The sequence below is a fragment of the Herbaspirillum sp. CAH-3 genome, from assembly GCF_009668275.1.
Lineage (GTDB): Bacteria > Pseudomonadota > Gammaproteobacteria > Burkholderiales > Burkholderiaceae_D > Herbaspirillum > Herbaspirillum aquaticum.
Window position 1 is genome coordinate 56808 of the sequence record NZ_VSWE01000016.1, and the last position, 55059, is coordinate 111866.

Annotated in this window: 62 protein-coding genes (2 of these 62 running past the window's edge); 40 read left to right on the forward strand and 22 right to left on the reverse strand. The window is 57.2% G+C overall.

Going from position 1 to position 55059, the window contains the following annotated elements:
* Nucleotides 1-127: the end of a LysE family translocator gene (locus tag FYB76_RS20415; protein ID WP_154134848.1), read on the forward strand. The gene continues 497 nt to the left of window position 1, outside the view; 127 of the gene's 624 nt are visible here — the last part of the coding sequence; its start codon lies off the left edge, out of view; its stop codon occupies nucleotides 125-127.
* 18 nt (nucleotides 128-145) lie between these two features.
* Here the strand turns inward: FYB76_RS20415 and FYB76_RS20420 are convergent, their stop codons facing one another.
* Nucleotides 146-382 carry a hypothetical protein gene (locus tag FYB76_RS20420; RefSeq protein WP_088757232.1) on the reverse strand — a complete coding sequence of 79 codons (237 nt, stop codon included), beginning with the start codon at nucleotides 380-382 and terminating at the stop codon, nucleotides 146-148.
* Between the two features lie 205 nt (nucleotides 383-587).
* Nucleotides 588-1865 (reverse strand): PAS domain-containing methyl-accepting chemotaxis protein, encoded by a 1278-nt coding sequence (locus FYB76_RS27045; RefSeq protein ID WP_154134849.1) that lies wholly within the window; start codon nucleotides 1863-1865, stop codon nucleotides 588-590.
* 288 nt (nucleotides 1866-2153) lie between these two features.
* Between FYB76_RS27045 and FYB76_RS20430 the strand changes: the two genes are divergently transcribed.
* From FYB76_RS20430 to FYB76_RS20485, 11 genes are all read left to right on the forward strand, one after another.
* Nucleotides 2154-3083, forward strand: coding sequence for a DNA/RNA non-specific endonuclease (locus tag FYB76_RS20430; protein WP_154134850.1), 930 nt, complete (start codon nucleotides 2154-2156; stop codon nucleotides 3081-3083).
* Nucleotides 3084-3242: 159 nt separating this feature from the next.
* Nucleotides 3243-3926 carry a hypothetical protein gene (locus FYB76_RS20435; RefSeq protein WP_154134851.1) on the forward strand — a complete coding sequence of 228 codons (684 nt, stop codon included), beginning with the start codon at nucleotides 3243-3245 and terminating at the stop codon, nucleotides 3924-3926.
* Between the two features lie 194 nt (nucleotides 3927-4120).
* A complete protein-coding gene (locus FYB76_RS20440) occupies nucleotides 4121-4570 on the forward strand; it encodes a carboxymuconolactone decarboxylase family protein (RefSeq protein ID WP_088757228.1) in 450 nt (149 codons plus the stop codon).
* Nucleotides 4571-4757: 187 nt separating this feature from the next.
* On the forward strand, nucleotides 4758-5042 hold the full coding sequence (locus FYB76_RS20445; RefSeq protein WP_154134852.1) for a hypothetical protein: 285 nt from the start codon (nucleotides 4758-4760) through the stop codon (nucleotides 5040-5042).
* 275 nt (nucleotides 5043-5317) lie between these two features.
* Nucleotides 5318-6928, forward strand: a complete 1611-nt coding sequence (locus tag FYB76_RS20450) for a methyl-accepting chemotaxis protein (protein WP_154134853.1) — start codon at nucleotides 5318-5320, stop codon at nucleotides 6926-6928.
* A 129-nt stretch (nucleotides 6929-7057) separates the two neighbouring features.
* Nucleotides 7058-8020: a chemotaxis protein gene (locus tag FYB76_RS20455; RefSeq protein ID WP_154134854.1), complete on the forward strand. Its 963-nt coding sequence runs from the start codon at nucleotides 7058-7060 to the stop codon at nucleotides 8018-8020.
* Nucleotides 8021-8256: 236 nt separating this feature from the next.
* The gene (locus FYB76_RS20465; RefSeq protein WP_229297047.1) at nucleotides 8257-8910 is read left to right on the forward strand and encodes an SMI1/KNR4 family protein; all 654 of its coding nucleotides are present in this window, start codon (nucleotides 8257-8259) and stop codon (nucleotides 8908-8910) included.
* 286 nt (nucleotides 8911-9196) lie between these two features.
* The gene (gene imm45 / locus FYB76_RS20470) at nucleotides 9197-9535 is read left to right on the forward strand and encodes an Imm45 family immunity protein (RefSeq protein WP_154134855.1); all 339 of its coding nucleotides are present in this window, start codon (nucleotides 9197-9199) and stop codon (nucleotides 9533-9535) included.
* A gap of 239 nt (nucleotides 9536-9774) precedes the next feature.
* Complete coding sequence (locus FYB76_RS20475; RefSeq protein ID WP_154134856.1) at nucleotides 9775-10368, forward strand: hypothetical protein; 594 nt, start codon at nucleotides 9775-9777, stop codon at nucleotides 10366-10368.
* Between the two features lie 81 nt (nucleotides 10369-10449).
* Nucleotides 10450-10827, forward strand: a complete 378-nt coding sequence (locus FYB76_RS20480; RefSeq protein WP_154134857.1) for a glyoxalase superfamily protein — start codon at nucleotides 10450-10452, stop codon at nucleotides 10825-10827.
* An 88-nt stretch (nucleotides 10828-10915) separates the two neighbouring features.
* A complete protein-coding gene (locus FYB76_RS20485) occupies nucleotides 10916-11368 on the forward strand; it encodes a hypothetical protein (RefSeq protein WP_154134858.1) in 453 nt (150 codons plus the stop codon).
* Between the two features lie 533 nt (nucleotides 11369-11901).
* Here FYB76_RS20485 and FYB76_RS20490 read toward each other — a convergent pair.
* Nucleotides 11902-12303 (reverse strand): hypothetical protein, encoded by a 402-nt coding sequence (locus FYB76_RS20490; protein ID WP_154134859.1) that lies wholly within the window; start codon nucleotides 12301-12303, stop codon nucleotides 11902-11904.
* A 272-nt stretch (nucleotides 12304-12575) separates the two neighbouring features.
* Nucleotides 12576-13442, reverse strand: a complete 867-nt coding sequence (locus tag FYB76_RS20495) for a hypothetical protein (RefSeq protein WP_154134860.1) — start codon at nucleotides 13440-13442, stop codon at nucleotides 12576-12578.
* A 270-nt stretch (nucleotides 13443-13712) separates the two neighbouring features.
* Between FYB76_RS20495 and FYB76_RS26895 the strand changes: the two genes are divergently transcribed.
* The 3 genes from FYB76_RS26895 (at nucleotide 13713) to istB (ending at nucleotide 16524) form a co-directional block, all read left to right on the forward strand.
* Complete coding sequence (locus FYB76_RS26895; protein WP_229297048.1) at nucleotides 13713-13859, forward strand: hypothetical protein; 147 nt, start codon at nucleotides 13713-13715, stop codon at nucleotides 13857-13859.
* A gap of 345 nt (nucleotides 13860-14204) precedes the next feature.
* Nucleotides 14205-15767, forward strand: a complete 1563-nt coding sequence (gene istA, locus FYB76_RS20505) for an IS21 family transposase (protein WP_195724684.1) — start codon at nucleotides 14205-14207, stop codon at nucleotides 15765-15767.
* Nucleotides 15757-16524, forward strand: coding sequence for an IS21-like element helper ATPase IstB (istB, locus tag FYB76_RS20510; RefSeq protein WP_195724685.1), 768 nt, complete (start codon nucleotides 15757-15759; stop codon nucleotides 16522-16524). Before istA ends, istB begins: the two co-directional genes overlap by 11 nt.
* Before the next feature lie 81 nt (nucleotides 16525-16605).
* Here istB and FYB76_RS20515 read toward each other — a convergent pair whose 3' ends face one another.
* From FYB76_RS20515 to FYB76_RS20545, 7 genes are all read right to left on the reverse strand, one after another.
* Nucleotides 16606-18954, reverse strand: coding sequence for a heavy metal translocating P-type ATPase (locus FYB76_RS20515; protein WP_154134863.1), 2349 nt, complete (start codon nucleotides 18952-18954; stop codon nucleotides 16606-16608).
* A gap of 80 nt (nucleotides 18955-19034) precedes the next feature.
* Nucleotides 19035-19451 (reverse strand): hypothetical protein, encoded by a 417-nt coding sequence (locus FYB76_RS20520; RefSeq protein ID WP_154134864.1) that lies wholly within the window; start codon nucleotides 19449-19451, stop codon nucleotides 19035-19037.
* Nucleotides 19452-19605: 154 nt separating this feature from the next.
* Nucleotides 19606-20022 (reverse strand): DUF411 domain-containing protein, encoded by a 417-nt coding sequence (locus FYB76_RS20525; protein WP_154134865.1) that lies wholly within the window; start codon nucleotides 20020-20022, stop codon nucleotides 19606-19608.
* 70 nt (nucleotides 20023-20092) lie between these two features.
* Nucleotides 20093-21016 (reverse strand): copper homeostasis membrane protein CopD, encoded by a 924-nt coding sequence (gene copD / locus FYB76_RS20530; protein WP_154134866.1) that lies wholly within the window; start codon nucleotides 21014-21016, stop codon nucleotides 20093-20095.
* A gap of 7 nt (nucleotides 21017-21023) precedes the next feature.
* Entirely contained in the window at nucleotides 21024-21410 is a 387-nt protein-coding gene (gene copC, locus FYB76_RS20535; RefSeq protein WP_008328778.1) for a copper homeostasis periplasmic binding protein CopC, read from the reverse strand.
* A 46-nt stretch (nucleotides 21411-21456) separates the two neighbouring features.
* Nucleotides 21457-22464: a copper resistance protein B gene (locus FYB76_RS20540; RefSeq protein ID WP_154134867.1), complete on the reverse strand. Its 1008-nt coding sequence runs from the start codon at nucleotides 22462-22464 to the stop codon at nucleotides 21457-21459.
* Between the two features lie 30 nt (nucleotides 22465-22494).
* Nucleotides 22495-24378 (reverse strand): copper resistance system multicopper oxidase, encoded by a 1884-nt coding sequence (locus FYB76_RS20545; protein WP_154134868.1) that lies wholly within the window; start codon nucleotides 24376-24378, stop codon nucleotides 22495-22497.
* Nucleotides 24379-24528: 150 nt separating this feature from the next.
* Between FYB76_RS20545 and FYB76_RS20550 the strand changes: the two genes are divergently transcribed.
* Together FYB76_RS20550 and FYB76_RS20555 are read left to right on the forward strand one after the other, a co-directional pair.
* Nucleotides 24529-25224: a heavy metal response regulator transcription factor gene (locus FYB76_RS20550; protein ID WP_154134869.1), complete on the forward strand. Its 696-nt coding sequence runs from the start codon at nucleotides 24529-24531 to the stop codon at nucleotides 25222-25224.
* Nucleotides 25221-26600, forward strand: coding sequence for a heavy metal sensor histidine kinase (locus FYB76_RS20555; RefSeq protein ID WP_222200423.1), 1380 nt, complete (start codon nucleotides 25221-25223; stop codon nucleotides 26598-26600). The genes FYB76_RS20550 and FYB76_RS20555 overlap by 4 nt, the downstream gene beginning before the upstream one ends.
* 27 nt (nucleotides 26601-26627) lie before the next feature.
* Here the strand turns inward: FYB76_RS20555 and FYB76_RS20560 are convergent, their stop codons facing one another.
* The 3 genes from FYB76_RS20560 to FYB76_RS20570 all read right to left on the reverse strand — a co-directional run bounded on the left by FYB76_RS20560 (nucleotide 26628) and on the right by FYB76_RS20570 (nucleotide 29472).
* Entirely contained in the window at nucleotides 26628-27119 is a 492-nt protein-coding gene (locus FYB76_RS20560) for a 3'-5' exoribonuclease (protein ID WP_154134870.1), read from the reverse strand.
* 11 nt (nucleotides 27120-27130) lie between these two features.
* Nucleotides 27131-27718 (reverse strand): 3'-5' exonuclease, encoded by a 588-nt coding sequence (locus tag FYB76_RS20565; RefSeq protein ID WP_195724686.1) that lies wholly within the window; start codon nucleotides 27716-27718, stop codon nucleotides 27131-27133.
* A 311-nt stretch (nucleotides 27719-28029) separates the two neighbouring features.
* Nucleotides 28030-29472: an AAA family ATPase gene (locus FYB76_RS20570; protein WP_154134871.1), complete on the reverse strand. Its 1443-nt coding sequence runs from the start codon at nucleotides 29470-29472 to the stop codon at nucleotides 28030-28032.
* A gap of 306 nt (nucleotides 29473-29778) precedes the next feature.
* Here FYB76_RS20570 and FYB76_RS20575 point away from each other — a divergent pair, with 306 nt between their 5' ends.
* Nucleotides 29779-30246 carry a LexA family transcriptional regulator gene (locus tag FYB76_RS20575; RefSeq protein ID WP_154134872.1) on the forward strand — a complete coding sequence of 156 codons (468 nt, stop codon included), beginning with the start codon at nucleotides 29779-29781 and terminating at the stop codon, nucleotides 30244-30246.
* Nucleotides 30243-30689, forward strand: a complete 447-nt coding sequence (locus FYB76_RS27135) for a hypothetical protein (RefSeq protein ID WP_370516387.1) — start codon at nucleotides 30243-30245, stop codon at nucleotides 30687-30689. Before FYB76_RS20575 ends, FYB76_RS27135 begins: the two co-directional genes overlap by 4 nt.
* On the opposite strand, the gene FYB76_RS20585 is transcribed toward FYB76_RS27135, so the two are convergent.
* Nucleotides 30624-31013 carry a hypothetical protein gene (locus FYB76_RS20585; protein WP_154134873.1) on the reverse strand — a complete coding sequence of 130 codons (390 nt, stop codon included), beginning with the start codon at nucleotides 31011-31013 and terminating at the stop codon, nucleotides 30624-30626. The two genes, FYB76_RS27135 and FYB76_RS20585, sit on opposite strands and share 66 nt — an antisense overlap.
* Complete coding sequence (locus tag FYB76_RS26900; RefSeq protein ID WP_229297049.1) at nucleotides 31013-31717, reverse strand: DUF1833 family protein; 705 nt, start codon at nucleotides 31715-31717, stop codon at nucleotides 31013-31015. The genes FYB76_RS20585 and FYB76_RS26900 overlap by 1 nt, the downstream gene beginning before the upstream one ends.
* 117 nt (nucleotides 31718-31834) lie before the next feature.
* Here FYB76_RS26900 and FYB76_RS20595 point away from each other — a divergent pair, with 117 nt between their 5' ends.
* The 6 genes from FYB76_RS20595 to FYB76_RS20620 all read left to right on the forward strand — a co-directional run bounded on the left by FYB76_RS20595 (nucleotide 31835) and on the right by FYB76_RS20620 (nucleotide 37405).
* Nucleotides 31835-32869 (forward strand): AraC family transcriptional regulator, encoded by a 1035-nt coding sequence (locus FYB76_RS20595; RefSeq protein ID WP_154134874.1) that lies wholly within the window; start codon nucleotides 31835-31837, stop codon nucleotides 32867-32869.
* A 180-nt stretch (nucleotides 32870-33049) separates the two neighbouring features.
* Nucleotides 33050-33187: a hypothetical protein gene (locus FYB76_RS20600; protein WP_154134875.1), complete on the forward strand. Its 138-nt coding sequence runs from the start codon at nucleotides 33050-33052 to the stop codon at nucleotides 33185-33187.
* Nucleotides 33188-33274: 87 nt separating this feature from the next.
* Nucleotides 33275-34321: an aromatic ring-hydroxylating dioxygenase subunit alpha gene (locus tag FYB76_RS20605; protein WP_154134876.1), complete on the forward strand. Its 1047-nt coding sequence runs from the start codon at nucleotides 33275-33277 to the stop codon at nucleotides 34319-34321.
* A 52-nt stretch (nucleotides 34322-34373) separates the two neighbouring features.
* On the forward strand, nucleotides 34374-35549 hold the full coding sequence (locus FYB76_RS20610) for an ABC transporter substrate-binding protein (protein ID WP_154134877.1): 1176 nt from the start codon (nucleotides 34374-34376) through the stop codon (nucleotides 35547-35549).
* Between the two features lie 55 nt (nucleotides 35550-35604).
* Nucleotides 35605-36558 carry a PDR/VanB family oxidoreductase gene (locus FYB76_RS20615; protein WP_154134878.1) on the forward strand — a complete coding sequence of 318 codons (954 nt, stop codon included), beginning with the start codon at nucleotides 35605-35607 and terminating at the stop codon, nucleotides 36556-36558.
* 205 nt (nucleotides 36559-36763) lie between these two features.
* On the forward strand, nucleotides 36764-37405 hold the full coding sequence (locus tag FYB76_RS20620; protein WP_154134879.1) for a TetR/AcrR family transcriptional regulator: 642 nt from the start codon (nucleotides 36764-36766) through the stop codon (nucleotides 37403-37405).
* On the opposite strand, the gene FYB76_RS20625 is transcribed toward FYB76_RS20620, so the two are convergent.
* On the reverse strand, nucleotides 37402-38352 hold the full coding sequence (locus tag FYB76_RS20625) for a LysR family transcriptional regulator (RefSeq protein WP_154134880.1): 951 nt from the start codon (nucleotides 38350-38352) through the stop codon (nucleotides 37402-37404). The two genes, FYB76_RS20620 and FYB76_RS20625, sit on opposite strands and share 4 nt — an antisense overlap.
* A 137-nt stretch (nucleotides 38353-38489) precedes the next feature.
* Here FYB76_RS20625 and FYB76_RS20630 point away from each other — a divergent pair, with 137 nt between their 5' ends.
* From FYB76_RS20630 to FYB76_RS20690, 13 genes are all read left to right on the forward strand, one after another.
* Nucleotides 38490-39476 carry a 2Fe-2S iron-sulfur cluster-binding protein gene (locus FYB76_RS20630; protein ID WP_154134881.1) on the forward strand — a complete coding sequence of 329 codons (987 nt, stop codon included), beginning with the start codon at nucleotides 38490-38492 and terminating at the stop codon, nucleotides 39474-39476.
* A gap of 28 nt (nucleotides 39477-39504) precedes the next feature.
* Complete coding sequence (gene gtdA, locus FYB76_RS20635) at nucleotides 39505-40566, forward strand: gentisate 1,2-dioxygenase (protein WP_154134882.1); 1062 nt, start codon at nucleotides 39505-39507, stop codon at nucleotides 40564-40566.
* A gap of 81 nt (nucleotides 40567-40647) precedes the next feature.
* Entirely contained in the window at nucleotides 40648-41346 is a 699-nt protein-coding gene (locus tag FYB76_RS20640; RefSeq protein ID WP_154134883.1) for a fumarylacetoacetate hydrolase family protein, read from the forward strand.
* Nucleotides 41347-41374: 28 nt separating this feature from the next.
* The gene (locus tag FYB76_RS20645) at nucleotides 41375-42637 is read left to right on the forward strand and encodes an aromatic ring-hydroxylating dioxygenase subunit alpha (protein ID WP_154134884.1); all 1263 of its coding nucleotides are present in this window, start codon (nucleotides 41375-41377) and stop codon (nucleotides 42635-42637) included.
* Nucleotides 42638-42639: 2 nt separating this feature from the next.
* The gene (locus FYB76_RS20650) at nucleotides 42640-43110 is read left to right on the forward strand and encodes an aromatic-ring-hydroxylating dioxygenase subunit beta (protein WP_154134914.1); all 471 of its coding nucleotides are present in this window, start codon (nucleotides 42640-42642) and stop codon (nucleotides 43108-43110) included.
* 7 nt (nucleotides 43111-43117) lie between these two features.
* Nucleotides 43118-43441, forward strand: coding sequence for a non-heme iron oxygenase ferredoxin subunit (locus FYB76_RS20655; protein WP_034331394.1), 324 nt, complete (start codon nucleotides 43118-43120; stop codon nucleotides 43439-43441).
* 56 nt (nucleotides 43442-43497) lie between these two features.
* Nucleotides 43498-44685, forward strand: coding sequence for an ABC transporter substrate-binding protein (locus FYB76_RS20660; protein ID WP_154134915.1), 1188 nt, complete (start codon nucleotides 43498-43500; stop codon nucleotides 44683-44685).
* 3 nt (nucleotides 44686-44688) lie between these two features.
* The gene (locus FYB76_RS20665; RefSeq protein WP_154134885.1) at nucleotides 44689-45615 is read left to right on the forward strand and encodes a branched-chain amino acid ABC transporter permease; all 927 of its coding nucleotides are present in this window, start codon (nucleotides 44689-44691) and stop codon (nucleotides 45613-45615) included.
* A complete protein-coding gene (locus FYB76_RS20670; RefSeq protein ID WP_370516388.1) occupies nucleotides 45612-46637 on the forward strand; it encodes a branched-chain amino acid ABC transporter permease in 1026 nt (341 codons plus the stop codon). The genes FYB76_RS20665 and FYB76_RS20670 overlap by 4 nt, the downstream gene beginning before the upstream one ends.
* Complete coding sequence (locus FYB76_RS20675; protein WP_154134887.1) at nucleotides 46634-47383, forward strand: ABC transporter ATP-binding protein; 750 nt, start codon at nucleotides 46634-46636, stop codon at nucleotides 47381-47383. Before FYB76_RS20670 ends, FYB76_RS20675 begins: the two co-directional genes overlap by 4 nt.
* A gap of 2 nt (nucleotides 47384-47385) precedes the next feature.
* Nucleotides 47386-48102 carry an ABC transporter ATP-binding protein gene (locus FYB76_RS20680; RefSeq protein ID WP_034331389.1) on the forward strand — a complete coding sequence of 239 codons (717 nt, stop codon included), beginning with the start codon at nucleotides 47386-47388 and terminating at the stop codon, nucleotides 48100-48102.
* Between the two features lie 4 nt (nucleotides 48103-48106).
* On the forward strand, nucleotides 48107-48763 hold the full coding sequence (gene maiA / locus FYB76_RS20685) for a maleylacetoacetate isomerase (protein WP_154134888.1): 657 nt from the start codon (nucleotides 48107-48109) through the stop codon (nucleotides 48761-48763).
* Between the two features lie 147 nt (nucleotides 48764-48910).
* Nucleotides 48911-50011: a porin gene (locus FYB76_RS20690; protein WP_229297050.1), complete on the forward strand. Its 1101-nt coding sequence runs from the start codon at nucleotides 48911-48913 to the stop codon at nucleotides 50009-50011.
* Between the two features lie 562 nt (nucleotides 50012-50573).
* Here FYB76_RS20690 and FYB76_RS20695 read toward each other — a convergent pair.
* The 5 genes from FYB76_RS20695 to FYB76_RS20715 form a co-directional block, all read right to left on the reverse strand.
* Nucleotides 50574-51254, reverse strand: coding sequence for an OmpW family protein (locus tag FYB76_RS20695; RefSeq protein ID WP_229297051.1), 681 nt, complete (start codon nucleotides 51252-51254; stop codon nucleotides 50574-50576).
* Nucleotides 51255-51268: 14 nt separating this feature from the next.
* A complete protein-coding gene (locus FYB76_RS20700; protein ID WP_034332881.1) occupies nucleotides 51269-52000 on the reverse strand; it encodes an alpha/beta fold hydrolase in 732 nt (243 codons plus the stop codon).
* A 126-nt stretch (nucleotides 52001-52126) separates the two neighbouring features.
* Nucleotides 52127-53092 carry a helix-turn-helix domain-containing protein gene (locus FYB76_RS20705; protein ID WP_154134889.1) on the reverse strand — a complete coding sequence of 322 codons (966 nt, stop codon included), beginning with the start codon at nucleotides 53090-53092 and terminating at the stop codon, nucleotides 52127-52129.
* Nucleotides 53093-53500: 408 nt separating this feature from the next.
* A complete protein-coding gene (locus FYB76_RS20710; RefSeq protein ID WP_154134890.1) occupies nucleotides 53501-53923 on the reverse strand; it encodes a winged helix-turn-helix transcriptional regulator in 423 nt (140 codons plus the stop codon).
* Between the two features lie 301 nt (nucleotides 53924-54224).
* Nucleotides 54225-54668, reverse strand: a complete 444-nt coding sequence (locus FYB76_RS20715) for a helix-turn-helix domain-containing protein (RefSeq protein WP_154134918.1) — start codon at nucleotides 54666-54668, stop codon at nucleotides 54225-54227.
* Between the two features lie 84 nt (nucleotides 54669-54752).
* Between FYB76_RS20715 and FYB76_RS20720 the strand changes: the two genes are divergently transcribed.
* Together FYB76_RS20720 and FYB76_RS20725 are read left to right on the forward strand one after the other, a co-directional pair.
* Entirely contained in the window at nucleotides 54753-54953 is a 201-nt protein-coding gene (locus FYB76_RS20720; RefSeq protein WP_006465443.1) for a hypothetical protein, read from the forward strand.
* 15 nt (nucleotides 54954-54968) lie between these two features.
* Nucleotides 54969-55059, forward strand: the start of a protein-coding gene (locus FYB76_RS20725; protein ID WP_006461600.1) for a hypothetical protein. The gene runs 152 nt beyond the window's last position; the window shows 91 of its 243 coding nt (coding positions 1-91); its start codon is at nucleotides 54969-54971; its stop codon lies off the right edge, out of view.

Here is a 55059-nt window from a genome sequence, read left to right on the forward strand (position 1 = left end):
CGCGGGAACGCGGCTCAAGGGCCTGATGCAGAATGCGCGCGGCTTGCGCTGGATGAACCGCATCAGCGGCGGCATGATGGTCTTCTTCGGGCTGGTACTGGCCTTGGCCAGGCGGCCGGCGGCATAAGCGGCTGCGCTTCCCGGCTTACGGGAAAGTCAGCTCCAGTCCGAGCATGCGCGAGATGAACATGGTCGCCACGCCCAGGACCACCAGCGAGACCACGAAGATCACGGCCACCTTGCCACTGGCGCGCAGTACGGCGCGCTGTTCTGCCTGCTTGCCCTTCCTGCCCTGGTCGTAGTGCCATTTGATGGCGTAGAACATGCCGATGCCAAGCACGGCTACCTTGAAGATGATGAAGACGATTGGAACCCAATCCATGATGTCTGGCCTTTGATTCGCTGGGGGAACAATCCGGTGCCAGCTTTGCGAATCTGAAAGTAGCAGAGGTGAGTCACTGCCTCGGTAACAGTGTCCTGTGCATTCTAACCAAGGCCTTGTATGCGGGTCCAGCAGACATGATCCATACAAGCTGCCCGCTTGCCTCCCTGCATGGTCCCGCCTGGCGTCCGGCCCGGGCGGCGGCTTATTTCATCAAGACCTGCAGCTGGCTCACTGCCTCGTTGACCTGTGCGATCTCATTGGTCTGGTTGGTGGCGGACGTGCTGATGGTTTCGATGATGCCGGTGATGTCGCTGATGGAATCGACCATGGTGTTCATGGTCTTGCCGGCATTCTTGACCAGCTCGGTGCCTTGCCTGGCCTCATTGACCGAGCCTTCGATCAAGGTCTTGATTTCACTGGCCGATGCCGCCGTGCGCTGCGCCAGGCTGCGTACTTCCCCGGCGACCACGGCAAAGCCGCGCCCGTGCTCCCCGGCCCGTGCGGCCTCTACGGCCGCATTCAGGGCCAGCAGATTGGTACGGAAGGTGATCTCGTCGATCACGCCGACGATCTCGGTGATCTTGGCGGCACTCGCATTGATGGCTGCCATCTTGTTGACGACCTCCTCCATCACGGCGCCGCCCTGCTGGGCGATGGTGGACGTGGCCTTGACCAGGTCGTTGGCTTGCCGGGCACTGGCCGAGCCGGCGTTGAGGGCCTCCGACAGTCCGCCTACAGCGGACTGCAGCGTTTGCGTGGCCTGCGTCTGGATGGTCACGTCGGTGGCGTATTTGACCACCTTGAAGACGCGCCCGCTCATGTCGAAGATGGGGTTGTAGTTGGCCTGCAGCCACAAGGCATCGCCATTCTTTTTCACGCGGCGATACAGGCCGGCGTCGAATTGCCCGGCTCCCAGGCGCTTCCAGAATTCCTGATAGTTCCTGGAAGTGCGCTCGGATGGTTCGACGAAGATGGCGTGATGCTTGCCGACGATTTCCGCGAGGGAATAGCCGACCGCGCGCAGGAAATTCTCGTTGGCGTTCAGGATCGTGCCATCCACATCGAACTCGATGACGGCGCGTACCTTGTTGATGGCGGTGATCTGCCCGGAGAAATCGGCGGCCTGCAGTTGCTGTTGCGTGACGTCCCGTGCGTACTTGACGATCTTGAAGGGACGCCCCCTGGCATCCATGATCGGGTTGTAGGTCGCCTGGATCCAGACCACGGCGCCTGATTTCGTGACGCGGCGATAGAGGCGCTGGTCGAATTCACCCCGTCCCAGTTTCTGCCAGAACTGCGCGTACTCCGGCGTATCGCGTTCTTCGGGCGCGACGAAGATGCGGTGATGCTGGCCCTTGATTTCGGGGAGGGTATAGCCCATCAAATCCAGGAAGTTCTGGTTGGCCTTGATGATGGTGCCATCCAGCTTGAACTCGATGACGGCAACGGCCTTGTTGATGGCGGCAAGCTGGCCGAGCATGTCAGCCTTCTTTCTGCTGAGGCGGGAGAAAAACGAGAGCATGTCAAGGAGTGCCATTCTGGGACCTGATGTGTTGTTCGGGGCCCGTTCCTCGTCATCTTGCGGATGGCATCGGAACAGGCCTTGGTTTTTATATCGGTGTTTTACTGCGACAGCTGCGGTCCTTTTCTTGCCAGGCTGGACGCAGTCCGTCAGTGCTCCAAGTGTAAAAGTCACAGCCGGAAATGCCATCGGGGTTTTCCTGATGAACTGGAAACAAATGTCGCGGCAAGTTACCATGCGGCCCGTATGGCAACCAGACAGAAAAAGGCAGCGCCGCGCAAGCGGGCCACCTCCAGCAAAAGCAAGCAGAAACGATCGGGAGCATTCCGCCGTTTCCTGATTTCATTCACCAGCACGACGATCCTTGTCTTCGGCATTGCCAGTTGCGTACTGAACCCGCAACTGGCCGATGGCCTGCGCGAGCGATTCAGCCTGCCGCACCTCGAACTGCCCGTCGAGGACGCGCCCGCCCCGGTGCGGCACGCTGATCCCGGACCCACCGTCACGCGCTTTGCCCAATGCCCGCAGTTTTTCCCTGGTGCACATCCTGCGCAATTGCCTGCGGGAGCGCATTTGCGGGAGTTGTGTTTCAGCGCTTTCGCCGTGCTCTACAACAGCCAGACCAAGACCCCTTTAGTGGTCGTGGAGCGCCTCAATCGCGCCGCACTGGTGAATGCGCGCGAGCAGCACCGCACCGACCGTTTCTATGCGGAGGCCCGATTGCCGCGTGCGGAGCGTGCCGAACTTGAGGACTACCGGGGATCGGGCTATGCACGGGGACACATGGCACCGGCCGGTGACATGTCCACGCCGGAGGCAATGGCGCAGAGCTTCTCGCTGGCCAACATGGTCCCGCAGAACCAGAAGCACAATTCAGGACCGTGGTCCAAGGTCGAGCGTGATACGCGCAAGTACGTCATGCGCGCGCGGGGCGATGTCTTCGTATTTACCGGCCCTTTGTTTGATGCCGCGCCGAGCACGATCGGACGCGGGCATATCGCGGTGCCGTCCCGTATTTTCAAGCTGGTGTATGACGCCAGCAATGGCCGGGCCTGGGCGTATATACAGGCCAATCGCGCTGATACCGAGGTGGGAGCGCCGATGGATTATGAGAGCTTCGTGCGCAGGACGGGTTTGCAATTGCTGGGGCAGGGCGGGGCTAAAGCTGTATCGTGAGCAGCAAGGCATGCCCTTGCACACCCTTGCAGTGAATTGAGGTAAAAAATCATTTTTACTCACACGATTGACTGCGCGGCCTCCCTCCCATACTAGGAAAACCTAGATGTCTCCCCCGCGAAAGCGTGTATCGAAGCATTTCTCAAAGGAAAGAATGCGATGATGATTTCCGGCACCCAGGCCGCGACACTGACAGCAAGCAAGTTGAGCTCGACAGCACCCCAGGCCGCAGCAGATCCTGATGCAAGACAGGCAGGCGACTCCACCAAGGTCACGATTTCTGCCGAAGCCCTGCAGAAAGCCAGCGTGGGCGAGGCACAGAAGGATGGGCTTGCCAGCCCGTATCGCTTGACTGGTACGGCCACGCTGCTCAGCTCCCTGGACCTCGCCGTTTATCAGATGCCGGAAAACCTGATACAGGAAATGGAGGTCCGCTCCAAAGAGGAGGCGGCCCGCAACGCATTGAACTCGCAATATGCAAGGGAGCATGCCTACCAGACGGTGGGGCAGGTACTGGTCAACGGCCAGCTGGTTGCCGAGGTCAATGATGCGGGCGGCTATGGATCCATAAAGAATGCCATTCCTGGCCTCAGCGAAGCCCCGTTGAATCCGCAGCAGCGACTCGAAGAGATCGCACAAGCCTTGAAGGGGCAGGGAAAGGTGGAAATCAGGACGTCCGATTTTCTGCCGGGCCTGGGCGGCGGGGGTGGCCCGGGCGCGCCGGAATCCATGCTTCCGGCGTTCACGGCACGCAGCATTCATGAAATCTTCGCCGAGGCGATAGAGGCGGCCGGGCGTTCCCGTCCTGGCGCATCGCCGGCGCCGGAGTCTGCTGCTTCGTAGGCTTGCCTGGCTGCGCAGGACGGATCGGGTTGCTCGGGGAGTATTCGCTGGTGGCGAATACTGGCTTCCATTTGGCTAAAAAAAATTAAACAAAGAATTCTTGTTGAAGTTGTCACAGGCTGCGTCGTTCAGCCGTCTTGAGTGCAGCGGGATTTGGAAATCCATCCGCTCAACCCAACTTCAAGGAAGAATTCATGAAACGTCCAAATTGGTTTCACATTTCCGGCGAGGGCGCCAAGGCTGTAGGCGCGCTTCATCACTACGTCACCACCGGCACCGGCTTGCCGGATGAGTTGATACATCTGGTCTTTTTGAGGGTGTCGCAGATCAACGGGTGCGCGCACTGTATCGACATCCACACGCGCGACCTGATCAAAGGCGGGATGTCGGTCGACAAGGTGGTCCTGGTGCCGGTGTGGGAGGAGGCGGACTATCTGTTCTCCGATCAGGAAAGGGCCGCACTGGCCTGGGCGGAAGAAGTGACGCTGGTCAGCCAGACGCATGCTTCCGACGATGCCTATGCTGCGGCCCTGGCTGTCTTCGGTGAAAAGAATCTGGTCGAACTCTCCATCGTGATCGCCACCATGAATGCCATCAATCGCATGGGGATCAGTTTTCGCATGAAGCCGCTGGCGAAGGCCTAGCATCGCTTGCGAGCGACAGGCCTATGGCTCGCGTAGCCAATCAGAAAGGGGTTCCAGGCGAATGTCCGGAACCCCTTTTTCCTGGCGCAGGCATTCGATATCGCCTCGGGATATCTCAGGGATTTCCCGATGCTCGGCAGAAAGCGACTGCACTATGCTTGACCTCACTATCTCCGGGGAGGCAGCCATGAGCGCCACAGCTTTAGCGGTCAGCCATCACATGATTCTGGTCAAGAATGTTGCCTATCTCTCGGTCAGCGCAGTGGAATTCACGGACAGGATGCGGCAGGTCCTTTCGAATGCGGTTGCCCATATCAGCTTCTCCGGTGGTGTCAATGAGGCGCAGGCAAGGCTGATGCTGCGTAACGCGGTGGAAGTGGAATTGGGTCAACCCCGGATAGAGCATCCAAGCTACGCGCAAGCCCTGAGGTGTGCCAGGGAAATGCTGGCGGGAGAGCTTATCCCCGCTTGATTCCTGCGTGCCGGGATTGGCAGCGGCGCAGTGACGGTTGGTCATCGTACGCATTGATTGATTCCTTGCGCAGACAATCCACGTTGATGTTGTTGCCTGAAAATCGCAAATCCTCGCGTTTCAGCCTGGTGAATTCAGCATGCGAATTGACTCAGATCAAGCTTATCTATTTTTCTTGAAAGATTTTATGCGGTTAGCAGGAATTTCCTGGTCGTTGAGATAGGGTAAAGCTCCTATAACTACAAGGTGTCATTTTTCAATTCTCGGGGGGGAGTATGAAGAATCTCAAGATCGGCCAGCGTCTTGCCTTAGGACTGGCTGCCGTCATCTTTTTGCTTGTCTGTGTTGCTGGCTTCGGTCTTCGGCAGATTTCGTCACTGAATGACCGGATAGAATTCCTGACCGCAGTGGACGAGGGCAAATTGAAAGCACTTGCCAAGACGCAGTTCGGCATCACCTTGCGTGCCATCGCTGCGCGCAACCTCACGCTGATCACTGATCCCGCTTTGCAAAAGAACGACGCAGCGCTGGTCGCCAAGACGCAAAAGGACATCAATGACGGGCTGGCGGAATTGAAAAGATTGGTGGCCGAGTCGTCAGCTTCTGATGCCGAACGACAGTTGATCGAGCAACTTGTTGATCTCGAAAAGCAGTATTACCCGGTGGCGGTAAAGGTGGTGGAACTCGCCATGGCCATGAAGAGTGACGAGGCGCGGGTTGTCCTCAACAAGGAATGCATGCCGATTCTTCAGTCGGTCATCACGCACGTCCAGAAAATCAACGACTACCTTTATCTGAACACTCAGGAAAACGCAGCCTCGGCGGAGCGTGCCTATTCACAGGCTAAATTGACGATGGCCGGTATCAGTGTGCTGGCATTGGTCGTCGGGATGTTGATCGCCTGGCGGTTGACCCGGTCGATCGCGGTACCCTTGGCGGGCGCCGTGGAGATTGCCCGCAAAGTGCGTGACGGTGACCTCACCAGTCGCATCAACGTGGACAGCCGCGACGAAGTGGGTGAGCTGGTCGCTGCGTTGAAGGACATGAACGAAAGTCTTGCCGCTATCGTCAGCGATGTTCGCGAGGGAACACATACCATCGGCGCGGCTTCCGGAGAAATCCAACGCGGAACCGTCGACCTGTCGGCGCGTACGGAACAGCAAGCCAGTTCGCTGGAAGAAACTGCGTCCGCCATGGAGCAGCTCACGGCAACCGTCAAGCAGAATTCAGAGAACGCCGTTCAAGCCAACCGGCTGGCCAACGATGCTTCGCATATTGCGGCCGAGGGCGGTGAGGCCGTTGCTCTCGTGGTCGATACGATGAGAGCCATCAGCGGTTCTTCCCGCGAAATCGTGGAAATCATCAGCGTCATCGATGGTATCGCATTCCAGACCAACATCCTTGCCTTGAATGCTGCTGTTGAAGCAGCCCGCGCAGGCGAGCAGGGGCGGGGATTCGCGGTCGTGGCAGCAGAGGTGCGGGCGCTGGCCCAGCGCTCCGCCAGCGCTGCCAAGGAAATCGAAGCATTGATCAACCAGTCGGTGAGCAGGATCGCCACTGGTGAGCAGCAGGTCAACCAGGCCGGCGCGACCATGGGCAGGGTGGTGGAGAGCATCAAGAACGTCTCGGGCATCGTCCAGGAAATCAGTGTTGCCAGTGCCGAACAGACGCGAGGGCTTGAGCAGATCAACCAGGCCATTGCGCAAATCGATGAAGCCACGCAGCGAAACGCCGCACTCGTCGAAGAAGCTTCTGCCGCATCGTCAACGATGAAGCAGGAAGCCGCCTCGCTGACGCAGCTGGTTAGTACCTTCAAACTGTCTTCAACCGCCGGTGCAGTCGTGGCTACGATCCCGCAGCGTCAGTTCGAAACGCTGCCAGCTTGAAGACGGCATTACCTTCATGCCTGTGCATTGGGCGGTTGTGCGTCAGTACGGCCGCCCAATAGGCATCCCCCCATCCGCTCACTGTTCTGCAGCGCGAGAACAAGGCCTCTCCATTTTCAGAGAACCATCATGGACAATTTTCAAAAAGAAATCGATGAGCGTACGAACCTGACTTCCACCAATAAATTCGAACTGCTGCTCTTTCGCGTCGGAACTCCGGATGGTTCTACCGACAGGCCTGGGGAACTGTACGGCATCAATGTCTTCAAGATCCGCGAGATCGTTCCGATGATGCCCATCACTGCGGCTGCGGGCATGACACCGCCGATGATGGGGATGGTCAATATCCGGGGACAGGTGATGTCCGTCGTGGACTTGTCAGCGGTCACGTGTTGCAAGGCGTCGCAAGGGCTCAATATCCTGTTGATCACGGAATTTGCCCGGCACACCCAAGCCTTTGCGGTGGAATCGGTGGAAGAAATCGTTCGCCTGGACTGGAGCCAGGTGCTGCCGGCTGATGCCCACGCCCCTGGCGGGCTGGTGACCAGCATTGCCCGTATGGATACTGAGCGCGACGGGGGCCGTCTGGTGCAGGTGCTGGATGTGGAGCACATCCTGAACCTGGTCTCGCCGATGAAGGAATCGATCGAGCCGAGCAAGGGCGGCGCTCGCCCGGTCACGTTGAAACCGGGGACTGTGGTACTGGCCGCCGATGATTCCCGGGTGGCTCGCGCATTGATAGAGCAATGCCTCAAGGAATTGAATCTTCCTTTCATCATGGCCACTGACGGGCTCCAGGCCTGGAACAAGCTACAGCAGCTCAATGCTGAAGCCGAGGCCGAGGGCAAGTCGGTGATGGACAAGGTTGCGATGGTATTGACCGATCTTGAAATGCCCGAGATGGATGGCTTTACCTTGACCCGCAAGATCAAGAGTTCTGAGAAATACAAGCGCCTTCCCGTGGTGATCCACTCATCGCTGACCGGCGCTGCCAACGAGGATCATGTCCGCTCTGTCGGGGCTGATGGGTATGTCGCCAAGTTTGCTCCCAGTGATCTGGCGGCGATGTTGGGGAAGGTGCTGCCTGCCTGACATTGGGATGCGCAATGAGAAGAGCGGCCTGCATTGCTGGACGATCCAGGCGATATGACCACTGCCAATGAATAGGCCAGCAGGCTGGCCATGGGCGAGAAGACCTTCCACCGGAGGTTTTTGCAATCGACGGGCATGACCTTCGGCAAATGGCCCCAGCGGGTGTCAATATATATTTAACGTCTATCTCGGGTACACGCTGCCGACGAATATAAGCCTTCTTCGCAAAGAGACGTATGACAAAAAAGCAGATGAAACGGTTGGAAAAATGGCTGGAAACCAATCTTCATGAGGTTTATGTGGATTTGGCACCTGGGTGTTCGGAGGCAGACCTTGCAGAGTTCGAGAATCAGATTGGGGTAGCTTTGCCAGAAAGTCTGAAGGATCTCTACAGAATGCATGATGGCCAGTTTGTAAGTGCTAACACAGGACCCTTCTTTGGACTCATCTTCCTTTCCCTGGCAGATGCACGTAAGCACTGGGAGTCGTGGAAAAAAGTGATAGACGAATGCTCGCCGGGGGATATGCAAGGCGCCAGCCGCTTTTGCAAATCAGCAAAAGCGGGCGCGATCAAGGAGATCTACGCAAACAAGTTCTGGATCCCTTTTGCGTACGATTACGGTGGAAACCATCTTGGAGTGGATTTGGATCCCGGTGAGCGCGGGAACGTAGGGCAAGTCATCAATTTTGGTCGAGATGAAGATGAGAAATTCGTTTTGGGAAGTTCTGTTGAGACATTCATGGAGTGGCTGGTTGAGCAGTTGGAATCGGGGAATGCAGCAATCAGAAATGAGGATGATGGTGGCCGGAGCCTGAATACCAAAGTTCCTGAAAAATTCCATTTTCTGGACTCAGTTAAAATCTTGTTTGCATCACAGCGCAGTGAATGAATTCTTTGACCAATTAAGTCATTTCACCTGGAAGTTAGATTATTTATCCGTTAATTCGCGCTCACTGCGCCTGCCGCTGGACAGAAGCGCGAACGTTCCCGGCAATTTTCCGGCTGAATCTGAAGGAAAGATAACGGACCAATCGCCCCCTCATACGCCCATCTATTCTCTGGATCAGTTGTCGGATGCGTAGCCTGATTCTGTATCGGGCTACGCCGTCGTCGCTTTGGGCTACGAGGTCCGCTATCTGGCAGCAGCAGGAATCTCCTTTATCAAGGAAGACCTTATGAAATGGGGAAGATTGATCGATTTTCCAGACGAGCCCTTGCCTCGGGGGACTTTACTCAAGTTTCCAGCCAAATATCCTTTTGAGTCGATCGTCGTTCTGATGGTCTGTGAACAGATCGGCGAAAAAGACAAATGGCTCCACGGTCTTGTCACCATTACCGGGCACAAGGCGGGAATCAATCCTCTTCAGCTCCTTCCTGCGGAAAGCAGTTACAGCCGCGGCAGCGCTGCCCTCAGCAGAACTTGGCTGGTTGAAAATTGGGAGCATTGGTGCTACCCAGATTGTGATGTCAGGGACGTCTTGACTCGCAGCCCTTTGGCTGCTGAGGAACTGTAGATCTGCTGGAGGGCTTTCACAATCTGGATTCTATCGGGCAGAAGCGGTCTGGTTCTGCGCAGAGGCGATCAAATCTCGGAAGCAGCGAAGAGCGCTGAATCAGGTGTTCCTGGACTTGAATGCGTTGTGATACGAGCGGCCATGCAACCGGAGCGGACAACCTCATAACGAGAAATATGGGAAAAAATTCTTTAGCAAGCATGGGTCTTTGCATACTTGGTTCTTTTGAGGTTTAAGTTATGAAATCTGTGACTAGCAGTGATACTCCTGATAAACCATTTTCAGGTCTTGATATTGCAGCGGCCAAGTCACCGCGCTTCCTCGTTGTTCTGAGTATGTTTTCAATGACCGCGGGATTTGTAGTGACCAACGGATTTAAAGAGGCTTACTTACGAGTTGTGCTCTGGATATTTACACCCGATAACGGGAGGATATCGCTACCTCCGCAAACACCTTTTACCCCTTTTTTACTGTACTGGAAGGTATGGTTTATCTGTTTTTCTTTCGTGTTTATTCCGATGGTGGCAGCAACGCTAACTTTAAAAAAAGCGACGCAGCGCGTTTTGGCAGCAGTCGGAATTTTTTTAGTATCGATTGCTAGTGCTGCAGCAGTTTTTTTAGTATATCGGTCCTATCTACAACAAAAGATTACGCTTGCGGTTTTCGCTGGAGGTACGGCATCTAAATTGATAACTCTGCCGCGTGCGGCAGTAACGCAAATCTTGGATGCTCCCATAATTATCCTGTCGGTGGGGCCATCTGTATTGGTCGCTACTGCTTATGTATTTATTGTTATGCGAAAGAGGACAAGGAGTCCTCATGTTCACGAATAGACCTTCAACGGCCAGTTGCGGAAAAAATGGAAATCCCGCGTTGTCGTTGCAAGCAAATTTGGCTCTCAATCCATTTAAGAAATGACAAACAGAATTCATTCGCCGATACCAATACTCAGGATTTTCGACGAGTCAAAGGCACTGTCCTTTTATGTTGAGTGGCTAAATTTCAAAATTGATTGGCAACATCGTTTTGAGAAGCTTCTGCCGCTATATCTGCAAATTTCCCGGGATGGATGCATTCTGCATCTATCGGAGCATCATGGGGATGCCTGCCCGGGATCCGCGTTGCGCATCCCGGTAGCGAACGTGGACGAACTCTACGGAGAACTGAAAGGCCGTCCATATATGGGATATTTCCCGGAGGTGCGGACAACTCCTTGGGGCAGCCGGGATATGTCGATTCTGGACCCATTTGGTAATCGAATTGTCTTCACTACTGACGCCGAGAGCAGCTGAGAGAGGCTGTCGGCCAGAAGTGGACCAGGCATCCTATGATGTTCGCCTTCTGTGCTGAGATGCGTTCGATTGGATTGGAAAATCGCAGATGACTTACGCAATACTGACTCATACTCCACATCATCGTCCTGGCTACTCTAGCAACGGTGTGACTGCAGTAGAACGACACTCATCAGACTTTTTGATCAATGGCGAATCTCTTTTGTTGCGTTTGATTGCAATTGCTGGCGGCCACGATGATTTTATGGGGTGTTTTGTGCGTGGTTTTGGGGCTGTTACAGATAGCATCTTGAGTGAAATTTCTCCCTCCTCTTCAGACTTTCGCCCTCGCAGAGTTGGACTCTACATCTGCCCTGAGTGCGGGGACATCGGGTGTGGCAGATTCTCGGTGCTCATCGAGAGGACAGCTGATGCCGTAGTTTGGAAAGAATTTGCCTACGAAAATGGTTACGAGGCGCTCCGTTTGATTGAGGGGCTTGGCCCGTTTCGATTTGAGGCGGACAAGTACAAGCAGGCCGTTTGTGGAGCCTCCAATCCTTGATCATGTCTGCTATCGGCCAGAAGCCGACATCCGGCCAATTAAAAAGCCCGCAATCGCGGGCTTTTTTTGGGGGCTATCAACCTCGCCGAGGGCACTTCTATTACCCAAGGAGGTGTTTATTACCCAAACAGATTTCCGGCGTAAGCCGGAAACCCTTGTGTGCTGGTGCTGATGGGCGGAATCGAACCGTCGACCTACTGATTACGAAATAGCCTAGCTATCTATTAAACTCGTATAAAAATCAGCATGTTAGAGTAGGGCGGCTGGGTTATTGATGGTGCTCTTGGCTAACGGTAAGTGCTTGATTTAATTCGCCCTGCTTTCATCGAATAACCCACACGCCCCCACAGATTATGAGCCCAAGGAGCATATGTGCGACGAGCCAAGAAGCCAAGTCATATCTTGGGCAAAAGATTCTCCGGCGGATTTCCTCACCTGAATCTTAGCTTTGGCCCCTCATTATGTTCCTCCACATCGGCCTACAGTTTCTCAGCTGGTATGTTGCGCTTGAAAATCAACGACGTACGGCTGATTTAATTCAAAAAAGGACCAGCAATTTTTTCGAATGTCTCCTTGATTTCTGTCGGTAAAAACTGTGGGAATTCTTCAATTACCCGTAGCACACCAAGCTTAAGCGCAGAGTCACCTTGGCCCCTTGAGATCGCGTTAAGCTCTGAGAATTTTGTTTGTATCAAGGTTTCATACTGATGCCCTTGGTGGAGCAAAAAGCTTTTCGGATAGTTCACCGTCATTCCATTTTCCAGCTGAGTGGGAGTGGGATCCGTAAACTGAAGACCAATATTCATCAAGAAATTTTCAATCAGCGTTTGGCACTCTTGCACCGTTAGGGAGGCGATTTCAGGGTACGTGTGCTTCGAGGGGACCCCGAAATCTGCAAAGGTTTTCTTATTGCGTATTCTCTTCAGATGCGCCACCCAGTTGACGCATAAGGAGCCAGAATTCGCTTCTTAAGTAGCGCCACTTTCCAACGCGCTAGTCGGCCCCGGTGTCTGTAAGCAATCGGAGCCAGCGAATATTCTTAAGAGGGGCCAACCCAACGAAAGCCCTACCATCGGCGAATAACTCGTAAGCGGGACCACTCAAGTCATAGTATTCGGTGCCACCTGATGCGCTTAAGCCGTGCCATACAATATTTTTAAGGTGAGCCACCCGACAGACTATTGTCGTGCCAGCCAAATTAGGGGATCTACTCAGTTCGTCCTCGTTTCGAGTCTTTTAGGTGTTGCATTAGAATCAACATCCCGTTCTTAGTGGGAGGGCCCAAATCCAGATCCGGAACCAGTAAGGGCAGGTAGTTTTTCCCTTCACCCCACAAACTTTCTTGCATCGCAGCATCTATGTAGACCAAGGTCGATCGACGACTTCCGGTGACGATTCCTTTTTCACGCTCAGCCCTAAGTTGTGCACGCAGGGCCATTTCTGTGAACGAATGATCGGTCCACGCCCTCGTGTAACCACCGAACTTGAGCAACGAGAAAAACCTATTGGCAAACAGAGCATAGAGCTCATCAGCGATACCATAGGCTACCAACTGCGGGCAAAGCACCACTAGAAGACCAAAAATTGCGTGAGCACACTTCCAGGCCCCCTCGGGATTGCCAGCCTCAATGTTAAGCCGTAACACAATCGCCAAGCCTGCGAGACAATCCCAGGTTGCTAGCCTGCCAAGTTCCCTCAGGTAAATATCGTTTGCCTGATCGCGGATAGACCGATCCCGCTTAATCATTAGGCCTCGTACTTTTGGATGCAACATGGCAACCCACTGCGCCACAATGCCAGCAATATCACCTTTGTGGCGTAGCACCCTCCACAGCGGAAGGTCAATAACAGACCGCGAACCAGGAACTAGGCGATCGGCGCTTTCAATTAGCGTGGCATTCGGCATCCTCTCGCCGCGTTTGTACTGAGAGAACTTGGCGTTTTTGTCCGGTTGCCCATCTTTACCCAAGAAGTTTCGATTAAGTTCGAGCGCCTTTCGCACGTCATGCGCCTGCGTTGAATCAATCTGCATCCCAATCCAATTGAACCAGAATATTGAGCGGATTTTGTCCACATCCGGGTCTCGCCGCGCTTGTCTAGTGGCCGACATTTTAATTAGTACAGTATCAAAGTGATTTCAGGAAATATCATTTAAATACAATGGCATAAAGTGGACTTGCAGCCTTTTTGATTGCGATATTATGCGCAATTTTCAGCCTAAAACGTCGGCTGGAAGGCAACTGCAGGTGAGGATAGTATTTGGAGGGAATTTCCACATTAAGCGAGACTCGACGTGACTGAGCCTGCTCCAAGCGACACCTACGACGTACCACTAGAGATGCTCTTGAGCCGTGAACTGACTCGCCAGTACGGTCCGCTGCTATCCGGAGATATTCTTCGCAACGCCCTGGGCTATCCAACGAAAGAGGCCTATCGACAGGCAATGGTCCGCAAGACGCTGCCCGTACCCGTATTTGAGCTAGAAAAATGAAGAGGAAAGTTTGCGCTAACGATTGACGTTGCGAAATGGCTTGTCCAAGAACGGACGAAAGCACTACGGCAAAGTGATGCCGAGAAAGGAGTTGCCTCGTGAGCTAGTTCATCTACGCAAACGAAGGGGACACAAAAAAGGCCGGTGGTTGCCGCCACCAGCCCTTTCGAACAGCGTTGGAAAATGCACTTCTCCGCGCTCAGTATCTCCCTTCATCCCCCCCTGTGTCAACACCTTGCTTTAGGAGAGGAGGATCGCTCATGCCCGAGCGTTTCTCCTTCGTCCAAGCATCTTTCTGCGCGCTCTATCGCGCAAGGCGTGACTATGGCTATAAGGAGAGCAAACGTGCGCATCGTACGTGACGTGCTGAGATATACGTTCGAAATGAACTACTCTCAGCGGCGGATCGCCACTATGACCGGCTTTAGCCGGAGAGTGGTCGAACGCATATTGAGACAATTCGAGAAGGTTGGCCTGAAGTGGCCGATCCCCCCCGAAATTGACGACAAAAAACTGGACGACCTAATCAACCCAAAAACTAGAGTCCGGCCGTCTTTTGGCAAGATCGATTTCGCCGACGTCGATCTTCAGCTAAAGAAGCCTGGTGCCACGCTGGCGATTTTGCATGAGGAGTGGAGAGCGCAGTCACCTGAAAGCAACCTCTATCAGTACGCCTCATTCTGCAAGATGTATCGGGCCTGGAAGAAGTCTCAGCGGCTATCGATGAGAGGGGAAATTCACTACGGCGAAGCAGCCTTTGTTGACTACTCGGGTAAAACAGTTGCCATCACGGACAAGACTACCGGTGAAATACGACAGGCGCAGCTATTCGTCGGTGTTCTTGGCGGATCAAACTACACCTATGCTGAATTGACATGGACACAGCGCATCCCTGACTGGATTGCCTCTCACGTTCGCATGTTTGAGTTTTTCGGCGGAGTGCCCGAGACGGTGGTTCCAGATAATCTGAAATCCGCAGTCGCTGTGGCAGATCGGTACGAGCCACGAATCAACGAATCATACTTACAGCTCTGTCGGCACTATGGCGCTGCTCCGTTGCCGGCTCGTTCGGGAAAACCAAAGGACAAGTCGCGAGCCGAGGCTGCAGTCCTACTATGTCAAAGGTGGATCTTGTTTCGCCTCAGAAAGCGAATTTTCTTCACGTTGGCAGAAGCCAATCAATCGATCCGCGCATTGCTAGAGGAGCTCAACCGTAAGAGTTTTCAGAAAATCGCTGGCAGCCGATTCAGCCGCTGGATCGAGCATGAACAGCCTGCGCTCAAATCTCTTCCTACCGAGCGCTATGAGGCTGCCGAATGGGGGATAGTTCGCGCTGGCCCAGATTATCTGGTCAGAATTGACGGTCACTCCTATAGCGTCCCGCATGACAAGCGCGGTCAAGAATTTGATTATCGCGCTACCAACACGTCAATAGAACTGCTGCAGTTCAATCAGTCCATCGTCACTCACATCCGTAGCACTGAGAAAGATGGAGTCACCATGCTGCCAGCACATCGAGCAGCAGCTCACGACGCAGTACAAGGGTGGACGAAAGAGAGGGCAATGAACTGGGCGAAGGAAATCGGCCCAATGACTGCCCAGCATCTAGAAATATTACTTGATCGTTGCCGCGGCCGTCATTCCGGATACCGGACCACTCAGGCTATGCGGAATTTGGCCAAGAAGTACGGCAACACCCGTCTGGAGAAAGTATGCGCTTACGCATCCACTAACAACATCTTAGGAACCAAAGACCTGCGCGATGTCTTGAGCAAAAAGCTAGATCTTTTGATGGAGGAGGAATCTGTCGAGGAGCATTCACCAACAATCGATCATTGCAACATTCGTGGCTCCGCACACTATCAGTCGTTGCTGCAAACACATGGAGAGAAGAAAGATGATGAATAACCTTACTATCGAAAAGATGCACCATCTGCGCCTACCAGGAATGGCTGCTGAATTTGAGCGACAGATCACGACACCTACCGCCAGCGATCTGCCTTTCGAGCAACGGGTGCGCAGTATTGTTGATCACGAGATTACTGTCCGCAAGGCTCGCAAACTACAGCTGCTACTTCGACGGGCTGGCCTTTCTCTGAATGCCTCCTTGGAAGATGTCGACTATCGCACTCCTAGAGGTCTAGACAAATCGCTCTTCTTGACACTCGGATCGTTGGACTGGATCCGCAACCGGCACAATGTAGTCATTACAGGACCAACTGGTACCGGAAAGTCATGGCTGGCCTGCGCCCTGGCAAACCAGGCGTGCCGAGACGGGTTGGCCAGTCACTTCATCCGAGTTTCTGCCCTTGTCGACAGCATGGTCTCAGCACGAGCAACAGGCTCATTTACGCATCGCCTCGAGCAGCTCAATAAGTTTGACCTTTTGGTCATCGATGACTGGGGTATTGATGTCTTTAACAAGCGGGCCCAGAACGACCTGTTGGAACTGATCGTAAATCGCTTGGACAATCGTTCCATTCTATTTACCAGCCAATTCCCGTTAAGTTCTTGGCATGCAGCCTTCAATGACAAGACTGTTGCAGACGCAATTATGGATCGCGTGGTTCATAGCTCGTACGTCCTTGAACTCACGGGAGATTCGATGCGCGGTGCAAATGCACCGGTGCCAAAACGAGGTGGGAAAAAGTCTGAAAAAGTTTAGACTACCCATTTGATGACTTCCGCAGGATTCCATTTTAATTGGTTCCGAGGAAGTCATCAGTCTGAATAGATGAGGCAGCCCTCAATGATCTATTTCGCGTAGCCGCAGCGCGTTCGCGATTACCGATACCGAACTCAGACTCATCGCCAGCGCGGCTAACATCGGAGAGAGCAGCTGTCCGGTAAACGGATAAAGCACGCCTGCAGCCAGGGGAATGCCCAAGGCGTTGTAGAGAAAAGCAAAGCCCAGATTCTGACGCATGTTGCGCACGGTTTCTACCGACAATCCTCTCGCACGTGCGATGGCGCGCAGGTCGCCCTTCACCAGGGTGACATGAGCGCTATTGATCGCCACGTCGGTGCCGGTCCCCATGGCAATCCCGACATTTGCTTTGGCCAGCGCCGGAGCATCGTTGATCCCATCACCCGCCATCCCGACGATCTTGCCTTCGGCCTGGAAACGTTCTAGAAGCGCGAGCTTGTCTTGAGGCTTGAGCTCCCCGTAGACCTCAGAGATGCCGAGCTTTCCGGCAACAGCTTTCGCCGTGGTTGTGCCATCACCGGTGGCCATAACCACCGTCAGCCCGGCGTCTTTTAGACTGGCCAGCGCTTCCCGTGTGGTTTCCTTCACAGGATCGGAGACCGCTAGCAGCCCCAAAAGCACGCCATTCCTCGCTAGATACATCACGCTAGCACCTTCGGCACGCAGAGCTTCTGCTTCAGCCAGCAGCGGTGTCGAAGAGACGCCTTCAGATTCCATCAGCGTGGTATTGCCCAGGGCCATCCGTTCGCCGTTGACCACGCCTCGAACACCTATTCCACTGGAAGATTCAAAGCTGCTGGGTGTCATCAAGGAAAGCTGGCGCCGGCGTGCCTCGGCAACGATAGCGTGCGCTAGTGGATGCTCACTTCCCTGGTCGAGGCTTGCCGCCAGCTGCAACACTTCCGTCTCTTGACTGCCCGGTGCAGCGAATATCCGATCGAATGCTGGCTTTCCTTCCGTCAGGGTGCCAGTCTTGTCGACGATGATCGTATCGAGCTTTTTCATGCTTTCGATGGCCGCTGCGTCTCGGAACAGGATGCCTTGGGTTGCGGCCCGGCCAGTGGCGGCCATGATGGACATGGGCGTAGCCAGTCCCAGCGCACAGGGGCAAGCGATAATCAGGACGGCAACCGCGTTGACAAAGCCATAGACCCAGCTCGGTTGTGGTCCAAGGAATCCCCAGCCTAGCAGCGTCAGTACGGCAATGCCGACCACGATCACGACAAAGTAGCCGGCGACGACGTCCGCTAACCGCTGCATGGGGGCGCGCGAGCGCTGGGCTTGGGCGACCATCTGAACGATCTGCGAGAGCATGGTCTGCGACCCGACCTTCTCGGAGCGGATGATCAGGCTTCCGCTGGCGTTGATCGTTGCTCCGATAACCTTGTCACCTGACCGCTTGGTCACGGGTACCGGTTCGCCAGTCAACATCGACTCGTCAATGGCACTCTCTCCCTCAACGACCACCCCGTCAGTAGCGACTTTTTCGCCTGGTCGGACCCGTAGCAGGTCTCCAATGTGAACGTTACTCAAGGGGATATCTTCTTCCGTACCATCTGCAGCGATCCGTCTAGCTGTTTTAGGTGCCAAGCCGAGCAGCGATTTGATGGCGGCAGAGGTCTGCGAGCGCGCCCGTAGTTCCAGGATCTGTCCCAGCAGGGTCAGTGAGATGATGACGGCCGCGGCTTCGAAGTAGACACCGATCCGCCCGTGTTCCATGAAGGCCTTGGGGAATAGCTCGGGGAAGACGGTTGCGACCACACTATAGCCATAGGCCGCTACCACGCCCGTGCTGATCAGGGTCCACATATTGGGACTGCGGTGGACGATCGAGTCGACACCGCGGGTCAAGAACGGCCATCCGGCATACAGGACCACGGGCGTACCGAGCGCGAGCTCGATCCAGCTTTGGCCGATCAGGCCATGTGGAAATATGCGGCCGCCGGCCATGGCCAGCACCGTCACGAGCACCGTCAAGGGTAACGTGAGCCAGAATCGCCTTTGGAAGTCCCGCAGCTCAGGGTTCTCCTCTTCTTGGTCCGACGGTAGCAGTGGCTCCAGGCTCATCCCACAGATGGGGCAATTTCCCGGCGAGGCCTGCCTGACTTGCGGGTGCATGGGGCATGTATAGACGGTTCCGTCAGACGATACCGTGCTTACATCGGGCTTTGATGAATCTCCGACAAATGCGGCTGGATTAGCACGAAACCGGCCCATGCACTTGTCACTGCAGAAGTAAAAGTCTCTCCCGCCGTGTTCAATCCTCCGGTATGGATCGGGAGCCACCATCATGTGGCAAACCGGATCAGTCTGGCTTTTTTCCGGGGGCGATCCCGCTTCAATGGCTGGAACTGGTGCGGCGTGATGATGGTGGTGGTGTTCATCCATAGTTACTGCTCTCCCGTGTCAGGCATACCCAGCAGGTAACGTGAGGGACACATGAAGCGCGCCCTCACGTCGTCAGCGGCTTACTTCGACGTTGGAATTTCCATACAGTCCATCATCATCTGCATGGTCATCTGCATCATGTCCATTTGCTTCTGCATCATCGCAGGGGACGGCAGCGATTTATGCTCCGCCCTGGCTGCCATCATGCCTTGCATCATGGCCATACTGTCTTTCATCGTCTTCATGTGGTCCGCCATCAATTGGCGGCGCTCCTCAAGAGAAGCGGTGCTCATCATCTTCTGATGCATCTCGCGCATGGTTTCCATCTGACTATCCATCTGTGCCATGGAGGCACTTGCCGCAGCAGATTTTGCGGGAGATGCAGATGAAGCTGCCTCGGGATGATGTCCTTCATGCTCTGCTGCGTTTTGAGCCAATGCGGCAACCGAAAATGTTGCCATCGCGAGCGTGCCGATCAGGTGGGTGACGCGTTTCATGATTTCTCCTCAATTCGTTAGGAGGCATGCAAATCAGCAGCCTCTATATGAAGTCTAGTGAGCATAGAAAGACTGCAGGTGATGCAAGTCAAAGCTATGTAAAAACGCTGGTAAGCCCGCCACGGACGAAATGTACCCAGGATCGCGGTAGCGATTAATTTCGTGAGAATTCCTTGCCGACAAAGTCTACCGTGACCAACTTCCCGTCCATCTTTCCCATCCCGGGTGAGTTGACGGGCATACCTGGTACCGCGACACCTTTTGTCGATCGGGATGCGATGAGTTTGGCCACCGCTGGGGCCGGAACATGGCCTTCAATCACCTGGCCCGTTGCTTCAACAACGGCGGTATGGCAGGACTGAAGTGATTCAGGTACGCCCAGGCGCTTTTTGATCGCAGGCATCTCTTTGCTGTCCATGACATGGAGCCTGTAGCCGGCCTGGCTCATGTGTTCTGCCCAAGCCGTACAGCAGCCGCAGTCGGGATCTCTGTACACGGTGATGACTTCCCCGGCCGCGTGCGCAGCAACAGAAGTCAGCGCGAGCAAGCTCGCCAAGAAGAACTTTTTCATCTTTTTTCCTTTTGCGATAAGGGGCAACGATCCTCCAGCATGTAACTCTCTGTCCTCCTTGGGATTGAACTTATTCAGTCATTGGCCCCAAGGTACCGAGCCAGGAGACCAGCGCCAGAATCAGGAAAGCACAGCAGGTTTCCACAAAAAGGCTTCTGCGCAGAGCAGCAATAGCCGTGGCGTGTTCTCCGGAAACATGGACCCGTTCCAGCAACGGACTTAGGCGATAGCGATTTGCGGCTGCCAGAGCCAGCATCAAGCCGAATAGGCCGAGCTTGGCGATCAGTAGTTGCCCGTAGGGAGAAGAAAAAAGCCCTGTAACGGTGGGCCCGACAATCAGCCAGTAGTTCAGCGCCCCCGTGATCACCAACGATCCGACGATGAGTGTACCCATCAGCGCAAAGCCATTGAGCGTTCGGCTGAGTAGGGAAACATCTGCGGGGTCGTTACCATAACGCAGAACCAACATCAGGATGAACGCTGCCAACGCACCTACCCAGCCGCCAGCGGCTAGCAGATGGATGATGTCGGCAATCAAGTGAACCTGTCCCCGGGCACCTTCGTCCATGGCACCGTGACCAGCCCAAGACAGCGTGGCCAAGGCGGTGCCTCCCGCTGCGCTCATCAGAACTGCGCTTGCGGTCGGCCGTACATTCGACCATAGCGCAGCTATGATAACCACGAGCAACATCGCCATCCGCAGGCACCACGCCATGCCAAAAGAGGTATCCGTCAACATCATCTCGAACATGTGCTGCTCAATCGAGCTGATGTCGGCAGCGCCGGTCATCGCCTTGGTCATGAGCAGCATGCTCACCACCGACAGGACTAAGCCAATGACGGCTCCGCTGGCCGTCAGTACGACGAACTTCTTACCCAAGGGGGATGAACGCTCAGGCTGGCGCAGTGCATGCAGCTGAAACAGCGGCAGGCCAAAGACAAGCATCAGGTCCAGATACAGCGCAAAGCGCATCAAAACGGTCATCCCGTCCATTAGCTGCTCACTTCACCGTGAAAGTAATCTTGCCGGTGATCGGATGGGTATCCGACGAGACCGCGCGCCATTCGATGCTGTACACGCCCGGCATCAACGGTTGGCTCGGGGTGATTACCATGGTCTTGGGATCATCCGAACCCGACACTTTGGCCGCCATCTTCATTGGCGAAGCATGGTTCATCCCTGGCATGCTGGTCATCAAGAGGCTGGCGCCGGAGAACTGCTTGGAGAGATTTTCCGAGAAGTGCAGTTCGATCTTTTCCGGTGCACTCACTGTCGAGTTGTCTTCAGGGGTCGAGCCAAGCAGCTTCGGGTGAGCGAATGCTGCGGTAGCGAACGCGGCTGCAGCGATGGTGACGGCTGTTTTAGCGAACAGGGACTGGTAGGACATGGCGATACTCCTTGGAGATGTTGTGGAGGGTTAAAAAGGTGGAGACTTAGAACAAAACGCGTACGCCGGCCACGAGCCTGGTCTCACCGGCATTGCCGCCGGCACCACGTACGAAGCTGGCAGTACTACCGAAACTCTGGTTGCGCTCAATTCCGACGTAAGGGGCGAATTGGCGGGAGAACTCATAGCGCAGCCGAACGCCATAGGCGGCGCTGGACAGGCCCCGTCCGATGCCAAGCTCAGGATCTTCTTTGCCGTACAGGTTGGCCTCGACGCGAGGTTGAAGCACCCAACGCTGGGTCAACAACACCTCGTATTCGGCCGCCAGGCGCAAGGCGGTCCGACCCTGCTCTCCAACGTAGCCTGTCGCCTCTACTTCAAACCAGTACGGGGCCAGCCCCTGGACGCCGAAGGCGAGCCAATTGCGACCAGGTCGATTGCTGCCGACGTCGACGCGAAGGCCGAGCTGGGTGTCCCAATAGGGAGTAATCGCATGGCTCCACAGCAATTCGGTCCGGGCATCGCCTACGCGGCCTTGTTCGATATCGCCTTCGGCTTTGAGGTAGAACTTGTCGTACGAATTGCCGATCCAGCCTTGGGTATCGTAGGCGACAGAATTCCCATTGCGGGTATGAACACGCTCCAGGCGATCCATCAGGAAGGAACCGAAGGAATGCATATCGGACATCATCAATGCGCTGGTGTCCTTCTGGGCATAGGGGCCGGTATTGAGCGTGTAGCCATTGGAATAGCCATGGGGGTCTCGTGCATCCGCAGGTGCCGTCGAACTGGAGCCCATATCCATGCCCCCCATGTCCATTCCACCGTGGTTCATGCCGGCGTGATTCATTGCCCCATGATCCATTGGCATCGCGGGACTGGCGGTGCTCCCGTCCATGGAATCCATGCTGTCCATGGTGGTCATTGCTGGCTGCGAGGCTGAGCTAGCTGTAGGCGCGGCATGACCTTCGTGAGCCTGGGCCAATGCTGCGCTCATGCTTGCCGAGGCAAGGGTCAGCACGAGAATCTGAGTTGAATAGCGGGTAAGAGTCATTCTAGGTGTGCCTTTCGGTGCAGGTCCTGGTTAGCTGACGACGACTTCACGGAACATGCCCATATCCATGTGATACATGAGGTGGCAATGCCAGGCCCAACGGCCTAAAGCATCCGCTGTGACCAGGAAACTGATGCGCTGGGCCGGCTGTACTGGAATGGTGTGACGTCGCGCGAGGAAGTCCCCGTTGGGCGTCTCCAATTCGCTCCACAGACCATGTAAGTGCATGGGGTGGGTCATCATGGTGTCGTTATGCAGAATGACCCGCAGGCGTTCGCCATAGCGGAAATGAATGGGCGTCGACTTGCCGAACTCCAAGCCGTCGAGCGACCATGCGTAACGCTCCATATTGCCGGTCAGATGAAGTTCGACTTCACGCTCGGGACCACGGTTGTCGAGCGGGCCACCGATCGTGTGCATGTCAGCCAAGGTCAGTACGCGGCGGTCATTGTTACGCAAGCCAACCCCTGGATCATCCAGATTAGTACGGGCACTATCGACCCGGGCGTCTGTGCTGGGACCATATTCGGTCTTGGCATGGCGCGCTTTCTTGCTGGGCACCTTCAGAGGATTGGCCGGGGCCATCTGGTGCTGGCTATGATCCATCCCCTGCATCGGTTGCGTCCCGGATTTGCCGTCCATGGAATCCATACTGTCCATGCTATCCATGCTCGACATCGAGTCCATGCCGCTCATGGACGACATACCCGCCATCGCACCGTGATTCATGTGGCCCATGGCCCCATGATCCATGCCGGCCATGGAAGACATGTCGCCCATCATGTCACCCATGCTGAGCCACTCCGGTTTGTCGACTGCCGGCACCGGTGCTGCCAGTCCCGCACGCGTGGCCAGCGTGCCACGAGCGTAGCCGGTGCGCTCCATCGTCTGCGCAAACACGGTATAGGCATCTTCCTTGGGCTCGACGACCACGTCACACGTTTCGCCCGGGCCGAAGCGGAATTCGTCCACGCTCACCGGTTCGATATCCACGCCGTCCACCTGAACCACCTTCAACTTCAGTCCGGGAATGCGTACGTCATAGAAGGTGTTGCCAGATCCGTTGATACAGCGCAGGCGGACTTTCTCGCCAGGCTTGAACAATGCAGTCCAGTTGCCTGCGGGCGTGACGCCGTTAGCGAGGAAGGTAAGAACAGCTGCGGACAAGTCCCCCAAATCCGTGGGATTCATGCGCATCTCATTCCACATCGCACGATTATCCATGGCCGCCTTCACGCCATCTTTGCGTGCGTCACGGACAAAATCCCCGGCCGTCACGCGGTTCAGATTGTAGATGTCCCCTTGTTTTTTGAGTTTGGAGAGTACCGACATTGGGTTCTCGTCCATCCAGTCCGAGAACAAGATCACGTGTTCTCGGTCGGCCAGCTTTTTGCCGGTGTCAATGGGGTCGATGACGATCGCACCATACATCCCGGTTTGCTCCTGCATCCCCGAGTGGGAGTGATACCAGTAGGTACCGCTTTGCTTTACCTTGAATTTATAGGTGAAGGTCTCTCCAGGGGCGATGCCAGCAAAGCTGATCCCAGGGACACCATCCATCTGGAACGGCAAGATAATGCCGTGCCAGTGAATCGAGGTATGTTCGCGCAGCTTATTGGTGACGTTAATCGTGACCATCTCGCCTTCTTTCCAGCGCAAGGTTGGTCCTGGCAGAGAGCCGTTGATCGTCGTAGCGACGGTCTGCTTACCTGTGAAATTGACAGGCGTTTCTGCGATCACCAGGTTAAACACGTTACCTGTGAGAACGGGCGCTGCCGAGGGGCTCGCCGGGGCTTCGGCAGCTTGAGCCACCGCTTGCATGGCACGCGACGACAGCCCCAGAAGGACGCCTCCAGCGGCCAGCCCTTTGACAAAACGGCGGCGGGAATTCAAAGGGAACGATGAGTTCGACATAGGATAAAACTCTCCGAAATGGGTATATGGCGCTGATGATAAGTAGCGCTGGCGATCAGTCGGATTACCCGCGCATTACATTCCTGTAATGATTGCGTCATCTTTGCGAACTCGACGTACCATGTATCCATCTTCTTATGTGTTCTCAAAATGAAACTTCTTGTGGTCGAAGATGAGCCCAAAACGGGCGAATACATTCAGCGTGGACTTACCGAAGCCGGGTTCGTTGTCGATTTGGCAAAAAATGGCTTGGACGGTTACCATCTGTCCATGACCGAGCCGTATGACCTGGTCATCTTGGATGTCATGCTGCCCGACGTGGATGGCTGGCGTATCGTCCAGTCCCTTCGTGATGCCCAAAAGACGGTCCCTGTCTTGTTCCTGACGGCGCGGGATAGCGTCTCCGACAGGGTCAAGGGGCTGGAAATGGGGGCAGACGACTATCTCGTCAAACCATTTGCCTTTTCTGAACTGCTGGCCAGGGTACGCACCTTGCTGCGCCGGGGTAGCAACGTGGTACTGCAAGATCGTTTGACGGTCGCAGACTTGGTGCTCGATCTCCCTCGACGCAGCGCCAGCAGAGGCGGCCGAAAGCTGGTGCTTACAAGCAAGGAATTCGCGTTACTTGAGTTCTTGGCACGGCGCCGTGGTGAGGTGCTACCTCGTTCACTGATTGCATCCCAGATCTGGGACATCAATTTCAACAGTGACTCGAACGTCATCGATGTGGCCATCCGGCGCCTGCGCGCCAAGGTAGATGACGGCTTCGATCACAAGCTGATTTTGACAGTACGAGGGGTGGGATACATTCTGGATGATGCTGACGCGCCCGGGAGCGCCGCGTGATTCGCCAACGGTCCCTGACCGTACGCCTCACGGCGCTGTTTGCGCTGGCATCTACGGCCGTCCTGGTCGGTCTTGGGCTGCTCATTATGTCCACTGTGGCCAAGCACTTTACCGACCAGGACGAACAGCTTCTAGAAAAGGAGCTTGAGCTCATCCGCATGGTAGTCAACGAGCGCGGTGCTGGTGCCATCACCAGTACGTTCGGCGAAGCATTGCACAACCACCCGGGCTTTTTCGTTCACATCAGCTCGATCGACGGCCGGCCTATGTATTCGACCCTTGCCGACGCGACCCAGCCAATCCTGGCGGCAGCCAAGCGTGTAGCCAGCGGTCATTCGTTCGCGGTCAATGCAGGCCAGCATCAGGAATTTCAGGCCATTAAAGCCTACTTGAAAGACGACAAAAGCAGCGAGCAGCTGCAAGTCATTGTTGCGGTCGATACGGAAATCCATGACCACTTCATGCGCAATTTCCAGACGACATTGATTTTGTATGTGGCGGGATCCGCGGTGATCGTGGTCTTGCTCAGCTGGTGGGCTGCCCGGCGCGGCTTAGCGCCGCTACGAGCGATGTCGGACAAAGTGCAAGCCGTCTCTTCGCATAACTTTGGCGAACGCATGCCCATCGAGACGTTGCCGGTTGAAATCGCCGACCTAGCGGCCAAGCTGAACGCCATGCTGGAACGCCTCCAGCAAGATTTCCATCGCATCACCAACTTTTCGACCGATATCGCCCACGAGCTGCGCACGCCTATCACCAACTTGCTCACGCAAACGGATGTGGTCTTGACCCAGCAGCGCACCAATGAGGCCTACCGGGACACACTTTCCTCGAATGCCGAGGAATTGCAGCGGCTGGCCAGAACCATTTCCGACATGCTGTTCCTGGCCCAGACGGAAAACGGTATCAGCCTGCCCAGCTATGAGCCGCTCAAGCTCCAGGACGAAATTACCGAGCTTTTAGACTTCTATGATGCCTTGGCAGAAGAAAAAGGCGTGAATCTACAGTTGACGGGCGATGCCATCGTCCGGGGGGATCGCTTGATGGTCCGCCGCGCGTTGAGCAACCTCATCTCCAATGCCATGCGCTACACGCCAGCGGCTGGAAGCATCGCGGTATCGATCGCCAGGTCTGAAGGCGACGTGCTGGTAGCCGTCGAGAATGACGGCCCCGAAATCCCGGAGGAGCATCTTCCTCACTTGTTTGACCGGTTTTACCGAGCAGACAAGTCCCGCACCAAGCTTGATACCGATTCCGCTGGACTGGGCTTATCCATCACGCAGGCCATTATGCGGGCCCACCAGGGGAACGTCACCGTACGCTCGTCACAGGGGAAAACGCGCTTCACGCTGCGATTCCCTAATATGACGTTCTAGCAGCGTCTCCAGTGCTGTCCTGACGATCTATACGATCGTCTCGCCTGCAGAGGCTGGAGGCAATTCACGAAAAGCGTAGCAATTTGCCTTGGCGTCATTCAGGGCGTGATGCTCGGGCAGCTTATTCTGCTTGTGGAACTCGTACCGCAATAGCTCATTGATACGGTCAGCAACAAGCCGGCGCCGACACCATGGCGGCACCCGTCCATCCAACACATCGTAGAAGAGATCCCAATCCGTCTGGTAGTCGTAGCAAATGAAGACTTCTTGGTCCTTCGGCCGTACCAGCCTGAGCCAATTGGTCATCTGCAGGTAGAGTTCATCCTTGGTCATTTCCGCATGTGGTGCGTATCCCAGGAGCGGAAGGACGGCGGCCTTGACGAATTCGCTGCATTCCCGAACCTCGTAGGGAAGCTCGGCGTAAAACTCCTCGCCGCTTTGTGCGACCAGGCCGATGCTGATCAACTGCGGATCGAGAAAATCGGTGAACTCGGTGTCGATGAATACGTTGAATGACATCCTCTGGTCCTTTACGAAACAACCGCGCTGGCTTGACGCTGCTCCGCGAGCGTGGCGTGTCCCAATACCCAGGGCATCAGCCTGGCGATATTGATTGCATCATCCAACCCGCGATGATGCTGCCCCTCTCGGCTGATCCCGCTCAGCGCGCACGCTCGGACCATGCCCACTTCCTTGCCGATGCGCTGGGCCTTCGCAAACAGTCGCTTGGCATTCTGGTGGGGCATGGTCAAGGGCATTGCGATCCCGTGACGCTGGGCGTCCCTGGTCAGTTGCTTGTGGTCATAGTTTCCCCAGCTCATCCAGACGGTATCGGGCGACACCATGTCGTTGATGAAGGCCTGCAGCGCCTGCGCGGCGACAGGAAACAGTGGTGCGTGATCCACTTCCTCTTGCGTGATGCCGATCAACTGCTTGCAAAATGGCGTGAGTATCGGTCGCGCCAGCGGCCTGACCAAGTGCTGAAACCGCTCAAGCACCACGCCACCTTCGGTGGTCCAGCAGGCACCGATTTCAATGATTTCCATCTCTTCCGGCGGGATGCTGCCGTCATCCGAACAGGTCGCTTCAAGATCGACTACCAAAAATCGTTTTTCCATTTTTATCACGTAGCTTCTGCTGATTACAGAAAGGATACCTGATGTATTTTCTCCATGGCGGATATGACAAATGGGAAGCCGGCTCCACCTAAAGGTAATAGATGGCTCCAAATAAGAATATTGCTTGGCACCATTTAAGTAGAGTGAGAGACGCGATAAATGGAGAATCGGTGGCGCTGCGAGACAGGGAATCCATGACGTGATTTATTTTCATGCCTTGGTGCTAGTTATCCTCCCGGGCATGGCACCTCTGAAACTCCCACTAGTGGTGCTCGTTAAGAAATACTAGGTGGTTCATTTGCGGAGAATACTCACTTATCATGTCTGATAAGAGAAAAACATATGTACAGTGGGTCTAGTAAATAGTTTTCAATGGAATATCTCGTTCCGTTTCCGAGAACAATAATGTGCTGTTCGCCTGTATTCACGCCGTCAAAATCAATAACGCCGAATACCAAGTCGCTACCAGATGCTCTTAATTTGCGGACGATTTCTATGACATCAGTGCAGTTAGATGTTCCGCTGTGCGGTTCAAGAAATATTGGCTGGTATGTTGGTCGATGTCTTCTGGAAAATATTCCATGGAGACGCTGGAAATATTGCACATCAAACTTACTTTCGACAAAAATCTGCTTTCTGTTTTCATACGAAATCTTCAAGAAATCTATGCCTGCCGTGAGGATATCTACCGCATGAGCATTACTTACCATTCGAGGTATTTTCGTTTCTCTATCTACTTCGAAAACTGAGTTGTCAGGTGCCATAGCGACAGTTGACGGCGAGTGAGTAGTGACAATAACGTTGACCCCGGCCCTGTTTACTATGGTTTCCACCAAGGTATCAATCAGGAGTTTGGAAAACTGAGGGTGCAATGGCGCATCTGGCTCATCCAGAAGTAACAACTCCGGCTTCGCCCCTCCTTCCTGAGTATTGTATATAGCCAGTGCCAATGACATCAGAACGCGCTCGCCCGACGAAAGGTCATTCACCGAAATGTCGACACCTTTTGACCTATCTATCAGCCTAAGTCGATATGGCAGCTCGAAGTCACTCAGATGTGGGTTGATAACCTCGTAAGGTAGCTCAGCGCGCGCGAGAATTTCATTGATGAGATCCCACGGTGGTGGCCCATATTTTTCGGAAAATTCAGCTGCACTTAGAAAAGGTGGCGTTGGCAACCCTTTGCTTGCCCTTAGTTCAGCAAGTTCATTCTTCACCTGCCGCGTGTGATACGCCTTAAAAATTAGCGCCGTTTGACTGAAGAATAAGTTTGATTGGGCGATCTCAACGAAACTGATATTGGCGAGTACATCATCTTGAGTTAGCTCATCTAGTTCTTTGCCAGAGCGGGCAAGAATTTTGGCAATGACGGCATGCAAAGTTGGATTCTGGCCGTATGCAGGCAAAAATTCGCGAACTACATCGTTAGGTCTTTGGCGGCCTGCCTGCAGATGGTTTCGATAATGCTGCGCTAACGAACTTATCTGCCCCCACCAATTGCCCACGTTCGATATTAGTTGGCTTGGATCACATTGTTCCTCAACCTGGGGATTTAACCCATTGAAACCCACCAAGTGCACCGGTGTCACTTGTTTGCCGCGATCCACAATCGATGCGATGCCAGAATTTGAAAGCGCCTCAAGTAGATGGCTTTTACCACTGCCGTTTTTGCCGGTTAGGATGCTAAAAGACGGAAGATCGAAACTTAATCCGCGTGGGATAGATTTATGCGTTTGGTTGATAGTGATTTTCATTATTTTTCCCCAGTTGCATTTATTTTATCTAAGAGCTGATGAGTAAATAAATTTCCTTAATAATAGAATAGCTTGATAAGTTGAGTCGCTATTGGCGCATCAAAATGCGTCAACTTTGATGCCCGCTACTCGGCCCGTCTTTGTAGACGGGATGGGCTTTGGCGCCTGACGCAAATTTGAGTCAAAACCGACCCATGTAGCGGGCAGGCGCGGGGTGGGGGCAACCGCGCGCGCAGGGCCGGGAAAGTGATTTATACTGTACGCATATACAGTATTGTTGAAAAGTCACCATCCCGAGTTGTCGATATGTCATGCCTCACCTATCCCGCGCCGATCCCGCCAGGGAGTCCCGTCAGGCCCGTGCCGGCCATCCAGTTCGCCGGCGGGCCGCTGGCACTGCACATCACGCACAAGCTCCATGCCGGCTTCCCTAGCCCCGCTGCCGACTACACCGCCGATCCGCTGGACCTGAATCAATACCTGGTAGATCGCGTCGCCTGCACCTTCCTCTTCGATGTGGCCGGCTGGAGCATGAGCGGCGCGCACATCGTCGAGGGCGACAAGGTGGTGGTGGACCGTTCCATTTCGCCCCAGCCCGGCCACATCGTGGTGGCCATCGTCAATGGCGAATTCACCATCAAGCGCCTGCGCCTGGTCAACGGCGCCTACGAGCTCCACCCCGAGAACCCGGATTTCCGCCCGATCCGCTTCGGCGATGGCGAGGTGCTGGAGGTCTTCGGCGTGGTGGTGGGCGTGGCCAGGAAGATGCTGTGAGCACCCAGCCGCCTAGTCCGGTCGGTTTCGCCCTGGTCGACGTCAATAATTTCTACGTCTCCTGCGAGCGTGTTTTCGACCCCAAGCTCAGGGCCCGGCCCGTGGTGGTGCTGTCCAATAATGACGGGGGCGCAGTTGCGCGCTCCAATGAAGCCAAGGCGCTGGGCATCAAGATGGCCGCGCCCTGGTTCATGATGCAGGAGCTGGCACGCCAGCATGGCATCGTGGCGCTCTCTTCGAACTACACCCTCTACGCCGACATGAGTAATCGCGTCACCGACGTGCTGCACCAATATGGCATTACAAGACATCGATGCTGCGTGAAGACGCCTGCCCTTGGTCCTGAAGACTCGAAAGCACGTGGCCATCGCGATCAATCAATTCCATCGGTAATAGCCCTCTATAAACAAATTCAGCGCCGGCAGATCGCTGAGGCGGTGTAACCACACCCCTCCCAAGGAGCGGCTGTTGTGCAGAACGCACCAAGCGCCATTGACATGAAAAAGCGTGCCGATGTGGATGAAGTCAGAGCAGATCAACACCACGTCCCCATCCTGGATCTCGTGACGCTCAATGGGCCGCCCCAGCTCTGCCCGATAGCGCTCAATGGCGGCCGCAGGAGCAAGCCGCCTGGCGCGATGGGTCGGCATGACAATCTTCTTGCCGAATAGATCGCGCTGGAGCAGGACGGCCAGGTCCGCGCAATCGAAGGACGCCGGATCGTAACGCCGCCCGACGTACCTATTCAGTTCACGCAAGCGGCTCATCAGAAGATTTTCGGCGATGTCTTCGGGTCATGTCTCAGCCGGACCGCCTGCTGATGCAGCCGACAGTCTTGCGAGAGCGTGCCGCTGATAACGGATGCATCGACCGAGATCGAGACGATGGGCACCGACCAACTCCATTCGATGATTTCTGGACTCGCTCTGCTGGCGACCTTGACCACGGCATTCAGCGCAGCACCCGCAGGGAGCCTTTCCAGCTCGCCCATCAAGTCGCGACCTGTGTTACCGATCTCGATCTTGACCTGGGGCGCTTCTTCGCCGGAATCGGTTGGCAACGAAAAACGGAAGGGGAATCCCGTGTAGGTCCGACCGTTACTAACCCAGTCACGGGTACTCAATATCGTCATGCCAAGCACCGATCCGACCCGCACTTGATGCTGCAATGCGCCCGTCACGGCGCGTGCCAAGCAAAGGCGATGCCGGCATTGGCATAGGCCACATGGATCAGCAATCCGCTCTTGAAGGCCATGCCCTCTTGCTGCCCCCCGGTTTTCCCAAAGGGCATGCCCGGAGCGGCTGTCAGTGCCGGGGATCAACCCTAGGCCGGCAGCCTCATCGCTCAAAGCGCCGAATAACTGATAGGCAAGGATGATTTCGGGATGTTCTGATACAGCCACCACTCGCTGCAATGAAAAGGTCCGGGCCTCTACGAGCAGTGCCGCGATATCGTGGACATCGGGTTCCAAATTGTCGACTCCGTTATATATTATTGATTGCAGCTTTTTTATTTAACGGAAATTTATCAACATCTCCTGCTCTCCCCATCCCTAGCAGCGGCCAAAAAATTGATATCTTCGGACAAGATGGATTCTCTACATTCCTGGAATTTTCCGCGCAGCGTGACTGGCACGCGCCTGCTGGTGGACTTTGGTGTGGCTCAATCGATGAGCGAACGAGAATGCCTCCAGCAGACCGGCCTGCACCTCGAAGATCTGCGCAATCCTAGGCATGTGGTGGCGGCCGAACAGGAGCTGCGCGTCATCAGGAATTTGCTGCGCAAGTTGCAGGGACAGATTCCGCACCTAGGTATCGAGGTGGGCCTACGTTACCACTACACAACGCTCGGGATCCTCGGCTTCAACCTGGCCACCTGTGACAGCATACGGCAAGCGCTTGAGACGGTGGTGAGCAAATATTTCAATCTGACCTTCGCCTTCACGACCTTCCGTGTCACGGAAAGTGAGACGGAAACAGAGGTCATCATCGATGCCTCAGACGTTCCGCAAGATGTCCGCAGATTCATCATCGAACGCGACATCGCCGCTCTGATCGCCGTTCAACGCGAACTTTCGGCAGACAGGGGGGCGGCCCTGCGCGTCTGCTTCGCTTTTGACGATGACCAGCAAGCTGGACATTACGCACAGGCCCTGGGGGTTGCGACCTTATTCAATCATCGTCAAAACCGGGTCTGCTTCGATCGCCAGCGCATACTTGCGCCTCTGGCGCAAGCCAACGAACTGATACGCTGCATCACCGATGAACAATGCAGTCAACTGCGCACGCAATACCAGAATGGCATCAGCTTGGCGTACAGAGTCAGAGCGCGCCTCACCGAAGATCTCGAACTGGACATGGAACAATGCGCGCACGCCATGTTCATGAGCGCGCGCACGCTCCGACGCCAGCTCAATGAGGAAGCGACCTCGTTCAAGGCCATTAAGGAAAGGCTACGCCTCGACCTGGCTAGGCAATACCTTTTGGAACAAAGTCTATCCGTGGAAAACGTCGCGCTACGCCTGGGCTACCAATCCTCATCAGCGTTCGTCGCGGCGTTTCGTCGCATGACCAAGCAGACACCGCTGGAATTTCGCAAACACCAGTGGGAAGACATCCTTTAGAAATAGGCGGATCAAAAGCGCATGCCTACCACCGGGCTTCCGCCGGCTATGCGGGCAGAGTACGAATCCCGCGTTGTCTGTGTAAGCAGATTTAGCCTGCAGGTGGGCGTCTTCGAGGATGGAAATCGCCGCCGACCGACCTAAGGAGCCCGGCTGCAGCGAGACAGCGGCGAGGTCATCATGGAGCTGGTGGATGTCCAGGTGGATGCCATCAAGGCATCGCGCATGGTCATCAAGGGAATCGAGCGACGCCAGACCGGGAAGACAATGGAACTCGCCGAACTGTTTCATTCCGGAATTCCAACGCCGGACAACTGACGCAAAAATATTTACAAACCGCTTGCTCTGTTTATATGTTGATGTAGAATTTCTCAAATAAATAATTATTCAACTGAGGAGACAAGAATGGCATTCATCACGAACGCGTGGTATGTCGCGTGCTGGGCGGCACAAGTGAAACCAGGCGAAATGTTCCATCGGACCTTGCTCAATCAGCAGGTGGTTTTCTATCGCAAGCAGAACGGTGAGGCGGTGGCGCTTCAGGATCGCTGTCCACATCGCTTCATTCCCCTGCATCTCGGCAACCTGCGCGGCGATAGAATCGAGTGCGGCTATCACGGTCTACAGTTCGACTGCTCCGGAAAATGCGTCAAGAATCCCCACGGTGATGGAAAGATTCCGGCGGCAGCGAAGGTACGGTCCTACCCCGTGAACGAGAAGCACGGCATGCTTTGGATCTGGATGGGAGAGGGTGTGGGCGATCCGACGCAGATCCCGGACTACAGTGTCCTAGAGCCTGAATCGGGCTATCGGACCAGCACCGGCGGCTATATTCACATCAACGCCAACTATGAGCTGATGGCGGAAAACCTGCTCGATCTGAGCCATATCACCTATCTTCATGATGGACTGCTGGGTAGTCCGGAGCAGGTGGGGGCCGACCAGGAGGTGAAGGAGGAGGGTGGTCACATCATCTGCAACCGGTGGATGCCCAATGTCAGCGTGCCCGGCATCTTCGATATGCTGTACAAGCGCGATGGGAGGCACGTCGACATGTGGACCAACATGCGCTGGATTCCACCCAGCAGCTTCATCCTCGATTCGGGTGTGCATGCGCCGGGCGGCCAGCGCGAAAACAAGGGGTGGTATTTCGGCGTACACATCCTGACCCCCGAAACCGAGCGCACCACCCACTATCATTTTGCCGCCGCATTGCCATCGGGCACAGCGATGACCACCGAGGAAGCGGCACGCTATGCCGAATTGCGTCGCTTCGCCTTCGAGGAGCAGGACAAGCCCATGCTTGATGCCCAGCAGGCCGCGCTCGGCGAGGCCAACTTCTGGGACATGAAGCCGGTACTGCTGACCGTGGATGCAGGGCCTGTCCGCATGCGCCGTGCACTGGAACGCATGCTGGTCGCTGAGCGACAGGGCACCGCTACGACGGGCTGACAGACAGCCGATTCGCAATACCCATAAATAAAAAACCACAGAGGAGACAACAATGCAGAATGCATGGAAAGGCGCCGCCATGGCCGCCTTGGTCGCGGCCGCATGGGTGCCAGCTGCTGCGCAGACGCCGGTGAAGATAGGATTCATCGGTGAACTGTCGGGGCCGCAGGCCTCGATCGGGCGCGATCAGTACGATGGTTTCATGCTGGTCGTCGAACGCAATGGCGGCAAGCTGGGCAATGTGCCGGTTCAGGTGATCAAGGAAGACACGCAACTCAAGCCGGATGTGGCCAACCAGGCGGTGCGGCGGCTGATCGAGAAGGAAAAGGTGTCGATCATCACCGGTGTGTCCTTCTCCAACATCATGATGGCGGTGCACAAGTATGTGACCGACCAGCAGGTCTTCCTGATCGGTTCCAACGCCGGCCCCTCGCAGATCGCCGGCGCACAATGCTCTGCCTACCAGTTCATCACCGCCTGGCAGGGTGACCAGGCCGCCGAAGTGGTCGGCAAGTATGCCACCGATCGGCAATACAAACGTGTGCTGTTGATGGCTCCGAACTACCAGGCCGGCAAGGATACGCTGGCCGGCTTCAAGCGCCATTACAAGGGGCAGGTGGTGGAGGAGATCTACACGCAGCTGAATCAGCTGGATTTTGCGGCGGAGATCTCGCAGGTGTCGGCGGCCAGGCCGGATGCGGTCTTCGCCTTCTTCCCCGGTGGCCTGGGTGTCAGTTTCGCCAAGCAATATGCGCAGGCGGGCCTGATGAAGAAAGTGCCCTTGCTGTCGGTGTTCGTGGCCGACGCCATCAACCTGCCATCGATTGGCGATAACGCCCTGGGCATGGTCAGTGGCAGCTTCTGGGGGCCGGATCTGGAGGTGGCGGCCAACAAGCGCTTCGTCGAGGACTTCGAGAAGAAGTATGGGCGGATTCCTTCCAACTATGCTGCCCAAAGCTATGATGCCGCGCAGTTGCTGGACTCTGCCATCGCGAAGGTCAGCGGCAACGTGGCGGACAAGCCGGCGTTCATGGCCGCGCTCAAGGCAGCAGATTTCCATTCCGTACGGGGGAGCTTCCGCTTCAACAACAATCATTTCCCGATCCAGGACATGCGCATCCTGGAAGTGGCCAAGGATCGCAAGGGACGGCTGAGCCTCAAGACCGTGGCCACGCCCTTCAAGGCGGTCGAGGACGCCTATCACGACAAGTGCCCGCTGAAGAACTGATCAGCGTTTCTTTACTCCACGACGGGATGGTCCAGCGGCCGTCTCGGCTGCATCCATGACCCTCAAGACCATTCCCGTGCGCGTCGTCGAGAAGCGCCGCGCTGCATTAGATATCTGCCTCTTCGAACTCGAGCGTAGCGATGGCCAGGCCTTGCCGGCGTTCAGCGCCGGTTCGCACATCGACGTTCATCTGCCTAGTGGTCTGGTGAGGCAGTATTCGCTCTGCAACGATCCCGCACAGCACCAGCGCTACCAGATCTGCGTACTGCTCGATCCCCATACCCGCGGTGGATCACTGGCCATGCACGATAAGGTGGCTGTCGGCGACACGCTGCTGATCGGCGAACCGCGCAACCTATTCCGCCTGGTGCCCGGTGAACATGCGGTGGTGCTGCTGGCGGGCGGCATCGGTGTGACGCCCTTGCTGTCGATGGCCTGGAAACTGCTGGCCCAGGGACGCCGCTTCCACCTGCATTACTTCACCCGCAGCGCCGAGCGAACGGCCTTTCATGCGCAGATACTGCAGTCGCCTCTGCGTGCGATGGTGTCGTTCTGGTTCGATGATGCTCCCGGGGTGGCGCGGCCGAGTATAGGCGACATCTTGGGCCATACGGAGCCGGACGCTCATGTCTATGCCTGTGGCCCACTTGGCTTTCTCAAGTACGTGCAGGATACCTGTGCGCAGATGCAATGGGCACATCTCCACTACGAGGCTTTCACTGCCGCGCCGGTAGCGGCCGGGGAGGCCTTCACGGTCAAGCTGCAAAGCAGCGGCCGTCTGATAGCGATCCCGGCCGGGCAGACCGTCGTGGAAGCGCTGGCCCAGGCGGGGGTCGAGATCCCAGTTTCCTGTGAACAAGGGATTTGCGGAACCTGCCTTACCCGGGTCTGCGAAGGCGTGCCGGATCATCGTGACCAGTATCTGACAGACCAGGAACGGGAACGGGGCGACCAGTTTACGCCGTGCTGTTCGCGCGCGAGGTCGCCGGTACTGGTGCTGGACCTGTGAGCGCAAGGCGAGACCGGGACGTGGAACCCGCCTCGCCTGAAAGAAATCGGCAAACTGGAGGACCTTGTCGCACATGCGTTGGCACCGGAAATCCGCGCGGCACGGCGGTATAATGGATGCCCACAGGTAATTTTTCCACTTTCAAAAAATGGTCTCCTCCGTCGCTTCGTCAATTGGGCTGCACACCGACGCAGATAACCGTCTGATGCAGTCCACCGGACAGGGTGACAGCGCGACGCAGCAAAAGCCGGCCCGCCGCAGCCAGAGCGATCGTACCCGCGAGGCGCGCGACCGCTTGCTGACTGCGGCCATCGAGGTGTTGATGGAAAAGGGCTACGCCGGCCTGACCACCAAAGAGGTGGCCACCCGCTCCGGCCTGTCCAACGGCGCCTTGATGCATCACTTCAATTCCAAGGCTGAACTGGTGGTGGCCGCCACCGCAGCCGTCTACGAGGTCGCGATCGAACGTGGCCAGCGAGTGGCCAAGTCGTCCAAGGCTGTCAAGGATCCGGTAGCGGGCTTCATTACCGACAGCCTGAGCGTGTATTTCGACTGGCCGTTCGTGGCGGCGCTGGAAGTCATCATCGTGGCGCGCACCGATGTCGAACTGATGGAGCAGATCTTGCCGGTGATGCAGCACTATCGCGAGACCACCAACGAAGTGTGGCTGCAGGTGTTTCGTGCCGCAGGTTTCTCTGCCAAGCAGGCTAATACCATTCTCAATCTCACCCTGAACCTGGTAAGGGGCATGGCGATCAACCGTCTGTGGCGCCACGATGACAGCTACTACAGGCAGCTTCTCAAGGACTGGACCGGGCTGATCAAGTCGGCCATCAGTGTGAACTAACGGCCGGCCGGTTCCTGCATCGATGTACTGCCGGCGGCATTTTTCTTGTCTGAGAACAGATCGAACATCAACCGGCGTAGCCACTGGTTGCCTGGTTCCTTGTGAAACTTGGCATGCCAGAACACATTGATCCCGGTCTCCGGCAAGTCCACGGGATGCTCCAGAAAACGCAGGTTGAACGGGGCCAGGCACTGGCGCGCATAACGCTCCGGGACGGTGGCGATCATGTTGGTGGTCGAGAGGATATGGCCCACGGCCACGAAGTGTGGCACCGACAGGCGTATGTTTCGCCGGATCCCCTTGCGCTCGATGGCCTCGTCCAGCTTCGCGTGACCAGTGCCGGGTGCCACCACCATCACGTGTTCCGCCGCTGAAAATTCTTCCACCGAGATCTTCTTTTTGTCCAGTGCATGACCGCGTCGCATCAGGCAGACGTATTTCTGTTCGAAGAGCCGCTGCTGGAAAAATCCCGTCTTCAATTGCGGCAGCAGGCCGACCGCGAGGTCGACGTGGCCCGATTCCATCCCGTCCTTGAGATTGATGGTGGTGTTGCGCACGGTGTTGATCGAGATGTTAGGTGCGATGCCCGCCAGCGTGTCCATCAAGCGCGGCAGGAAATAGATCTCACCGATATCGGTCATGCCGATGGTGAAGGTGCGGCTGGTGCGTTCCGGGTCGAACAGGGCTTGCTGGTTGAGTGTGCTGTGTATGGCGCTGAGGGCATAGGCGATCGGCTCGGCCAGCTGGATCGATAGCGAGGTCGGCTCCATCCCCTTGGAGGTGCGCAGGAACAGTTCGTCACCCAGCAGGCGCCGCAGGCGGTTGAGCGCGTTGCTGATGGCTGGCTGTGTCTGGCCGAGCTTCTCGGCCACGATCGATACGCGACGGTCGACGAGCAATTGGTTGAACACCACCAGCAGGTTGAGATCGATGTCCTTGAGTTCCATTCCAGCTCCCGGGTCACTTGAGTAATATCACTGTCAGTGATTTTTGAAATTCAGAGAATACTATATATTTATAAATAGCCACTTCCTATAATCGCCTCACCCAACAAAAAAATGACAAGCAGGCTGAGGAGACAGGCATGGAACTGGTGGTGCAACCACTCGGGCGTTCGTTCGCCGTAGAGGCGGGAGACAATCTGCTGGAGGTACTGCAGGCCAATGGCGTGCCGGTGTCCTACAGCTGTCGTGCAGGCCGCTGCGGAACCTGCCGCTGCAAGCTCGTCGAAGGCAAGGTGCTGGAGTCTGCTGGCGATGCCAAGCTGACCAACCCGGGCGGGGGCAGCCATGTGTTGGCCTGCATGAGCGTGCTGACCGAGAGCTGCGTGGTGGAGATTCCGGAGCCCGACGAGATCGTGGCCCATCCCGCGCGCATCCTCAAGGCGAGCGTGGTGGCGATCGAGGATCTCACGCACGACATCAAGCGCCTGGTGCTCAAGTCAGCCAAGCCGCTCTCGTTCTCGGCAGGCCAGTACGCCATTCTGCAATTTACGCCGGAACACATCCGGCCTTATTCGATGGCCGGTGTGGCCGACGACGACACCCTCGAATTCCATATTCGCAAGGTACCCGGTGGGCGGGTCACCGGCTATGTCTTCGATACGCTCAAGCTGGGCGATGCCGTGCGGGTATCGGGCCCCATGGGCACGGCCTACCTGCGCAGGAAGCATGAAGGTCCGGTGCTGTGCATCGCCGGCGGGACCGGGCTAGCCCCGGTGTTGTCGATCGTGCGCGCGGCTACTGCGTTGAAGATGACCAATCCCATCCACCTCTATTTCGGCGTGCGCTCGTCCGCAGACGTCTATGGGCAAGCGTGGCTGGATGAGCTGGCGCAGCGCAACCCGAACCTGCATGTCCACGTGGTCATCGCCACCAACGAGCCGGGTACCCGCCACCGCGTGGGTCTGGTGACCGATGCGGTCTCGGCCGACTGGAGCGATCTGCGCGACTGGCGTGCCTACCTGTGCGGTGCGCCGCCAATGGTCGAGGCGGCGACCCTGATCGCCAAAGCCAGGGGGATCGCGATGGAGCATATCTACGCCGATGCGTTCTACGCCAGTCCTGACTGACAGCAAGAGACCGAAACAAGGAGACGAGATGAAAGCCGAAGTGCCAGAAATGGTGCGTGCCGAGCGCCGCCAGTACTACGACCAGATCAATCATTTCAGCATGACGCCGCTATGGGAAGTGTTGGGCCGGCTCGTGCCGAGGCAGCCGACGCCAGCCATTACACCAGTGTTGTGGAAGTACGCCGACGTGCGCGAGCATGTGATGCAGGCCGGCCGACTGATCAGCGCCGAGGAGGCCGAGCGGCGCGTGCTGATCCTGGAAAATCCCGGGCTGCGCGGCAACTCCTCCGTCACCCAGACGCTGTATGCGGGCCTGCAACTGATCATGCCGGGAGAAGTGGCACCGGCACACCGCCATACCCAATCGGCCTTGCGCCTGGTGCTGGACGGCGAGGGTGCCTATACCGCGGTGGACGGCGAGCGGGCCACCATGCGACGCGGTGACTTCATCATCACGCCAGCGTGGACCTGGCATGACCACGGCAATCTGGGCAAAGACCCGGTGGTCTGGCTGGATGGGTTGGATATTCCGCTGGCGCGCTTCTTCGATACTGGCTTCGCGGAACCTGGCGCGGCCCATTCTCAGGGGGTGACCCGGCACGAAGGCGATGCGCTGGCGCGCTATGGCAGCAACATGGTACCGGTCGATTTCCACCAGCCGCCCAGTGCGCCCACCAAGGTCTTCGTCTACCCGTTTGCGCAGACCCGCAGCGCCCTCAAGACGATCGCACTGGGTGACATTGATGCACACCACGGGTACAAGCAGCGCTTCGTGAATCCGGCCACCGGCGCATCGCCCATGCCAACCATGGGCGCCTTCATCCAGCTGCTGCCCGCCGGTTTCGAGAGCCTGCCTTATCGCAGTACGGATGCCACCGTCTACGTCTGCCTGGAAGGCGAGGGCGAGGCCCTGGTCGGCGACCAGCTGCTGAAGTTCCAGGAAAACGATGTGTTCGTCCTGCCCTCCTGGTACACGCTGCAGTTGCGGGCCGGGCGCGAGACGATCCTGTTCAGCTATTCCGACCGGCCGGCGCAGCAGGCCATCGGCTTCTGGCGCGAAGAGCGCTTGCCGGCACATCGGCAAGCCTGATCAATCCGTCCATCCATTTCGACCCGTGCGTCTGGCTGCTCGGATGGCCGGGCACTTACTCAATCTTCAATCGGAGCCTTCATGAACTACGCCGTACCCGTTGCGCCTGTCATCCACCTCGAGATCGCCGGCAGCACCGATGTCTTCCCCGTCAATCGTATCTTCTGCGTGGGGCGTAACTATGCCGCCCACGCACGCGAAATGGGCAAGGATCCCGAGCGCGATCCCCCGTTCTTCTTCATGAAGCCGGCCAATGCTGCCGTGCAGGCAGGCCAGAGCGAGAGCCGCATTCCCTATCCGCCCATGACCGCCAACTTCCACCATGAGATCGAACTGGTGGTCGCCATCGGCCGTGGCGGCAAGGACATCACTGTCGACGACGCCCTGTCGCATGTGTACGGCTATGCCGTCGGCCTGGACATGACGCGCCGCGACCTGCAGCTGGATGCACGCGAAAAGGGACGTCCCTGGGAGTTCGGAAAGTCCTTCCGAGATTCCGCGCCGATCGGCCCGATTCACCCGGTGGCCAGCGTCGGCCAGGTCACAGGCGGCGCCATTGCCTTGACTGTCAATGGTCAAGCTCGTCAGCACTCCGACGTCAAGGAACTGATCTGGTCGGTCGCAGAAAGCATTGCCTACCTGTCGCAATACGAGCCACTGGAACCCGGCGACATCATCATGACCGGCACTCCGGAAGGCGTGGCTGCTGTGGTCCGCGGTGACCTGATGGAAGGCAGCGTCGAAGGCCTTGGCACGATCCGCGTGCGCGTGGCGGACTGATCGCCGTTGGTAGCAGAGGAGACCTGACATGCATAACCCCAGCGAAGCTTTCCCGGTCGAGCAGAAATGGGCCGGTGGCGGTTCCAGCCGCATCCCGTTCTGGGCCTATACCGACCAGGGCTTGTACCAGCGCGAACTGGAACGATTCTTCTATCGTGGGCACTGGAACTATGTCGGCCTGGAGGCCGAGATCCCGCATCATGGCGACTTCAAGCGCACGGTCGTGGGCGAACGATCGGTGGTGATGATCCGCGATGCAGACGGCGAGATCAATGTGGTCGAGAACGTTTGCGCCCATCGCGGCATGCAGTTCTGTCGCGAGCGCAGCGGCAACCGCAAGGAACTGGTGTGTCCCTATCACCAGTGGAACTACAAGCTCAACGGCGATCTGCAGGGCGTACCGTTCCGGCGCGGGGTCAAGCAGGATGGCAAGGTCAACGGCGGCATGCCAAGCGATTTCAAGGTTGAGGAGCACGGCCTGACCAAGCTCAAGGTGGCGCGCCGCGGCGGCGTCGTGTTCGCCTCCTTCGACCAGGACGTGGAGTCGCTGGAAGATTTCCTCGGGCCGCAGATCCTGGCCTACTTCGATCGCCTGTTCAATGGGCGCCAGTTGAAGATCCTGGGCTATAACCGCCAGCGCATCCCGGGCAACTGGAAGCTGATGCAGGAAAACATCAAGGATCCGTATCACCCCGGACTGCTGCATACCTGGTTCGTGACCTATGGCCTGTGGCGGGCGGATAACAAGTCGCAGTTGCGCATGGACGACAAGTTCCGCCATGCAGCCATGATCTCTACCCGTGGCACCGGCGGAGTCAAGAACGAGGTGACGGCGGGTGTGAGCAGCTTCAAGGAGAGCATGCAGATCCAGGACAAGCGACTACTCGACATCGTCCAGGAAGACTGGTGGAAGGGGCCGACGGCCGTGATGATGACGGTATTTCCCAGCGTGATCTTCCAGCAGCAGGTCAACAGTGTGTCGACGCGCCACATCCAGCCCAACGGGGCCGGCTCTTTCGATTTCGTATGGACCCATTTCGGTTTCGAGGACGACACCGAGGAAATGACCGAACGCCGCCTGATCCAGGCCAACCTGTTTGGCCCGGCCGGTTTTGTTTCGGCCGACGACGGCGAAGTGATCGAGTTTTCCCAGAGTGGCTTCGAGCAGAAGCCGATTCACCGGACCCTGGCCGAACTGGATGGGCGCGACGTGCACGATACCGAGCACATGGTGACGGAGACCCTGATCCGGGGCATGTATGACTATTGGCGCAAGGTGATGGAGGTCTGATGATGGATGCCAGCTTGTATGTCGAACTGTGCCAGCTCTATGCCCGCTATGCCGAAGTGACCAGCAACGGGCGCTGGGAAGAATGGCCGGACTTCTTTACCGACCAATGCCTTTACAAGGTGCAGCCGCGCGAGAACTTCGAGCGCGGCTTCCCCCTGGCCACAATGTCTTTTATCAGCAAGGGCATGCTGCATGACCGGGTCTATGGGATCCGCGAAACCTTGTTCCACGACCCGTACTACCAGCGCAATGTGACGGGCTTGCCTCTGCTGAAATCGGTGGAAGGGGAGCTGTTCCGGGTCGAGGCCAATTATTCGATCCTGCGCACCAAGATGAGCCAGGAGACCACCGTCTTCAATGCCGGGCGCTATTTGGATGAAGTTCGTATGACGCCGCAGGGACTGCGGTTCAGCGCGAAGCTGTGCATCTACGACTCGGAAATGATTCCGAATTCCCTGATCTATCCAATCTGAGGCATTCATGAGCGATACCAGCACTGAACAATGGATCGAGGCCGGTAGCGTTGACGGCATTCCCGCCGATGACGTGATCGGCGTCGAAGTCGCGGGCAAGGACCTGGCCCTGTATCGAGTCGATGACCAGGTCTTCGCCACCGACAACATCTGCACCCATGGCCACGCCAGGCTGTGTGACGGCTTCCTGGACGGCCACGAGATCGAATGCCCCTTACACCAGGGCAAGTTCGATATCCGCAGCGGAAAGGCCATGTGCGCGCCGCTGACTGACGACGTACGTACGTATCCGATACGGATCGAGGACGGCAAGGTCTTCGTTGCAATCTAATAAAGGCGTCGCCACGCATGCGGCGCCATTCCCATGATGACAGGAGAGGAGACAGTATGAAAAATTCGAAGACACTCGCTGCGGGCGCCGGTGCGTTGGTGGCCATGGCGGCGCTGGCATCGGTGCCGGCGCTTGCGGCCGATGCCATCCGGATCGGCTTCTCGGCGCCCTTAACCGGTAGCCAGGCCGTCGTGGGACAGGATCAGGTGGACGGCTTCAATCTGGCCATCGAGCAGAATGGCGGGAATTTGGGTGGACGTCCTGTGACCCTGTTCAAGGAAGATGACCAGCTCAAGCCGGAAATCGGTTCGCAGATCGTCCGCAAGTTCATCGAGAAGGACAAGGTCGATGCCATCGTCGGCATGGGCTTCTCGAATGTGTTCATGGCTGGTCTGAAGCCCATCATCGATTCTGGCATCGTGGCCATAGGCACCAATGCCGGGCCGTCACCGGTCGCCGGGGCATCCTGCGCAGCCAATGTGTTCTCCGTCGCGTGGCAGAACGATGGTGCAGCCGAAGCGGTTGGTCAGCACATGAAATCCAAGGGGTTCAAGCGCGTGGTGTTGCTGGCGCCCAATTACCAAGCAGGCAAGGACATGCTTGCCGGTTTCAAGCGCTTCTACCAGGGGGCGCCGGCTGATGAACTCTATACCCAGGTCGGTCAGACCGATTATTCCGCCGAGATCTCGCAGATCCAGGCACTGAAGCCGGATGCCGTCTTCGTGTTCTATCCGGGGGGCATGGGTGTGAACTTCGTCAAGCAGTTCAGCCAAGCCGGCCTCCTGGGCAAGCTGCCCTTGTTCTCCATCTTTACTGTGGACGGTACCACCATGCCCGCGTTGCGCGATGCCGCCGTGGGCAGCGTGTACGGCGCGATGTGGGATGCCGCGCTCGACAATCCAGAGAACAGGAAATTCGTCGAGGCCTTCCAGGCGCGCTACAAGCGGGTCCCCAGCGAATATGCCGCCACCGCGTATGACGCCGCGCGGGTGCTGGACGTGGCAGTGCAGAAGAGCAACGGCAACACCAGCGACCGCAAGGCCTTCGCTGCAGCGGTTAAGGCCGCCGGTGGCGAGTTCCGCTCTGTGCGCGGGCCGTTCCGCTTCAATAACAACAACATGCCGGTCCAGAACTACTACATTTTTGATGTCGTCAAGAGCGGCGGCAAGGTAGAGGTCCGCCACAGCAGCGTGGCGCTGGCAGATCACGCCGACAGCTATGGCAGCCTGTGCGCGAGGAAGTAAGTCATGGACCTTTTCCTGCAGATCGCGACCCAGCTACTCAACGGAGTGCAATACGGGGTACTCCTGTTCCTGCTGGCGGCCGGCTTGACGCTGGTGTTCGGGATCATGAGCTTCGTCAACCTGGCCCATGGTTCGCTGTACATGATGGGCGCCTACTTCTCGGCACTGGGCTACGAATATGGCGGCAATTTCTTCTGGGCAGTGGTAGCCGCCCTGGGAGGGTGTGCCGTTCTTGGCATGGCGCTGGAGCGCCTGGTAGTTGCGCGCCTGTACCGGCGTGACCACCTTGACCATGTGCTGGCGACTTTTGGCCTGGTACTGTTTTTCAACGAACTGGTACGCATCCTGTTTGGCCCGCAGCCTTATTTCCTGCCACTACCCTCTTTCCTTGAGGGCAGCATCGAGATCATGGGCGCCAACTATCCGGCCTATCGTCTGGCCATCATCGTGTCCGGCCTGCTGGTGGCTGCCGGTGCACAGTGGATGATCAACGGCACCCGCCTGGGCATGCTGATCCGCGCCGGGGCGGTCAACCCGGCCATGGTTGGCGCACTGGGCATTAACATCGGCCTGCTCAATGGTTTGCTGTTTGCCATCGGCGCCGTACTGGCCGGCCTGGCTGGCGTGATGGCCGGCCCCATCTTGTCGATCCAGTCCGGCATGGGCGAACCGGTGCTCATCGCCACTCTGGTGGTCATCGTCATCGGCGGCATCGGCTCCATTCGTGGTGCCTTGTATGCGGCGCTGATCGTGGGTATCGCCGACACCTTGGGGCGGGCCTTCCTGCCGCAGATATTCCGCACCCTGATGGATCGCGAAGCGGCCACGGCGGCGGGTCCAGCAGTGGCCTCGATGCTGGTGTACGTGCTGATGGCCGTGGTGCTGGCGGTCAAGCCGAACGGATTGTTTCCCGCAGGAGGAAAGTCATGATGTCGACCTCTCGAACACGAGGTTTCTCGTTCTGGGTGCCATTCCTCTTGCTGGTGCTGCTGGCCTGCGTGCCGGTGCTTGCCGAATGGGCTGACCAGGCCTTTTTCATCACCCTGTTCGCCCGCATGCTGGTGTACGCGCTGGCCGCCGTGGCGCTCAACTTGGCGCTGGGCTATGGTGGCCTGGTCAGCTTCGGTCATGCCTTGTTCTTCGGCGTGGGTAGCTATTGCGTGGCCATTCCCGCCTTCCATGGCATCGATGCCGGCTGGCTCCATCTGCTGGCATGCGTACTGGTCTGTGGCGTGCTGGGTGCAGTCACGGGTTTCATCAGCCTGCGCACCAGCGGTATCGCCTTCATCATGATCACGCTGGCGTTCGCGCAGATGGGCTATTTCGTCTTCGTCAGCCTGAAGCATTATGGTGGCGACGATGGCATGACTATTACCGCACCATCCCAATTCGGCTGGTTCAGCCTGGGCGACCTGAAGACCCTGTACTACACCGCCTTTGCCTTGCTGTGCGTGGCACTGCTGGCCATGTGGCGCATCCATGGCGCGCCGTTCGGGATGGTGCTTCGCGGCGCCCGCCAGAACCCGCGCCGTATCAATGCCCTGGGCTTCGCCACGCGCCAGTACCAGCTTGCGGCCTATGTCATCTCTGCGGTGGTCTGTGCGCTCGCCGGCATGCTCTTTGCCAACCTGAATGCATTTGCCTCGCCCAGCTCGCTGGCCTGGTCGATGTCGGGCGACCTGATCGTGATGGTGGTGCTGGGAGGCATGGGCACTGTCGCCGGTCCGTTGCTGGGTGCCATCAGCTTCCTGGGCGTGGAGGAAATTCTCAAGTCGTACACGGACCACTGGGCTGTGGTCTTTGGCCCGATGATCGTACTGATTGCCCTCGCGGGACGCGCGGGCATCATGGGAGTGTTGTCCAAGCTGGATGAACGCCTTGCCCTGCGCAAGCGCGGCACCGGGCACGCTACACGGCTTGCCGCCAACCTGGCCGGAGAGGAATCGCGATGAGCCAGACATTGCTTGAAACCAGAGGCCTGACCAAGCGTTATGGCGGTCTCCTGGTTACGGACCAGGTGGACCTGGACATTCGTCCCGGTGAGTTGCACGCCATCATTGGCCCTAATGGCGCCGGCAAGACTACGCTGATCAATCAGCTCTCCGGTGAGCTGCGGGCCGACTCAGGTGTCATCCGTTTCCAGGGAGGCGATGTCGGTACGCTGGGGATCGCGCAACGCGCCCGCCGCGGGTTGCTGCGGTCCTATCAGATCACCGCCGTCTTCGAGGAATTCACGGTACGCGAGAACGTGATGTTGGCCGCGCACGGCGCGCGGCGCCACGGCTTCTCGTTCCTGCGTTCGCTGCTGGGACAGCCTGACCTGGCGGTCATCGCGCGAAAAGTCATCGATGAGGTCGGCCTGGCGGCCATCGACGGCACGCTGGTGGGCGAACTGGCCTACGGTCAGCGGCGCCAGCTTGAGCTGGCCATGGCATTGGCAGCCGAACCCCGCTTCCTGCTGCTGGACGAACCCATGGCTGGCATGAGTGGGCAGGAGTCTGCCGCGGTGGTGGCCTTGCTGCAGCGTCTGAAAGGGCGCTACGGCATCCTGCTGGTGGAACACGACATGGAAGCGGTGTTCGCGCTGGCCGACCGCATCACGGTGCTGGTCTACGGCCGGGTGATGTTCTGCGGTACGCCTGAAGAGATCCGCCGCCATCCCGAGGTCAAGGCGATTTATCTGGGCGAGGAGGAGTGAGCATGACAGCTTTGCTGGAAGTAGAGAACCTGAGCGCCTCCTATGGCCAGGCACAGGCCCTGTTCGGTGTCAGCTTCGACGTCCGGCCCGGGGAGGTGGTGACCCTGCTGGGACGCAACGGCATGGGACGCTCGACCACCATCAAGTGCCTGTTCGGCCTGCTGCGCGTACAGCGCGGGCGTATCAGGATGTGCGGACAAGAGATCCATGCCAGTCCTTCGCACGAGATCGCGCGTCTCGGCCTAGGCCTGGTACCCGAGGGGCGCCAGGTCTTTCCCAATCTGAACGTGGAAGAAAACCTGGTGGCCACGGCCCGCGCCCCGCGTCAGAAATCTGCTGCCGCGCCCTGGAACCTGGCCCGTGTCTACGCATTGTTCCCGCGCTTGCAGGAACGGCGCGGTAACCAGGGCTGGCAGTTGTCCGGCGGTGAACAGCAGATGTTGGCCATCGGTCGCGCGTTGATGACCAATCCCTCGTTGCTGGTGCTGGACGAGGCCACCGAAGGTCTTTCGCCATTGGTGCGCCAGGAAATCTGGAATGCTCTGCTGGCGCTCAAGCAGGAGGGCCTGGCCCAGATCGTCATCGACAAGAACATCAAGCCACTGCTCAAGCTGGCCGATCGTCATTTCGTGCTCGACAAGGGGCAGGTAGTGTGGTCGGGTACCTCGGCGCAGCTGGCCTGTGAAACAGAACTCATCCACCAGTACCTAGGAGTTTGACGCCATGGGCGCAGAACGCATCCTTCATAACTATTTCCGTAGTTCCTCTTCCTACCGTGTACGCATCGCCCTGAAGCTGAAAGGCTTGCCGTTCGACTACCGTGCGGTGCACCTCAACCGCAATGGCGGAGAGCAGTTCGGAGCCGTCTTCCAGACGCTCAATCCGCAGGCGCTGGTCCCTGTCCTGGATGATGGCACCGGGCTGATCAGCCAGTCACTGGCCATTCTGGAATATCTGGAGGAGCGCTATCCACAGGTTCCGCTATTACCGCCGGATACGGCGCAGCGTGCCTACGTGCGCCAGGTCGCCGCCAGCATCGCCTGCGAGATGCATCCGTTGAACAACCTGCGGGTGCTGAAATACCTCAGCGGCACACTGGGTGTATCGGAAGAACAGAAGAAGGCCTGGATTCACCACTGGAACCGTCTCGGCCTGGAAGCTCTGGAGCGGCAGGTGGCGAGCTCGTCCATGCGCGGCCGCTTCATCTGTGGCGATACGCCGGGGCTGGCAGATTGCTGCCTGGTGCCGCAATTGTTCAATGCCCGCCGTTTCGAGGTTGACCTTGAACCTTATCCCGTCCTACGTGGCATCGCCGGAGAGTGCGAACAGCTGGATGCTTTCCGTGATGCCCATCCGGCGCGCCAGCCGGATGCGGAGTGATTCATTGGCCGGCAAGCGCCCGATATTTCCCGACCGGGGCAGGCAAGAACTGACAGCGACATTACGGAGTGCGCCCACAGAAAAACGATAGCCGGCAGAGAGACCGGGCTACGCGGCGCCATCCTTTCGACAACTACAGGAGGAAACATGCAGAAGATGAAAATCGCCGGCGCTATGACGCTGGCAGGGATGGTATTGTCTGGCGCGGCGCAGGCGCAAGGCTCGTCGGTGATGATTTACGGGATCATCGACAGCGCCGTAGCCTACACAACCAATGCCAATGCAAACGGAAATTCCGTGATCAAGATGCCGTCGCTGACTGGCAGCTATCCATCGCGTATCGGATTCAAGGGCAGCGAAGACCTGGGCGGTGGCCTCCAGGCCCTGTTCGTCCTGGAGTCCGGCTTCGCCCCCGACAGCGGCGGTATGGGGCAGGGCAACCGCCTGTTCGGCAGGCAATCGTTCGTCGGCATCAAAGGCGGCTGGGGCCAGGTATCGCTGGGACGCCAGATCAACATGACCTTCCTTGCCACTGCCAAGAGCGACGTCATCGGCCCCAGCCTGTTCTCCATCAACAGCATCGACAGCTACCTGCCTAATGCGCGCAGTGACAACGCCATCGGCTATCTGGGCAACTTCAACGGCTTCACCGTCGGCGCCACTTATAGCTTCGGTCGCGACGCTGCCTCCGCCGGCGGCCCCTCGGCCACCAACTGCCCGGGAGAGGTGGCTGGCAACGCCAAGGCCTGCCGCCAGGTGACCGGCTTGCTGGGCTATGACGGCAAGGGCTTTGGCATAAATTCATCTTACGACATCATGTATGGCAATGCCGGCGCTTCCGGCGGCCTCAGCAGCAGCGGCAACACCGACCAGCGCGTGACGCTGAACGGATACGTCATGCTGGGTGAGGTCAAGCTGGGCGGAGGGATCATCGATCGCCGCACCCGCGCTGTCGGCAATGTGAACACCGACTCCGATCTGTACTACCTGGGTGCCAGCTATCCCTTCTCTGCGGCCCTGGTGCTGGACGGCCAGCTGATACGCCTGAACGTCAAGGGCAGCAGCAATGACGCAACGATGTCGGTGGCAAGGCTCACATACAATCTTTCCAAGCGCACGGCCATCTATACGTCGATGGGCTACATCAAGAACGGCGGGACCTCGGCCTTGGCCCTTGATGCTGGCGGTACGGTCGGCGCCGGCAAGAACCAGTTTGGCGTGATGACTGGTATTCGCCATATGTTCTAGGGACAACGGGATTGGTTGCCTTCTTCAGAAGAGAAGGACAGACATACTCGCCGTAACCACCCTGGACATCGCTGGCGATACTTGCGTGCAGAGTAGTGTCGTTGTTTGGCCCGCCAGATGGCGGGCCATTTTTACTTGGAAAATGCGCAATTGCGCTCGAGCTTTGCGTTGATTTCTTCGCAGGATTGAACTGCGTCATTTATGCCTTACTTGCCTGCACTAGCTGATACGAAACCTTGTAGCCGTGGACCTCATAACTCAGGATGTCGCTGCTTTGGGGATGACCTCGCTGTTGCCAGTCGGCTCAACAGACTTTTGAATCGTTCAACCTACGCTTTTTGCAGAATCCGGTGAAGTTGCCCGAGAGCGGCATCAATTGCTTCTGGTATGCCAAGTTACGCCAGAAAGGAGGCTACCAGTGAATGCCAGACTGATCTTCCAGCCGTTATCCGACACCACGCTCAAGACCGAAATGATCGAGGAGTAAAGGGGAAGGCAGAAAGCGCTGACCCGACGACACACTTGCGTGTCCCCTCGGGCCTGGTCGTAAGGAGGAAATGAATCAGAAGCTGTAACTGAGCGTGAGCGTACTCACCAGCGGATCGAGACGCACATCGGACGTCGTGGCGGCACCACCGAAGGCCGGTAGCGTTCCGGTGGCTGTCGTGCTGACCCAGATCTTCTTCACATCCAGCAGCAAGCTCCAGCGATCCTTCAAGGGAATTGCCACGCCCAGTTGCAACACAGGACCGAAGGCGCTCTTGACCTTCAGATTGCGCACAAAACCATCGTCGGTACTGAACACATGGGTGTAATTGATGCCCGCTCCGATATAGGGCCGCACCGGACCATCGGCCAGGAAGCTGTGCCGCAGCGACAGCACTGCCGGCCCGTAGGTGACCTTGCCCAGCTTGCCGGCGCTGGAGAGCGTGTCGGCACCGCTGAGAGTTGCCGTCGGTGGCAGACCCATAGCCAGCTCTGCGCTCCAGCGTTCATCGAAGTGATAGATCACGCCGAAGGCGAGCGAACTGTTGTCGGCGGCGCTGGCGTTGCCGCCATTGACCTGTGCGCCATTGACCTTGACGGTGGCAGAGGCAGAGAAACCGATATGAGCGTAGCCGGCGTAGAAGCTCCACGGCGATGGGGACGCAGGTGCGGCTGAAGGCTGTTGTGCCAGCGCGCAGCTTGCCGGCAGCAGCATGGCGGCCGTGGCGATGCAAGCAAGGCGATGTGTGATGTTCATCTCGCTCTCCCTCTTCAATCGCGACCAGCGATCACGATGGCTTGCGCCAGTGCTGTCGGGTTGGTGAACAGGACCTCGTGGCTGCCATCCATCTCCACGTAACGGAACAGGCCGAGACGTTCCGAAAGACGCGGATGCCAGGGCAGGCTGTGCGGCAGTGCGGTGTCCTGACGGCAGTTGATGTAGGACTTGCCCAGCATGAGAGTGGCCGTCGGCTGGTTCAGGGCGAGCGCATCGGTGAGACAACGATAGGGCTGCGGATGCAGCTGATCGAAGGCGCGCTGCGCCAGCGTGGCATCCGCATCGTTGATGAAATTCTCGCGCCAGATTGGATAGGGCAGCATGATGGCCCCTTGATTGGCTTCAGCCAGCGACTGGAACAATTCGCGGTAATGGGGCGGCGTCATGTCGGCAAGGCTCTCACCCGGCAGCGGCACAAACGCATTGAGATAGATCAGGCGCTGCAACCGGTGCGCCACACGATCGGCCGCGCCCGAGATGAGCATGCCGCCATAGCTGTGACCCAGCAAGCGCACCTGATGCAGGTCATGCTGTTCCAGGTACTGCACCAGCGAATCGATGCTGTCTTGCAGATTGATCGTCCGGTAGTCTTCCTGCGGGCGGTTGCCCACGAGTGTAGGGCAGTGAACGGTGTGTCCCTGTTCGCGCAGGTGCGCGGCGGTGGATTCGAAAGTATCGCCTGTGTGCCAGGCACCATGCACCAGTACATAGGTATCCGTAGTCATGCTGTCTCCATGATGTTGTAGTGGGAGACTGCATGGTGGCGCATGGCCCCGCCGCCGGATAGCCGTTATGTGCCGCCACTCTGGCCGCTCAGTGCCATCCTGTTGGTCACACCGAAGAAGCTTTCCTCAATCAGCTCGGGACATGTTGCTGGCCGGCTCGCGCCGGCTCTGGCTGGGACGCTGGCCAGTATGTGCCAGCCAGGTGCGGGTGAAATGCGACGCATCGAGCCATCCGGCGCGACGGCCGATCTCGGCGATGGTCAGATGCCGGCACGCAGGCGCGCCTAGCATGCGCCGTGCAGCGGCCAGCCGGTGACGGTTAAGAAGCGCGGCAAAGCTTTGCTTGCTATGGGCCAGTGCCCGATAGAGCGTTCGCACCGAGATGCCCAAGCTGTCGGCGACTTCGGCGGCACTCAGGCCGGGCTCGGCAAAGCGCGCACCCACTGCGGCCTCAATGCGTTCACTCAGATGAACGTCCTCCGCGACGGCCGACTCTCCGGCAGTCGTCACGAACGCGGCCGCGATTAGTCCACCCAGGTGTTCGCGATGCTGCGCCGCCGGCAAAGCCGATGCCGCGCTAGCGGCCTGGCGCAGATAGGCAGCCAGTACCGCACCCCATCCGCTGTTGCCGTCCACGCGCCGGCCCAGCATCTGCTGGGCATTGGGCAGCCAGGCGTCCAGCCAGCCGATGGGCAGCTGGATCGACAGGGTATCGACCCGCCCGGGAAAATGCAGTGAATAGCGCTGCCGTGAATCGATCAACACCAGGTCACCCGGTAGCAGACGCGCCTCATTGCGATCGTGCTGGACGATATTGCAGGGTGTCGCTTCCTTGCATAGCAGGTAGTAGTAATTGCCATTGCTGCGGCTGATGGCGGCACGCGTGCGATAGACATCCTGAGCGCTGCCGGTGACGCGGTTCAGATGCAGCCCGGCCATCTCCGTCGATTCCAGTCGCGCCGAAAACTCCTTGCGCACGCCACTGTCGGCTTCCATTTCGAGGAAGCATTCGCAGATTGCGCCGACCCAGTAGTCGAAACGCTGTGTGGACTGAACCGTCTCCGTAGTCCAGACCCGGGTGCCCTGGCCCATGCTTGTCTCCAGTCAGAAGATCGCCGGAGTGCACTATGGCTGCGGTCGTCTCCGTGCGTGTGCGTCCCTGATTTTATCTAAAACCCATTCCATCATTAGGAATGGGCCTAGTATTTTATTAGCCCATTATATAAGCCGGGTCATCGCCGCGACATGCAACGGGCGTGATCTTCAATATCACGGGGCATGATATTTCTGGATGGAAATAAGCTCTACGGGTGTGTCTCTTCGCCCTCTTTTCCAGCCAACACTGGCCCTTAATGTACTCATCGAACATAAAGTTGAACCTGTAATTTCGGATACTCAGAAAGCCGGCCTACGTTCGGTCTGAAAATGGAGTCGAGTTCACACAGGTCAGGGTCATGCAATGGCTGCGGGATGACTCCGTTGGTGCCGTGTGAGATTGCATCAAGTTCTGACCCGCATTTTGCATCGAATGTGGACCCTCCATATATTCAAGTGTGTTGATTTGCTCGCAGAATTGACCCTTTCCATTTGACCCACCTTCCATTGCCTCCCGAAGGCTGCCACACGGTCGTACGACCCTTCATATCCCAGCTCCCTCAAGTCCAGGAACATCTGTTTCAGGGTTCGTCTCTGCTTGCGCGATTTGACCGCCTCGGCGCTGAGCCAGGCTGAAAGTCGAGGCGCGAATTCATCTAGGGCACTGGATGATCGCCTGGATGGGTAGGAAGGCTCGATCGCTCCGGATCGGATATAGCGACGAACCGTGTTTCGAGAGATGTCCAGCCGGCGGGAGATTTCCCTGATCGAGATGCGATCGCGGATGTACCAGCGCCGAATAATTCCAAGTAGGGCCACGTCTATCACTCCGTTCTCCCGCTCGCTGTGATGAGCAGGATTGTGGTCTAAACATGGGTCAACTTAGGATGCAAATTTCCGGGGAAAGTGGGTCAGTTTTGGATGCAACTCAACAACTTCACTCGAATTCCGAGTCTCAGCGGTCGTGGGTCCGGTGACACTATGCACATCGCCATTGATGAGCTGAGAAACATTCCCCCGAATCTTTATTTTTCTTACCATTCCTACCCTACTTCAAAAAATCAATCATTAATGCAGCCTTCCGACGACATCGCAAAGGCACTGCTCTAATTCACGAGAAATTAGAAATCTATTTCTTCTTAGACGGGGCTTTGACCATCTGAGGACCAATGACCTTTTTAAAGGTCTCCCCGTGAATTTGTTGCCCGACTCCGCCGTGAATGGTGATGTTCGCTCGGCCTTTGGGTGCGGGCGCGGGTTTATCCGTATCGCTCGCTCCTTCGACCACGCCAAGGACGCGAGCCTTCGAACGAAGATCCAACTTCCGATATCCCACCAGAAGCTCCGATTCGTCTTCCGTCAACCCATCGGCAGACGGAACACCTAATAAAACATACTGGGTGTCGACACCAAGGGCTGCGACTGCAATCAGATAGTCCGCACCAGGAAAGCGTTTGTCTTGCTCATAATTAATTTGCGCCCCTTTTTCCACCCCACCGACTGCAGCAAACTCCGGTTGGGTAAGGCCTAGGCGCTTACGTTCATCTTTTAATCTTTGACCAAAGGTACTCATTGCGCAAATATTTGTTTGACAGGTACGTTTTTGAGAACTAATATTCACGTCATTGCTAAGTGACGTGTACAACGATTATCCCATATGCCTACTCTCTCCAAGCACGTATCCCGCCCCCATACCGATACTTCGGTGGCCGTTACCTTCCGCCTTGAAGCTGATGAAGAGCAAAGACTGGCTGAGTTGGCCCGCCAGGATTTGCGCACGCGCTCTTCCTTCGTGCGCCTGCTGATCTTGCGCGGCATGGCGGCCTACGACAAAGACGTCAAGGCCGGACGGGCTTGAGCATCGGAGGCTGCCATGTACGACGATCCCCGCAAAATCCGTCATCGCCGCATCGTGGTGCGCGTCAACGACGACAACTACGACATCATGAAAGCCCTGGCGCAGT

Excerpts from the sequence above, each read along its gene's own strand:
- FYB76_RS20595 (WP_154134874.1), top strand. The coding sequence starts at position 31,835 with ATGGATTCTCTACATTCCTGGAATTTTCCGCGCAGCGTGACTGGCACG.
- FYB76_RS20620 (WP_154134879.1), top strand. The coding sequence starts at position 36,764 with ATGCAGTCCACCGGACAGGGTGACAGCGCGACGCAGCAAAAGCCGGCC.
- FYB76_RS27045 (WP_154134849.1), bottom strand. The coding sequence starts at position 1,865 with ATGCTCGGCCAGCTTGCCGCCATCAACAAGGCCGTTGCCGTCATCGAG.
- FYB76_RS20675 (WP_154134887.1), top strand. The coding sequence starts at position 46,634 with ATGAGCCAGACATTGCTTGAAACCAGAGGCCTGACCAAGCGTTATGGC.
- FYB76_RS20665 (WP_154134885.1), top strand. The coding sequence starts at position 44,689 with ATGGACCTTTTCCTGCAGATCGCGACCCAGCTACTCAACGGAGTGCAA.
- FYB76_RS20570 (WP_154134871.1), bottom strand. The coding sequence starts at position 29,472 with ATGAAAATCACTATCAACCAAACGCATAAATCTATCCCACGCGGATTA.
- FYB76_RS20455 (WP_154134854.1), top strand. The coding sequence starts at position 7,058 with ATGGACAATTTTCAAAAAGAAATCGATGAGCGTACGAACCTGACTTCC.
- FYB76_RS20445 (WP_154134852.1), top strand. The coding sequence starts at position 4,758 with ATGAGCGCCACAGCTTTAGCGGTCAGCCATCACATGATTCTGGTCAAG.
- FYB76_RS20430 (WP_154134850.1), top strand. The coding sequence starts at position 2,154 with ATGGCAACCAGACAGAAAAAGGCAGCGCCGCGCAAGCGGGCCACCTCC.
- FYB76_RS20680 (WP_034331389.1), top strand. The coding sequence starts at position 47,386 with ATGACAGCTTTGCTGGAAGTAGAGAACCTGAGCGCCTCCTATGGCCAG.
- FYB76_RS20660 (WP_154134915.1), top strand. The coding sequence starts at position 43,498 with ATGAAAAATTCGAAGACACTCGCTGCGGGCGCCGGTGCGTTGGTGGCC.
- FYB76_RS20690 (WP_229297050.1), top strand. The coding sequence starts at position 48,911 with ATGCAGAAGATGAAAATCGCCGGCGCTATGACGCTGGCAGGGATGGTA.
- FYB76_RS20475 (WP_154134856.1), top strand. The coding sequence starts at position 9,775 with ATGAAATCTGTGACTAGCAGTGATACTCCTGATAAACCATTTTCAGGT.
- FYB76_RS20655 (WP_034331394.1), top strand. The coding sequence starts at position 43,118 with ATGAGCGATACCAGCACTGAACAATGGATCGAGGCCGGTAGCGTTGAC.
- FYB76_RS20545 (WP_154134868.1), bottom strand. The coding sequence starts at position 24,378 with ATGTCGAACTCATCGTTCCCTTTGAATTCCCGCCGCCGTTTTGTCAAA.
- FYB76_RS20550 (WP_154134869.1), top strand. The coding sequence starts at position 24,529 with ATGAAACTTCTTGTGGTCGAAGATGAGCCCAAAACGGGCGAATACATT.
- FYB76_RS20600 (WP_154134875.1), top strand. The coding sequence starts at position 33,050 with ATGGAGCTGGTGGATGTCCAGGTGGATGCCATCAAGGCATCGCGCATG.
- FYB76_RS20720 (WP_006465443.1), top strand. The coding sequence starts at position 54,753 with ATGCCTACTCTCTCCAAGCACGTATCCCGCCCCCATACCGATACTTCG.
- gtdA (WP_154134882.1), top strand. The coding sequence starts at position 39,505 with ATGAAAGCCGAAGTGCCAGAAATGGTGCGTGCCGAGCGCCGCCAGTAC.
- FYB76_RS20705 (WP_154134889.1), bottom strand. The coding sequence starts at position 53,092 with ATGGGCCAGGGCACCCGGGTCTGGACTACGGAGACGGTTCAGTCCACA.
- FYB76_RS20540 (WP_154134867.1), bottom strand. The coding sequence starts at position 22,464 with ATGACTCTTACCCGCTATTCAACTCAGATTCTCGTGCTGACCCTTGCC.
- FYB76_RS20480 (WP_154134857.1), top strand. The coding sequence starts at position 10,450 with ATGACAAACAGAATTCATTCGCCGATACCAATACTCAGGATTTTCGAC.
- FYB76_RS20465 (WP_229297047.1), top strand. The coding sequence starts at position 8,257 with ATGACAAAAAAGCAGATGAAACGGTTGGAAAAATGGCTGGAAACCAAT.
- istB (WP_195724685.1), top strand. The coding sequence starts at position 15,757 with ATGATGAATAACCTTACTATCGAAAAGATGCACCATCTGCGCCTACCA.
- FYB76_RS20485 (WP_154134858.1), top strand. The coding sequence starts at position 10,916 with ATGACTTACGCAATACTGACTCATACTCCACATCATCGTCCTGGCTAC.
- FYB76_RS20525 (WP_154134865.1), bottom strand. The coding sequence starts at position 20,022 with ATGAAAAAGTTCTTCTTGGCGAGCTTGCTCGCGCTGACTTCTGTTGCT.
- FYB76_RS20450 (WP_154134853.1), top strand. The coding sequence starts at position 5,318 with ATGAAGAATCTCAAGATCGGCCAGCGTCTTGCCTTAGGACTGGCTGCC.
- FYB76_RS20695 (WP_229297051.1), bottom strand. The coding sequence starts at position 51,254 with ATGAACATCACACATCGCCTTGCTTGCATCGCCACGGCCGCCATGCTG.
- maiA (WP_154134888.1), top strand. The coding sequence starts at position 48,107 with ATGGGCGCAGAACGCATCCTTCATAACTATTTCCGTAGTTCCTCTTCC.
- FYB76_RS20670 (WP_370516388.1), top strand. The coding sequence starts at position 45,612 with ATGATGTCGACCTCTCGAACACGAGGTTTCTCGTTCTGGGTGCCATTC.
- FYB76_RS20630 (WP_154134881.1), top strand. The coding sequence starts at position 38,490 with ATGGAACTGGTGGTGCAACCACTCGGGCGTTCGTTCGCCGTAGAGGCG.
- imm45 (WP_154134855.1), top strand. The coding sequence starts at position 9,197 with ATGAAATGGGGAAGATTGATCGATTTTCCAGACGAGCCCTTGCCTCGG.
- FYB76_RS20585 (WP_154134873.1), bottom strand. The coding sequence starts at position 31,013 with ATGAGCCGCTTGCGTGAACTGAATAGGTACGTCGGGCGGCGTTACGAT.
- FYB76_RS20440 (WP_088757228.1), top strand. The coding sequence starts at position 4,121 with ATGAAACGTCCAAATTGGTTTCACATTTCCGGCGAGGGCGCCAAGGCT.
- FYB76_RS20565 (WP_195724686.1), bottom strand. The coding sequence starts at position 27,718 with ATGGAAAAACGATTTTTGGTAGTCGATCTTGAAGCGACCTGTTCGGAT.
- FYB76_RS20575 (WP_154134872.1), top strand. The coding sequence starts at position 29,779 with ATGTCATGCCTCACCTATCCCGCGCCGATCCCGCCAGGGAGTCCCGTC.
- copD (WP_154134866.1), bottom strand. The coding sequence starts at position 21,016 with ATGGACGGGATGACCGTTTTGATGCGCTTTGCGCTGTATCTGGACCTG.
- copC (WP_008328778.1), bottom strand. The coding sequence starts at position 21,410 with ATGTCCTACCAGTCCCTGTTCGCTAAAACAGCCGTCACCATCGCTGCA.
- FYB76_RS20610 (WP_154134877.1), top strand. The coding sequence starts at position 34,374 with ATGCAGAATGCATGGAAAGGCGCCGCCATGGCCGCCTTGGTCGCGGCC.
- FYB76_RS20520 (WP_154134864.1), bottom strand. The coding sequence starts at position 19,451 with ATGAAACGCGTCACCCACCTGATCGGCACGCTCGCGATGGCAACATTT.
- FYB76_RS20560 (WP_154134870.1), bottom strand. The coding sequence starts at position 27,119 with ATGTCATTCAACGTATTCATCGACACCGAGTTCACCGATTTTCTCGAT.
- FYB76_RS20625 (WP_154134880.1), bottom strand. The coding sequence starts at position 38,352 with ATGGAACTCAAGGACATCGATCTCAACCTGCTGGTGGTGTTCAACCAA.
- FYB76_RS20605 (WP_154134876.1), top strand. The coding sequence starts at position 33,275 with ATGGCATTCATCACGAACGCGTGGTATGTCGCGTGCTGGGCGGCACAA.
- FYB76_RS20435 (WP_154134851.1), top strand. The coding sequence starts at position 3,243 with ATGATGATTTCCGGCACCCAGGCCGCGACACTGACAGCAAGCAAGTTG.
- FYB76_RS20700 (WP_034332881.1), bottom strand. The coding sequence starts at position 52,000 with ATGACTACGGATACCTATGTACTGGTGCATGGTGCCTGGCACACAGGC.
- FYB76_RS20715 (WP_154134918.1), bottom strand. The coding sequence starts at position 54,668 with ATGAGTACCTTTGGTCAAAGATTAAAAGATGAACGTAAGCGCCTAGGC.
- FYB76_RS20640 (WP_154134883.1), top strand. The coding sequence starts at position 40,648 with ATGAACTACGCCGTACCCGTTGCGCCTGTCATCCACCTCGAGATCGCC.
- FYB76_RS20515 (WP_154134863.1), bottom strand. The coding sequence starts at position 18,954 with ATGGATGAACACCACCACCATCATCACGCCGCACCAGTTCCAGCCATT.
- FYB76_RS20650 (WP_154134914.1), top strand. The coding sequence starts at position 42,640 with ATGGATGCCAGCTTGTATGTCGAACTGTGCCAGCTCTATGCCCGCTAT.
- FYB76_RS20645 (WP_154134884.1), top strand. The coding sequence starts at position 41,375 with ATGCATAACCCCAGCGAAGCTTTCCCGGTCGAGCAGAAATGGGCCGGT.
- FYB76_RS20420 (WP_088757232.1), bottom strand. The coding sequence starts at position 382 with ATGGATTGGGTTCCAATCGTCTTCATCATCTTCAAGGTAGCCGTGCTT.
- FYB76_RS20615 (WP_154134878.1), top strand. The coding sequence starts at position 35,605 with ATGACCCTCAAGACCATTCCCGTGCGCGTCGTCGAGAAGCGCCGCGCT.